The 57,671-nt window shown below is 33.2% G+C and carries 49 protein-coding genes and 1 tRNA gene (1 of these 50 running past the window's edge); 13 read left to right on the plus strand and 37 right to left on the minus strand.

Annotation, left to right across the window (positions count from 1 at the left end):
• Both EV196_RS10780 and EV196_RS10785 read left to right on the plus strand, forming a co-directional pair.
• Nucleotides 1–381, plus strand: a 381-nt coding sequence (locus tag EV196_RS10780) for a T9SS type A sorting domain-containing protein (protein ID WP_132217774.1), incomplete at its 5' end; no start/stop codon positions are given.
• 98 nt (nucleotides 382–479) lie between these two features.
• Nucleotides 480–1,934 (plus strand): mannosyltransferase, encoded by a 1,455-nt coding sequence (locus EV196_RS10785; protein ID WP_132217775.1) that lies wholly within the window; start codon nucleotides 480–482, stop codon nucleotides 1,932–1,934.
• 77 nt (nucleotides 1,935–2,011) lie between these two features.
• Here the strand turns inward: EV196_RS10785 and EV196_RS10790 are convergent, their stop codons facing one another.
• From EV196_RS10790 to EV196_RS10815, 6 genes are read right to left on the minus strand one after another with little or no spacing between them, the layout of a single operon-like run.
• Nucleotides 2,012–2,425, minus strand: a complete 414-nt coding sequence (locus tag EV196_RS10790; protein ID WP_132217776.1) for a VOC family protein — start codon at nucleotides 2,423–2,425, stop codon at nucleotides 2,012–2,014.
• Between the two features lie 12 nt (nucleotides 2,426–2,437).
• Nucleotides 2,438–2,668 carry a hypothetical protein gene (locus EV196_RS10795; protein WP_132217777.1) on the minus strand — a complete coding sequence of 77 codons (231 nt, stop codon included), beginning with the start codon at nucleotides 2,666–2,668 and terminating at the stop codon, nucleotides 2,438–2,440.
• A gap of 19 nt (nucleotides 2,669–2,687) precedes the next feature.
• Complete coding sequence (locus EV196_RS10800; protein WP_132217778.1) at nucleotides 2,688–3,101, minus strand: DNA primase; 414 nt, start codon at nucleotides 3,099–3,101, stop codon at nucleotides 2,688–2,690.
• Between the two features lie 16 nt (nucleotides 3,102–3,117).
• A complete protein-coding gene (locus EV196_RS10805) occupies nucleotides 3,118–4,095 on the minus strand; it encodes a deoxyhypusine synthase family protein (protein WP_132217779.1) in 978 nt (325 codons plus the stop codon).
• Entirely contained in the window at nucleotides 4,085–5,011 is a 927-nt protein-coding gene (locus EV196_RS10810) for an arginase family protein (protein WP_132217780.1), read from the minus strand. The genes EV196_RS10805 and EV196_RS10810 overlap by 11 nt, the downstream gene beginning before the upstream one ends.
• Nucleotides 5,001–6,398: a type III PLP-dependent enzyme domain-containing protein gene (locus EV196_RS10815; protein ID WP_132217781.1), complete on the minus strand. Its 1,398-nt coding sequence runs from the start codon at nucleotides 6,396–6,398 to the stop codon at nucleotides 5,001–5,003. The genes EV196_RS10810 and EV196_RS10815 overlap by 11 nt, the downstream gene beginning before the upstream one ends.
• A 684-nt stretch (nucleotides 6,399–7,082) precedes the next feature.
• Here EV196_RS10815 and EV196_RS10820 point away from each other — a divergent pair.
• Both EV196_RS10820 and EV196_RS10825 read left to right on the plus strand, forming a co-directional pair.
• Nucleotides 7,083–7,496, plus strand: a complete 414-nt coding sequence (locus EV196_RS10820) for a hypothetical protein (RefSeq protein ID WP_132217782.1) — start codon at nucleotides 7,083–7,085, stop codon at nucleotides 7,494–7,496.
• Between the two features lie 35 nt (nucleotides 7,497–7,531).
• Nucleotides 7,532–8,119 (plus strand): outer membrane protein, encoded by a 588-nt coding sequence (locus tag EV196_RS10825; protein ID WP_132217783.1) that lies wholly within the window; start codon nucleotides 7,532–7,534, stop codon nucleotides 8,117–8,119.
• 466 nt (nucleotides 8,120–8,585) lie between these two features.
• Here EV196_RS10825 and EV196_RS10835 read toward each other — a convergent pair whose 3' ends face one another.
• The 20 genes from EV196_RS10835 to EV196_RS10930 form a co-directional block, all read right to left on the minus strand.
• Nucleotides 8,586–9,467 carry a pseudouridine synthase gene (locus EV196_RS10835; protein WP_132217785.1) on the minus strand — a complete coding sequence of 294 codons (882 nt, stop codon included), beginning with the start codon at nucleotides 9,465–9,467 and terminating at the stop codon, nucleotides 8,586–8,588.
• Nucleotides 9,468–9,530: 63 nt separating this feature from the next.
• Nucleotides 9,531–10,436, minus strand: a complete 906-nt coding sequence (locus EV196_RS10840; protein ID WP_132217786.1) for a geranylgeranylglycerol-phosphate geranylgeranyltransferase — start codon at nucleotides 10,434–10,436, stop codon at nucleotides 9,531–9,533.
• Nucleotides 10,437–10,488: 52 nt separating this feature from the next.
• The gene (locus EV196_RS10845) at nucleotides 10,489–11,418 is read right to left on the minus strand and encodes a mevalonate kinase family protein (protein WP_132217787.1); all 930 of its coding nucleotides are present in this window, start codon (nucleotides 11,416–11,418) and stop codon (nucleotides 10,489–10,491) included.
• A gap of 37 nt (nucleotides 11,419–11,455) precedes the next feature.
• Nucleotides 11,456–11,809, minus strand: a complete 354-nt coding sequence (locus tag EV196_RS10850; RefSeq protein ID WP_132217788.1) for a four helix bundle protein — start codon at nucleotides 11,807–11,809, stop codon at nucleotides 11,456–11,458.
• A gap of 15 nt (nucleotides 11,810–11,824) precedes the next feature.
• Nucleotides 11,825–12,910 (minus strand): diphosphomevalonate decarboxylase, encoded by a 1,086-nt coding sequence (mvaD, locus tag EV196_RS10855; protein WP_132217789.1) that lies wholly within the window; start codon nucleotides 12,908–12,910, stop codon nucleotides 11,825–11,827.
• 3 nt (nucleotides 12,911–12,913) lie between these two features.
• Nucleotides 12,914–13,447 (minus strand): DUF1697 domain-containing protein, encoded by a 534-nt coding sequence (locus EV196_RS10860; protein WP_132217790.1) that lies wholly within the window; start codon nucleotides 13,445–13,447, stop codon nucleotides 12,914–12,916.
• Nucleotides 13,444–14,685, minus strand: coding sequence for a BaiN/RdsA family NAD(P)/FAD-dependent oxidoreductase (locus EV196_RS10865; protein WP_132217791.1), 1,242 nt, complete (start codon nucleotides 14,683–14,685; stop codon nucleotides 13,444–13,446). The genes EV196_RS10860 and EV196_RS10865 overlap by 4 nt, the downstream gene beginning before the upstream one ends.
• Nucleotides 14,682–15,356, minus strand: coding sequence for a glycerophosphodiester phosphodiesterase (locus EV196_RS10870; protein ID WP_132217792.1), 675 nt, complete (start codon nucleotides 15,354–15,356; stop codon nucleotides 14,682–14,684). Before EV196_RS10870 ends, EV196_RS10865 begins: the two co-directional genes overlap by 4 nt.
• Before the next feature lie 114 nt (nucleotides 15,357–15,470).
• Entirely contained in the window at nucleotides 15,471–16,337 is an 867-nt protein-coding gene (locus EV196_RS10875; protein ID WP_132217793.1) for an acyl-CoA thioesterase, read from the minus strand.
• An 84-nt stretch (nucleotides 16,338–16,421) separates the two neighbouring features.
• Complete coding sequence (locus EV196_RS10880) at nucleotides 16,422–16,937, minus strand: peptide-methionine (S)-S-oxide reductase (protein ID WP_132217794.1); 516 nt, start codon at nucleotides 16,935–16,937, stop codon at nucleotides 16,422–16,424.
• Complete coding sequence (locus tag EV196_RS10885; protein WP_132217795.1) at nucleotides 16,928–17,872, minus strand: aldo/keto reductase; 945 nt, start codon at nucleotides 17,870–17,872, stop codon at nucleotides 16,928–16,930. Before EV196_RS10885 ends, EV196_RS10880 begins: the two co-directional genes overlap by 10 nt.
• A gap of 26 nt (nucleotides 17,873–17,898) precedes the next feature.
• Nucleotides 17,899–19,461, minus strand: coding sequence for a protein adenylyltransferase SelO (locus EV196_RS10890; protein ID WP_132218081.1), 1,563 nt, complete (start codon nucleotides 19,459–19,461; stop codon nucleotides 17,899–17,901).
• Entirely contained in the window at nucleotides 19,461–20,000 is a 540-nt protein-coding gene (gene msrA / locus EV196_RS10895; RefSeq protein WP_132217796.1) for a peptide-methionine (S)-S-oxide reductase MsrA, read from the minus strand. The genes EV196_RS10890 and msrA overlap by 1 nt, the downstream gene beginning before the upstream one ends.
• On the minus strand, nucleotides 20,000–20,458 hold the full coding sequence (gene msrB, locus EV196_RS10900) for a peptide-methionine (R)-S-oxide reductase MsrB (protein WP_132217797.1): 459 nt from the start codon (nucleotides 20,456–20,458) through the stop codon (nucleotides 20,000–20,002). Before msrB ends, msrA begins: the two co-directional genes overlap by 1 nt.
• Nucleotides 20,459–20,904: 446 nt before the next feature.
• Nucleotides 20,905–21,696, minus strand: coding sequence for a gluconate 5-dehydrogenase (locus tag EV196_RS10905; protein ID WP_132217798.1), 792 nt, complete (start codon nucleotides 21,694–21,696; stop codon nucleotides 20,905–20,907).
• A gap of 28 nt (nucleotides 21,697–21,724) precedes the next feature.
• Nucleotides 21,725–22,567 carry a 5-dehydro-4-deoxy-D-glucuronate isomerase gene (gene kduI, locus EV196_RS10910; RefSeq protein WP_132217799.1) on the minus strand — a complete coding sequence of 281 codons (843 nt, stop codon included), beginning with the start codon at nucleotides 22,565–22,567 and terminating at the stop codon, nucleotides 21,725–21,727.
• Nucleotides 22,568–22,642: 75 nt separating this feature from the next.
• The gene (locus EV196_RS10915; protein ID WP_132217800.1) at nucleotides 22,643–23,971 is read right to left on the minus strand and encodes an MFS transporter; all 1,329 of its coding nucleotides are present in this window, start codon (nucleotides 23,969–23,971) and stop codon (nucleotides 22,643–22,645) included.
• Between the two features lie 40 nt (nucleotides 23,972–24,011).
• Entirely contained in the window at nucleotides 24,012–25,418 is a 1,407-nt protein-coding gene (gene uxaC / locus EV196_RS10920) for a glucuronate isomerase (protein WP_132217801.1), read from the minus strand.
• A 2-nt stretch (nucleotides 25,419–25,420) separates the two neighbouring features.
• Complete coding sequence (gene uxuA / locus EV196_RS10925; RefSeq protein WP_207902858.1) at nucleotides 25,421–26,596, minus strand: mannonate dehydratase; 1,176 nt, start codon at nucleotides 26,594–26,596, stop codon at nucleotides 25,421–25,423.
• 17 nt (nucleotides 26,597–26,613) lie between these two features.
• On the minus strand, nucleotides 26,614–27,441 hold the full coding sequence (locus EV196_RS10930; RefSeq protein ID WP_132217803.1) for an SDR family oxidoreductase: 828 nt from the start codon (nucleotides 27,439–27,441) through the stop codon (nucleotides 26,614–26,616).
• Between the two features lie 187 nt (nucleotides 27,442–27,628).
• Here EV196_RS10930 and EV196_RS10935 point away from each other — a divergent pair, with 187 nt between their 5' ends.
• From EV196_RS10935 to thiE, 4 genes are all read left to right on the plus strand, one after another.
• Nucleotides 27,629–28,684, plus strand: coding sequence for a substrate-binding domain-containing protein (locus EV196_RS10935; RefSeq protein WP_132217804.1), 1,056 nt, complete (start codon nucleotides 27,629–27,631; stop codon nucleotides 28,682–28,684).
• A 260-nt stretch (nucleotides 28,685–28,944) separates the two neighbouring features.
• Nucleotides 28,945–29,670, plus strand: a complete 726-nt coding sequence (locus EV196_RS10940; RefSeq protein WP_132217805.1) for a class I SAM-dependent methyltransferase — start codon at nucleotides 28,945–28,947, stop codon at nucleotides 29,668–29,670.
• Nucleotides 29,671–29,739: 69 nt separating this feature from the next.
• The gene (locus tag EV196_RS10945; RefSeq protein ID WP_132217806.1) at nucleotides 29,740–30,186 is read left to right on the plus strand and encodes a TlpA family protein disulfide reductase; all 447 of its coding nucleotides are present in this window, start codon (nucleotides 29,740–29,742) and stop codon (nucleotides 30,184–30,186) included.
• Nucleotides 30,187–30,210: 24 nt separating this feature from the next.
• Nucleotides 30,211–30,855 (plus strand): thiamine phosphate synthase, encoded by a 645-nt coding sequence (gene thiE / locus EV196_RS10950; RefSeq protein ID WP_132217807.1) that lies wholly within the window; start codon nucleotides 30,211–30,213, stop codon nucleotides 30,853–30,855.
• A 160-nt stretch (nucleotides 30,856–31,015) separates the two neighbouring features.
• On the opposite strand, the gene EV196_RS19910 is transcribed toward thiE, so the two are convergent.
• A tRNA-Ser gene (locus tag EV196_RS19910) sits at nucleotides 31,016–31,102 on the minus strand.
• Nucleotides 31,103–31,906: 804 nt separating this feature from the next.
• Here EV196_RS19910 and uxaC (EV196_RS10955) point away from each other — a divergent pair.
• The 4 genes from uxaC (EV196_RS10955) (at nucleotide 31,907) to EV196_RS10970 (ending at nucleotide 37,896) form a co-directional block, all read left to right on the plus strand.
• On the plus strand, nucleotides 31,907–33,307 hold the full coding sequence (gene uxaC / locus EV196_RS10955) for a glucuronate isomerase (protein WP_132217808.1): 1,401 nt from the start codon (nucleotides 31,907–31,909) through the stop codon (nucleotides 33,305–33,307).
• Nucleotides 33,308–33,390: 83 nt separating this feature from the next.
• Nucleotides 33,391–34,776, plus strand: coding sequence for an MFS transporter (locus EV196_RS10960; RefSeq protein WP_132218082.1), 1,386 nt, complete (start codon nucleotides 33,391–33,393; stop codon nucleotides 34,774–34,776).
• 40 nt (nucleotides 34,777–34,816) lie between these two features.
• Entirely contained in the window at nucleotides 34,817–36,262 is a 1,446-nt protein-coding gene (locus tag EV196_RS10965; RefSeq protein ID WP_132218083.1) for a tagaturonate reductase, read from the plus strand.
• A 26-nt stretch (nucleotides 36,263–36,288) separates the two neighbouring features.
• Nucleotides 36,289–37,896, plus strand: a complete 1,608-nt coding sequence (locus EV196_RS10970) for a UxaA family hydrolase (protein WP_132217809.1) — start codon at nucleotides 36,289–36,291, stop codon at nucleotides 37,894–37,896.
• Nucleotides 37,897–37,981: 85 nt separating this feature from the next.
• Here the strand turns inward: EV196_RS10970 and EV196_RS10975 are convergent, their stop codons facing one another.
• From EV196_RS10975 to EV196_RS11020, 10 genes are all read right to left on the minus strand, one after another.
• Entirely contained in the window at nucleotides 37,982–39,019 is a 1,038-nt protein-coding gene (locus EV196_RS10975) for a LacI family DNA-binding transcriptional regulator (RefSeq protein WP_132217810.1), read from the minus strand.
• 75 nt (nucleotides 39,020–39,094) lie between these two features.
• Nucleotides 39,095–40,603, minus strand: a complete 1,509-nt coding sequence (locus EV196_RS10980) for a right-handed parallel beta-helix repeat-containing protein (protein ID WP_165876151.1) — start codon at nucleotides 40,601–40,603, stop codon at nucleotides 39,095–39,097.
• Between the two features lie 79 nt (nucleotides 40,604–40,682).
• Complete coding sequence (locus EV196_RS10985) at nucleotides 40,683–41,645, minus strand: alpha/beta hydrolase (protein ID WP_132217812.1); 963 nt, start codon at nucleotides 41,643–41,645, stop codon at nucleotides 40,683–40,685.
• Between the two features lie 22 nt (nucleotides 41,646–41,667).
• The gene (locus EV196_RS10990) at nucleotides 41,668–43,296 is read right to left on the minus strand and encodes a glycoside hydrolase family 43 protein (protein WP_132217813.1); all 1,629 of its coding nucleotides are present in this window, start codon (nucleotides 43,294–43,296) and stop codon (nucleotides 41,668–41,670) included.
• A gap of 11 nt (nucleotides 43,297–43,307) precedes the next feature.
• Entirely contained in the window at nucleotides 43,308–44,552 is a 1,245-nt protein-coding gene (locus tag EV196_RS10995) for a glycoside hydrolase family 88/105 protein (RefSeq protein ID WP_132217814.1), read from the minus strand.
• A 7-nt stretch (nucleotides 44,553–44,559) separates the two neighbouring features.
• Complete coding sequence (locus tag EV196_RS11000; protein WP_132217815.1) at nucleotides 44,560–45,576, minus strand: DUF4861 family protein; 1,017 nt, start codon at nucleotides 45,574–45,576, stop codon at nucleotides 44,560–44,562.
• A 16-nt stretch (nucleotides 45,577–45,592) separates the two neighbouring features.
• Nucleotides 45,593–47,023, minus strand: coding sequence for a glycoside hydrolase family 28 protein (locus EV196_RS11005; RefSeq protein WP_132217816.1), 1,431 nt, complete (start codon nucleotides 47,021–47,023; stop codon nucleotides 45,593–45,595).
• A 117-nt stretch (nucleotides 47,024–47,140) separates the two neighbouring features.
• Nucleotides 47,141–48,685, minus strand: coding sequence for a DUF5123 domain-containing protein (locus tag EV196_RS11010; RefSeq protein WP_243652226.1), 1,545 nt, complete (start codon nucleotides 48,683–48,685; stop codon nucleotides 47,141–47,143).
• 28 nt (nucleotides 48,686–48,713) lie between these two features.
• A complete protein-coding gene (locus EV196_RS11015) occupies nucleotides 48,714–50,492 on the minus strand; it encodes a RagB/SusD family nutrient uptake outer membrane protein (RefSeq protein ID WP_132217818.1) in 1,779 nt (592 codons plus the stop codon).
• Nucleotides 50,493–50,515: 23 nt separating this feature from the next.
• Complete coding sequence (locus EV196_RS11020) at nucleotides 50,516–53,773, minus strand: SusC/RagA family TonB-linked outer membrane protein (protein ID WP_132217819.1); 3,258 nt, start codon at nucleotides 53,771–53,773, stop codon at nucleotides 50,516–50,518.
• A 793-nt stretch (nucleotides 53,774–54,566) separates the two neighbouring features.
• Between EV196_RS11020 and EV196_RS11025 the strand changes: the two genes are divergently transcribed.
• On the plus strand, nucleotides 54,567–57,671 hold the 5' portion of the coding sequence (locus EV196_RS11025) for a pectinesterase family protein (RefSeq protein ID WP_132217820.1). It continues 489 nt past the right edge of the window; 3,105 of the gene's 3,594 nt are visible here — the first part of the coding sequence; it begins with the start codon at nucleotides 54,567–54,569; the stop codon falls past the right edge of the window.

The raw sequence follows: 57,671 nt of genomic DNA on the forward strand, positions 1-57,671 counted from the left end.
ACCATCGTAGTGCCCGGAACCACCACTGGTGGGGATGTGCTAGGACTTGTAACCTCTAACGGACTGTGCGCTTCATTGGATGTAACCGGTGCGCCTATTGTGGTAGAATCTAGTTTAAGCATCGATGATAATAATCTAAATAAAAGCTTAAAAATATACCCAAATCCCGTAATTGATGATTTAATTCTTAATAATTTGAAAGGGATTAACATAAAATCCGTTAATTTATACGATGTGTCAGGTAGAATTGTAAAAAGTATCAATTTAAACAACAATGTCCCAAATATTCGTATTAACATCTCGAATCTAAACACAGGCACCTATTTTATCTTAATAGATTCTGACATGGGGCAATTAAGAAAACAGTTAATGAAAAACTAATAAATTTATTTCAAAAAAAATAATATGGAAAAGAGGCTATCTTGGTAGACAGCCTCTTTTTATGCAACCTACCAAACAAATAATATTATATTTGAATCATGGTAATAAGCACTAATTTTTTAAAACTTAACAGAACTCCTTTACTATGGATTTTTTCCAGTGTTTTATTCTATATTTCTTTTGCTTACGATTTGGTTAGAACAGATTACTTAAAGCTTTTAATGCTTTATTCTGCATTGTTTTTTCTATTTTATAAATTGGTTCAAATTTTAAAAACGCAGCTTATATTTTTAACTTGGTTAGCCTTTTTATTTAGAGCTATTTTTATTTTAGCCATACCAAATTTGTCCCAAGATTTTTATCGTTTTATTTGGGATGGCAGAATGCTTTTAGAAGGTTTAAACCCCTATTTGCATACGGTAGAAGCATTTATTAGCGTTAGCGAATTCCCCGTAGATCAAGCCCAGGAACTTCACCGAGGCATGGGAGCGCTTAATGCAAGTCACTTCACCAACTACCCACCTATAAACCAATTATGTTTTGTTATTGCTAGTATGTTTGCAGGAAAAAGTATTTTGGGTTCGGTTGTGGTGATGCGCTTTCTTATCATTTCTGCCGATTTTGGCACTCTTTTTTTTGGAAAGAAGCTTTTAGAAAGGTTAAATATCCCTGTTCATAATATCTTTTGGTATATTTTGAATCCCTTTATAATTATTGAATTAACGGGCAATCTTCATTTTGAAGGTGTGATGATTTTCTTCTTGATTTGGAGTTTATATTTATTGCATTCAGGTAAATGGAAAATAGCTGCTGTTATTTTAGGATGTTCTATTTCAGTAAAATTGATTCCTTTAATGTTTTTACCTTTGTTTTTTAAGTGGTTTGTGAAGCATGAAAATGTTTCGACTGCGCCAAATCTTACAAATGACGATGAGATTATTTCGTCAACTTCTCCTCGCAATGACGTAATACGAGTTTCTGTTTTTGCAGGATTAACAAAGTTAACTGGGTTTTATGCCATCACTTTACTAACTACTGCCTTATTCTTTCTTCCATTTTACTCAAAACAATTCATAAGCAATTATGCGAAAACCGTTGGTTTATGGTTTCAGGATTTTGAATTTAATGCTAGTTTATATTATATAGCCAGAGAAATTGGCTATCAATTTAGAGGCTATAATGAAATTGCTACTATTGGTAAAATAACACCTGTTTTGGTTGTGCTTTTTATATTAAGCATGGCTTTTTTTAGAAAAAACAAAAACACAATTCAACTTATTACCAGTATGCTACTGGCTTTATCATTTTATTATTTTACGGCAACCACGGTTCATCCTTGGTATGTGGCAACACTTTTAATTCTATCTGTATTTACAAATTATAAATTCCCTCTGGTTTGGAGTTTTGCTATTATACTAAGTTATTTGGCTTATATGAATACCAACAATACAGAAAACCTTTGGATTCTTACGTTGGAATATACTATTGTTTATAGTGTATTTATTTGGGAGGCTTTTATAAACAAAAAAAAGGCTGTTAAAAGCCTTTTTTAATGTCAGTTCAAGCGTAATAGACATCTGTTAATACTCTAGATAAAATAGGTTTCGACTGCGCTCAACCTGAAATAATATTACTTTTTAAATACGGATTCTGAGTTTTTAAAACTCTTGAATTCCACCATATAATCGTTTGGGTCTTTTACAAAAAACGACACATGTTCTCCTGTTTTACCTTCTAAAAACTTTGAGTCTGTAACCAAATCAAGCTTTTGTTGTTTGCATGTTTCGTAAATTCGTTCCCAATCTTTTAACTCTACAATCACACCAAAATGAAACGAGGGTAATATCTTCCCTTCGAAAACATAATTAGGACTGTTAAAGTTAAATTTTTCAGCCTTTATAAATGTTATTTGATTGCCAAATAAATTGATATCGACCCAACTTTGTGTTTTCCTTCCTAAGGAAGCGCCCATATTTTCAACATAAAAATTTTCTGTGCTTTTTATGCTCAAACAAGGCAACGACATATGAAATGATGCGCCCATAATATAATAGGATTAAAGAGGTTTTAAACTTTCAACTCTGTAAATTACAAAATCTTCGTCTTCATCTTCAAAATCTTCAACAAAAGTTATTCTAAAACTTTTGTCAATGTAACTTTTGTCGTTCTTTAAATCGTATTGTTTTAATACTCTTGGGTGTACTTCCTCGAATACTAATTCTTCTCCATTTTCAAACCAAAACGTAAAGTAACCGTTTTTGTAAGACTTAAAAACAGCTGTTCTCATAGCTAATATCTACTTTGAATTAATCAATATCATCATCTTCGTCATCCTCATCGTAATCAGAATCGGCATCATCCATATCAGCATCGTCGTCGTCGTCGCCATCATCATCCATACTCGGTTTTTTAACAACCACATCATCATCGTCGTCGTCATCTAAATCAGCATCAGCATCATCTACTTTTACTTCTTCAAAATCTTCAGTAGCATCTGAATCATCATCACCGAAATCTTCCATAGCTTGAACAAGGCGCTTACCAACTTTAACTAAGTAAATAGTATCATCTGTTCTAACCTCTACAGCTTCTATAATTTCATTTTGTGCATTTCTAAAAGAAATCACATCGGTTTCATCGTATCCATCAGGAAACTTTTCAACAAGAAGATTTAATATATCTTCATTTAGTTTTTTGTAATCTACAATTTTCCGTAACATTTTTATTTGGGTTGAGTTATTGGTCTAACAAATATGCAAAAATTAATGGTGCAACAATAGTTGCATCACTTTCTATGATGTATTTTGGAGTATCAACATCTAATTTACCCCATGTAATTTTTTCGTTTGGAACAGCCCCAGAATAAGAGCCATAGCTTGTTGTTGAGTCACTTATTTGGCAAAAATACCCCCAAAACGGGATGTCGTGCATTTCCATATCTTGGTAAAGCATTGGCACGACGCATATTGGGAAATCGCCCGCAATACCACCACCAACTTGGAAGAAACCTACACCTTTACCACCAGAATTTTTAGGGTACCAATCTGCCAACCACATCATGTATTCAATACCGTTTTTGGTAGTTGTTGGTTTAAACTCCCCTTTAATACAATACGATGCAAAAATATTACCCATGGTACTATCTTCCCATCCTGGAACTACAATTGGTAAGTTTTTTTCAGCAGCAGCAACCATCCAAGAATCTTTAGGGTCAATTTCATAATACTGCTCTAAAACACCTGAATTTAGCATTTGATACATAAATTCGTGAGGAAAATAACGTTCACCTGCTTTATCAGCTTTATTCCAAATATCGTATAAATGCGATTGTAAGCGTCTAAAAGCTTCTTCTTCAGGAATACACGTATCAGTAACACGATTGAAATGATTGTCTAACAAATCTCTTTCTTCTTGTGGCGATAAATCTCTATAATTTGGTACTCTTTTGTATGAATTATGAGCCACCAAATTCATGATATCTTCTTCAAGGTTTGCCCCTGTACAAGAAATGATATGAATTTTATCTTGACGAATCATTTCTGCCAACGATTTTCCTAACTCTGCAGTACTCATAGCGCCAGCTAAGGTTACCATCATTTTCCCACCTTCTAACAAATGGGTTTCGTAGCCTTTTGCTGCATCAACCAAAGCAGCAGCGTTAAAATGTAAATAATTTTTTTCTATAAATTGTGATATAGGTCCTTTAGTACTCATCGTCGTCATTAAATTTTGATGCGTTATTTTTTTGTTTTGAATTATCGTAAGCATTATCATAATCATCGCCTACTTCTTGATCCATAAATTTATAACTTAACATTTTATAATACAATTTTGCGGCTAAAAAATCGGAAGATTTTTGTTTTACGCTTGGGCATAAATCAACTATATCAAACCCAACTACATTTTTTTCAGCAAAAACTTGCTTTAAAAAATCTAAAGTTTCGTACCAAAACAGACCACCTGGTAAAGGTTCTGGTACATTTGGCATGATGGAAAGATCTAAACCGCTTAAACTAAAGTTAATAAATACAGTATCCGTCATTTGGTCAATAGCAGAGTCCATCCACGTATCATCAACCGCCATTTCATGTGCAAAATAGGTTTTATCTGGATCTGCAATTGTTTTTTCATTCGCACTCATCGAGCGAATACCCACTTGTATTAAATTGGTTGTTTGGCTTGCTTCATGCAATGCACAAGCATTATTTACAGATTCACCATTATGATTTTTACGCAAATGCGCATGCGCACCAATGTTTAAAACCGTTAAACTTGAAAACATTTCGTTAAAAGCACGAATGGTTCCTATAGAAATAGCATGTTCGCCACCAAACAAGGTTACAAACTTATTTTTCTTAATATATTTTTTTGTGGTTTGGTGAACAGCATCAACCAATGCTTCAGGCGACTCATTATCATCAACAGCATCGGCTAAATGAATACCTTGTTGGTAAACCTCAGTATCTGTTTCTATGTCATACAGTTCCATGTTACTTGAAGCTTTTAAAAAGGCTTCTGGCCCTTTTTGAACCGTACTAGTTGCATCATAAGGCACCGGTATTAAAACAATTTTAGACTGTTCTAATTTTGAAAATTCCTCTGGTATACCAGCATACGTGTTATTTGTCATAACCTAAAATTTTAAGTAAGTCTTCACTTTTTTGTTGTTCACTAAATAATTCGGTTGTGATGTTTCCATCTGCATCCCTATCAATTAAAATATGTTTTGGCATGGGTATTAAGCAGTGTTGTAAACCACCAAACCCGCCAATAGTTTCTTGGTAAGCACCTGTATTAAAGAAACCAATATATAATGGTTTTTCTTTATTGTATTTTGGCAAATAAATAGCGTTCATGTGCTGTTCACTATTATAATAATCGTCACTATCACAGGTTAAACCACCTAATAAAACGCGTTCGTAACTTTCGTACCACCTGTTAATGGGCAGCATAACGAAGCGTTTGTTTATAGCCCAAGTATCTGGTAAGGTTGTGATGAAAGATGAGTTAATCATATTCCACTTCTCACGATCATTTTGCTGCTTTTGGTATAAAACCTCATAAATTGCACCACCACTTTCACCTACTGTAAAACTTCCAAATTCTGTAAAAATATTTGGCACTTCAACTTCCTCTTCCTCACAAACCAATTTAATTTGATTCAAGATTTCATTAACCATGTATTCATAATCAAAATCGAAAGCCAATGAGTTTTTAATAGGGAATCCGCCGCCAATATTCAAACTATCTAAAGTTGGGCATATACGTTTTAAGCTTGTGTAAACCTTTAAACATTTCGCCAACTCGTTCCAATAATATGCATTATCGCGAATACCTGTATTGATGAAAAAGTGAAGCATTTTAAGCTTAATTTTTTTGTTTTCTTTAATCTGACTTCTGTAAAAAGGTAAAATATTTTTATAACCAATACCTAAACGTGAGGTATAAAACTCAAATTTCGGTTCTTCTTCCGAAGCAATTCTAATACCAATATTAAACTTTCCTTTTATTTCTTTTGAAAGCAAATCAATTTCCTCGTAATTGTCAATAATGGGGATACAGTTTTTGTGTCCGTTATTAATCAATCGCGCAATGTTAGAAATGTATTGATCCCTTTTAAAACCATTGCTAATCACATAAGTTTTATCGGTAATTTTACCTTCAGCTTTTAAGCTTTCAACAATATCAATATCAAAAGCAGACGATGTTTCAATATGTATATCGTTCTTTAAAGCCTCATCAAGCACATGCTTAAAATGCGAACTTTTAGTACAGTAGCAATAACTATATTTACCTTTATATTTATTAGCTTTAATAGCTTTATCAAACCAACCTTTTGCCCTATTAATATTGTTCGATATTTGTGGTAAATACGTGAATTTTAAAGGTGCTCCATATTGTTCTACCAATCCCATAAGGTCAATGCCATGGAACTGTAAGTGTCTGTCTTTTAGATCAAATTCTTCTTGAGGAAAATAAAAAGATTGATTAATTAAATCAATGTATTTGGTATTCATTCTTTATTTTTAGATGTAATAGTTTCATATTATTTTTTTAAAGTTAAGAAACATTCGTTTCTATACAAATTATATTTACTATTAATCAAATTCGGATGGGACTTTGTGTAGTTGCAACAAAGCCATATATATGCTGGCTACCAGCAATAGTATAAGCAGAAGTTAGCTCTAAAATTCGGTTACTTTTTCTATAAGCTGCTTTTGAAAATAACTTCTTAAATTTCAAAAACCCGAACATATAAACACGTCTCAATTTGTTCAGCAATTACATTACAAATGAAATATAAAAAATTTAATTATAAAGTAATTTAGATTTTTTTTTTAGTTTTTTTTTGAAATGGATTTTGGGCGTTACCCACAAGGGGTCGGGCTTTACGTTTCAAGTCCTCGCTCCTGCGTCGCTGTGGGCTTTCCACTGCAATCCCTAACGCGGATATGCCGTAAAACAAGTTAGCTTTTAGCAAAAGTGATATATAGAAAATATAGCGTGTTTTTTTACAGAAAATAATTTTATATTTACGGGATAATGGTAGCAATAAACTTAGTGTATTTTGGCTTATTTATGGATATTAGTAAGGTTTGTATATCAAGAGATGGCAAACATTTGACAGCACTATGTATAGGAATAATATTAATTCTTTATTATTTAAGTAATTTCAAATTTCACAACTAAAAAGATGAGTCATGAGAGAAGGTGATAAACCTAGAGCGGTACCCGATATGTTACATCAAGTAATATTTCATCCAGATATTAAAATGGCTCAGATATCTTATGACACACTTTATATTAATCTACAATCAACAAAAATTAATCTGACTCCTGATTTTCAAGTATTAGAGTGGAGTTCGCAAACGTTTTACAGACTTGATAAAAGGAAAGTTGTTCTAATTATGAGTGATAATGACATACCGAAATTTATGGAAGGTCACAACAACATCGAAATAGCAAGTAGAACTAGATTAACCTTACATTATCGAACAGCTAAATTCCGATCTTCCAACTGGGTGATTTTTGCAACAATAACGGATATATTTAGAGTTAGAAAAGGCGTAGATTTAACTGAACCAAGATTTAAAATGGAAAAAATTAAATTTTAGAATTTAACGAAAACAAACTCAAGAAGAACACAACCATGAAACAAAAACTATTACTAACTCTAATACTAATTTTCACAATTAAAACATTTTCTCAAGACTCAAAATTAAGTCTAGAATTAAGTTATCCAGTACCAATTGATGAAAATTTTATCGGACAAAATTATAACGGAATTGCAGACTTAGGACTTAAATATCACTTCTCGAATTTAGAATTACTAAATATAGGAATTGGAGTAAACGCCGGAATGTATAAAAACACAAAAAACGACAGAGTTCAACCTTTTGACGTTACAACATATATATTTAGTCCTAAAATATTTGCAGAACTAAACTTAAAACCACTCACTAAGCTTCATCCAACTATAGGAATTGGTTACTCTTTTATAAATGCGAATTCGACTGATGTTGAAGGCTTTAACATAGAAAACTATAGTTCTATCAGTTCAAGCGAAACCGAAAGCGGAATGAATTTGAATTTAGGAATAGCTTATGATATAACAGATAAGATATTCGCCCAAGTTCAATATGATTTTATTAAAATAGGAGTTAACAAGGATGTACCTGATATAAAATATAATACGAATATAAATATTTTGAAAATTGGTTTGGGTTACCGATTTTAAAAAATATTGCTTCTTTTAGCTAAACCAATCTCAATTCTGTGATTTGAGGAATGAAACAAACAATTAACAAAAACGATAAAAACTTAAGAATTCTGAACAAGCTAATTGTTAATGGATTCTATAATGGGTATGTCGAAACTGAAAAGTTTGAATTAATACGAAATCATTTCCCTAATAATTACAGACTAATCGGAATTTTAAATGACACAGGAAATTTCGATTTGAAGTTTGACTTCAAATCAACAATGAAAATTCATGCAAAAATTTTATTCGTACTCGGTTTTCTGATTTCTATAATCTCGCTGATTAAAGGAATTTGGATTTTACCAATTTTATTTGTTGTTTTCGGACTGATTATGTTTACAGACTTCAAACTAAAACAGAAAAAAGAAATAAATATATTTACAGACAAGCTTTTGGAATTTCATAAAACCGAAAGCAACTGAAATATAAAACCAAAACCCAACTAAAGCATTTTCAAATTATTCAATTCTTGCTCGGTTAAATGTTTCCAATGCCCACGTGGTATATCTTTTTTAGTAAGTGGTCCAATAGCAACACAATCTAAACTAACAATTTCGTATTTAAAATGATCGAAAATAGTACGAATTAACGTATTCCCTATATTCTTAATTTTTAAACCTATTTGGTTTTTAGACTCCCCATCAATATAGCTAATCTCTTCAACCGAAATAAGTTTACCTTCCACTTTAAAACCAGCTTGAATGGCTTTTAAATCGTCTAGCTTCAAATTTTTATCTAATTCAATTTGAAACAACCTCGCCACCCCATTTTTAGAATTGGTGAATTTTGCAGCTATAACATCATCGTTTGTAAACAACAACAAGCCTTTCGAGTTTCTGCCCAAACGCCCGATTGGTTTTATTCTAGAAGTAGTCGCATTCGCCACCAAATCCATGACGGTTCTACCTTTACCTTCGCTAGTAGTGGTCGCAAAACCTTTAGGTTTATTTAGTAAAACGTAGGCTTTTTTCTCTGGGTTAATACGGGCACCATCGTAACGCACTTCATCATCAAGCTTCACTTTATAACCCATTTCGGTAATTACTTTACCGTTTACGGTTACAAGACCTGTGGCAATATGCACATCGGCTTCTCTACGAGAACACATACCTGAATTGGCAACGTATTTATTCAAACGAATTTCGTCTGGGTTAGATGGCTGTTTTTTTGATGGTGGATTTACATTTCTTATAGGCGCATTTCCTCTGGCAAAACTTTTCCCTTTTGAAGCGCTACCACCTCTACTGGTATTTTTACCGTTACCATTTTGCTGTCCTCTTCCTGAAGGTTTCCCTTTTCCACTTGTTCCTTGCGTTCTACTCATCACTTTTATTTTTTGCAAAGATACTTTTAAAATTTACGATTTACGATTTTTGATTTACAGATTTTATAAAATCCTATTCAATAATAGGTTAACATCTATCAATAAAATACTAAAAACCCCCAAAAGAATAATAAACTTTAAAATATTATGCCCGATTAGATAGTGTAATTTGGTTTTAGAACGCCAGAGCAATACCAAAAAAACCACTAATAAAATAATACTTAAATAGAAATAGACATACATATAACCTATTTCGAATTTATACAATAACAAATAAATGGGTATGAGTGTTAAAATAGATAATGCGGTAAGCATTTTTTTGGAAACATTTTCGCCATAAACAATGGGAATGGTATGGTAATTTAGGGTTAAATCGCCTGTAATATTCTCCAAATCTTTGGTAAGTTCTCGCATCGAGATAAGTAAAAACAAGAAAATAGCATGTACAAAAATGACAGTTTCGAAATTTTTATAATACATGAAAATGGCAAAAAATGGTGTAATGGTTAAAATTGCCGAAGTTAAATTACCCACAAAAGGCATTTTTTTCAATTTATGCGAATAAAACCAAATACCAAAAATATAAATGGAGAAGAAAACAACGGCTTTAAAAGACACGTAACTGACCATGATAACCGCTAAAAAATTCAAAACAAAATAAAAAGACAATTTGGTGTTTTGATTCACCAATTTATCCAATTTCGATTTTAATGGACGATTGATTAAATCTTTCTCTGAATCGTAAAAATTATTGATAATATATCCTCCAGCAATGGTGGCCGATGAAGCCAAAACCAGTAAGAATAAATTAATATCTAAAACAACATGCCGTAGTGGTTTATCGTGCGCCAAAATATAAATAGACGCTAAATATTGAGCGATTACAATAATTAAAATATTGTAACCTCTAATAACAGAAAACATACTGAAAAACTTAAGAAGTATGTGCTTTTGCTTTCTGGATAACATGAAAAACTATTTTGGTAAAATTCTGAAACACGTTCAGGATAACAAAAGTGAATTAAAAATTATAAACAACTTCTAATTTATAATCTTTTAATGCTTGTTTTGCCTTATTTATATCTTCAGTAAAACCTAAAATATAACCACCACCGCCAGAACCACAAAGTTTCAAGTAGTAATCGTTGGTTTCGATGCCTTTTTTCCACAGTTCATGAAACTGAACAGGAATCATGGGTTTAAAGTTATTCAAAACCACTTTTGATAATTGCTTCGTGTTTTTAAACAACGATTTGATATCGCCTTTTAAGAAATCATCTACACAAGCATCGGTATGTTTTATAAACTGGTTCTTAAGCATATTCCGAAATCCTTCCTGCTTCATATTTTCCATAAAAATACTCACCATAGGTGCCGTTTCGCCTATAATACCACTATCTAATAAAAACACAGCTCCTATTCCATCAACTTTTTGCGAAGGAATTCCTGTTGCTTCAATATTATCTTTTGAATTTATAAGGATTGGAATACTTAAATAACTATTTAAGGGATCTAAACCTGAAGATTTTCCATGAAAAAAAGACTCCATTTCAGAAAAAATTGATTTTAAAGTCAGTAATTTTTCTCGGGTTAAATTCTCTAAAACCGTAATTTTGTTGTGAGCATAATTGTAATAAATAGCCGCAACTAATGCTCCACTACTACCAACACCATATCCTTGTGGGATAGACGAATCAAAATACATACCCGCCTCTACATCACTCTTTAAAGCCTCAATATCAAACGTTACTAATTCAGGATTTATAGCTTCAAGGTAAGTAACAAAACGTTTTAAACTTTCGTTAGATTTAATTGCAGCTTCCGATGGGTTTATATCTGTTTTTAAAGCCCCATTATAAAAATTATAAGGTATAGATAATCCTTTGGAATCTTTAATGATTCCATACTCACCAAAGAGTAAAATTTTAGAGTAAAATAATGGTCCTTTCATATAATTCAATTGATAATTAACAATTAATAATTGAAAATTATTTTTGTTTTGATGTTTTTATGATACTTGTAAGAAGTTTTAAAATTTCTTTTATATCAACCTGAATACTAATATACTCAGAATTATTCAAATAACTTGTTTCTTTAAGCAAATCTATCCAATACTCTGTTTCGTTTGCTTCTTTTAAAGCAATTGACAACTTATGGATAAAATCGGCTTTACTTTCTGCATGCTCAGCTTCTCTAACGTTTGCTCCAATTGATGTTCCGGAGCGTAATAATTGTTTTGAAAGCACAAACTCCTTTCTATCTTCAACTAAAAACTTATACAAATTTACAACTCTAACAGCAAATTGATAACTTTTAGTTCTAATAATATTTCCATCCTTCATTATCAATTATCAATTTTACATTGTTAATTGTTTGGCTCCAAAACCAATTTGGTCGCAAATATAATGAGCGTTTTGACAATATGCAACTAATTCATTTTTAATGAATTCCAAAACTTCAAACGACTCATTTTTTGGATATAACACATGAACGTTTGCGCCAGCATCTAAAGTAAAACTAATATGCAGACCCGTTTCTTGACGGAACTTCCAAATTTTATTAATAATTTCTAGAGTGTTTGGTTTCATTAAAATGAAATACGGCATGCTGGTCATCATCATGGCATGAAGGGTTAAGGCTTCACTTTCTATTAATGCGATAAATGCGTCTAAATCTCCAGATTCTAATATAAGTTTTAACTTTTCAAGGTTATCATGCGCTTGTTGAAACCTGTTTTTTGCATACGGATGGTTATGCATTAAGTTATGACCAACCGTGCTACTTACCTGTTTTTCACCTTTATCAACCAGCAATATGGTATCTTGATATTCTTTGAAGTTTTCATGAACTTTATAAGGATATTTTACACCAAACAAATCACTGCTACCGTCAATAGCATTGGATTGTCCCCAAACAATTAAATCGCCTTCAATACTTCTACAGGCAGACCCAGAACCTAAACGCGCTAAAAAGGATGCTTTTTGGTTGAAAAAAGATTCTGTTATTTCTGTAGCCAATTGTTTTTCAATACTCATTAAACACAAAGCCAAAGCGCTCATACCACTTGCAGATGATGCAATTCCAGAACTGTGTGGAAAAGTGTTTTTGGTTTCAATTTTAAACTTGTAATGCTTTAAAAAAGGCAAATAGCCTTCAACACGCTTAAAAAAAGTTTCAATTTTTGGTTTAAAATCATCCTTCTTTTCGCCATCTAAGAATACTTCAAATTCAAAATCAGAAGCATGTTCATTTTTTGAAAAAGTTAAAGTTGTGATTGTTTTACAATTATTCAGCGTAAAACTTATGGATGGGTTTTCTGGAATTTGGTCTTTCTTTTTTCCCCAATATTTTACTAATGCAATGTTACTGGGCGATTCCCAAGTTACTTTGCCATTTTCAATGGTATTTGAATATGCTTTTGGAATAAATTGTTGTTCAGTCATTTCTTAATTTTCAGCAGACAAAGATAATAGTTTTACCATGGTTTTATAATTTCTTGAGGTGCCAACAACGTTTAATTTGCGCTCGTAAGTATTCATATTGAATTTTGTGCGTCCATAACCTGTTGAACAACAAAAGTAAATACAGTCGTTTTTAATGATAATTTCTTCATTTTCATAAGCTATTTTATCAACTTCTTTTACCAAATTAGAATCTGGAATTTTATTAAGCATTATGAAATAACTTTTTTCCTTTTTTTCTTCTGATAACGGGCAATTATCTAAAATTACTTGAAGCTGTTTGTTAGTTTTTATAATCACTGAAACTTCAAAACCAAAATGATTATAAATACTTTTTTGAATTATTTTCTCCAATTTGGAAATTTCTATAGAAGATTGAAAAACAACATTACCACTTTGTATATATGTTTGAACGTTTTGAAAACCTGTTTTAGTTAACAAATCACGGAACTCTATCATGGAGACTTTTTTATGTCCGCCAACGTTAATACCTCTTAATAAAGCGATATAGGCTTTCATTGCGAAATAGATTTAGCCACGATATAAGCCCCAGTCCATGCATTTTGAAAGTTAAAACCGCCTGTAATAGCATCTACATTAATAACTTCACCTGCAAAATAAAGGTTTTTACAAAGTTTACTTTCAAAGGTTTTGAAGTTGATTTCTTTTAAATCGACACCACCAGCAGTTACAAACTCTTCTTTAAAGGTGCTTTTTCCATCTACTTTAAAAATGGCTTGGGTAAGTTGTGAAGCCAATGCTTCTAATTGGCTTTTATTTAAATCTGCCCATCGGGTTTCTTCATTCATGTTTGAAGCTAACACTAATTTTTGCCAAAGCCGTTTTGGTAAGTCGAATTGCGTAGATTTGAATACTGTTTTTTTTGCTAAATCGTGTTTTAATTCTTTTAGAATTTCTAAACAATCGCGAAAAGCCTGTTTTATAAAATTGATTTCAATCTCGAATTTATAATCTCGGTTTGCTAATTCTACGGCACCAAAAGCTGATAGTTTTAAAATAACTGGCGCACTCATACCAACATGGGTAATAAGCAAAGGGCCTTCACTCCATAAATTGGTTCCTAAAACTTTGACCTCAACATTTTGAGCAACAACTCCTGGAATATCTTTTATCCGTTCATCATTAATATCAAAAGTAAACAATGAAGGAACAGGTTGTGAAATGGTATGCCCTAGCGCTTCTAAAAGATTCCAGATTTTCGGGTTGCTGCCAGTAGCAACGAGTAATTTTTCGCAAGTAAAGAATGAATCTTTAGTTGAAATTTCAAAACCTCTCGACTGCACTTCGACAAGTTCAGTGTGACTAGATCGTGGAGAAATGGCTGTTACACTTTGGTTATATAAAATCTGAACGTGATGTTTTTTAGCTTCATTTAAAAAGCAATCAATAATGGTTTGAGACGAATTGGAAACGGGAAACATTCTGCCATCATCCTCTATCTTAAGCTCAACACCTCGTTTTTCAAACCATTCAATAGTATCGCCCGTCATGAATTGATGAAAAGGACCTAATAATTCCTTTTCACCACGAGGATAATTTTTTATTAATTCTTGGGGAATAAATTCGGCATGGGTTACATTACATCGTCCACCTCCAGAAACTTTTACTTTTTGTAAGCCTTCGCTTCCGCGTTCAAGAATGGTGACTTTCAATTTTGGATTTTGTTCGGCAATGTTAATAGCTGCAAAAAAACCCGCAGCACCACCACCAACAATAATCACATCCTTTTGAATCATAATCTATCAGGAAAATCGGAAATAATACCATCTACACCATACGATTTAATTCGTTTTATAGGTTTTAAATTGTTTACCGTATAAGTGAACACTTTAAAATTTTCTTTTAAGTTCTCAACAATTTCTTGTGTTAACATGGTATAATCTATATGAATTGATACCGCATTTATTTTTTTGGCAAAAGCTACAGCATCTTCTAAATTGGTATCGACCAATACGCCTAAAGGTATATTTTTGTTGGTATTATAAACGGTTTCCAGCAATTCTTTTTGAAAACTAGAAACTATAATGTTTTTATAATCCCACCCTTTTTTTTCAATAAAAAAAGTAATTAACCTACTGGCTTCCTGCGCTGTATCATGCCCTTTTAACTCGATATTTACCAGACATTTATTGTTTACAAAGGTTAAAACTTCCGATAAGGTTGGAATTTGACAACGCCCTTTAACCTCAACTTGCTTTAATTGGTTCAGGGTGTGTTTAGAAACTTCACCTGTTCCATTCGTCATTCTATCAATTGTAAAATCATGAAAAACTACCAATTGCCCCGAAGCACACCTATGTATATCTATCTCAATCCCATCAACACCTAAAGACAATGCTTTTTTGATAGATTCAATCGTATTTTCGGCCAAATGCCCTTTTGCTCCTCTATGACCAATAATCAACATATTTTTATCCAATTAAAATTTTATTAAAATAACTCGGTAAATTTAGCACTATTAAAACAGATACTAATGCATAAATAATATTTCTTAATTATTTTAAGCATAATCTTTCCTTTTTTATTTTGAAATAGGCCGCATCAAACCCTCCTGTGCTACCGATGCCACTAATTTCCCATCTCTAGTAAAAATATTCCCTCGGGCAAAACCTCGGGCGCTGGAAGTGCTTGGAGATTCCATGGAATATAGTAACCAATCATCAAAATCGAAATCCCTAAAATACCACATGGAATGATCCAAACTCGCCGTTTGTGTATTGCCCCAATGTGCTTTACTGGCATGCGGATTGAGTGTAGAACCTAAAATATTATAATCTGAAATATAGGTTAAAATCTGTTGTTTTGTGGCTAAATCTAAATTTTTAGCATCACCCTTTAGCTTAAACCACACATCGCTAAAAGGCGGTAAATCTTTCTTATCGAATGGATTTACAACAACTGTTGGTTTAAATTCAACAGGACGTTCAATCTCTAAAAACGCTTTCATGCTTTTTGGTAAGAAATCTCCGGATTGCTCAAGAATATCTGTCCAACCCAATAATTCTTCTGGTTGTTTTATGTTTGATTTTATTTCTATTTGATGATTATATCCAGCTTCTTTTTTATGGAACGATGCCGATAATATAAAAATAGTGCGTTCTTTTTGATGCGCTGTAACACGACGCACCGAAAAACTACCTCCATCTCTAACAATACTTACATTATAAGTAATAGGCAGTTCCAAATTTCCAGCTTCCAGAAAATAGGAGTGCATGGAGTGCAACACCCTATTATTGTTAATGGTTCTACTAGCCGCATTTATAGCTTGTGCCAATACCTGACCTCCAAAAACTATGGGGCTACCAATAGTTTTACTTATGCCATTAAATTCGGTTTCACTAATTTTTTCAAGAACTAATAGGTTTAATAAATCGTTTACAGAAGTCATAAAATCACTTTAATTTCGAATAATTATTAACAAAAGTACAAGAGATAAATTTTTAAAAATAATTATTTGCTCTTTTATATTCTATTATTCTGTTAAATGACTCAACTTTTCAATATTGGTGTGGTGTGAAAATTGTTCTAACAACAATTTTAACTTCGGATTTATAAACGTTTCACAAAATGGTTTTTCAGGATTTTTTTGATAATAATTCTGAACAGCTTCACGCGATGCTTTAAAGGAATGAAATGGGTACACTTTTGTGATTAATTTATTATCAAATTCCTTTTGAAAGCTTTTGATAATAGCTTCGGATTGTGAATTATGGTCTTCTGAAAACGTATAAATTGCCGAACGATATTTGGTTCGCATGGAATGATTACTGGTGCTTTTATGCGTATACAAATGAATTTCAATAAGTGTTTCCAAAGAAATCAATTCAGAATTAAAATGAACAATAACAGCTTCTGAAAATGCATTATTTCCATCAACTGATGACACATAACCCTGTTCTACATTTTCAACACCAATTAACGATTGAAAAACAGCTTCGGTACACCAATGGCAGCCACCTCCCAAAGCTATTTTTGAAATTAATTCCATTGTAATTCCTTACGCTCGTTCCAATACCAAGTTGGTTTTACTTCAAAACTTTTTAATTGATTTAATTCGTCTTCGGTTAAAACGAATAATCCTACTTTTAAATTTTCTTGCAATTGAGTAACGGTACTCGCACCGCTTAACACCATACTTTCAGGAATGGTTTTAGCACAGAATTGTAGCGCAATGGCATCTACACCAACGCCGTATTTTTTTGATAAGCTTTCAAGTACGTTATAAAAATCGGCATATTTAGGATAATTTGAATTTCTAAAAATCCGTCCATTTGCCAAAGTTTCTTTTAAAATTAATTTTTTACCCTCCTGCTTTAAAGTATCTGCAATACTTAAAATACTTTGGTCTAAAATATTATAAGTGCTTTGAAAGGTATCAAATAAAGATTTACCTTCAACAACAACATCCAATGCTTTTTTAATAACTTCTACCTGATTTTCGCCTGTGGTTGAAATCCCCATTTTCAAATTGAATTCACTTTTCAAATAGGCCAGTTCATTTAAAACCGACTCATTTTCTAACACACCCGTTTCTAAAGTAGCCGAATGAATTTGGTAAGTAGTTAAAAAAGGTAACAATTTTTTAGAAACTTGCCATTGCTCTTTTAATTTAGAAATGCTGTGTTCCTTCACTTCGTGAACTGTCGCATTTTTATCAAAATTTGCTGTATACGTGTAGCCCCATTTGGTAGCCACTTTTATACTTTTATCATTTTTGGTTGTTAACCATTCAATTAACAAATCTTCTGCCAATCCATAACCTGGTGCCGTATCAAAATAGCGTACACCCAAATTATAAGCTTCATCTAGTACTTTAAAACCATTAGCTTTCAGTTCGTTTACATCGCTTTTCGCAACAGTATTGGTTCTCACATTAATATAATGCAATCTTCCAATAGCCGCCATTCCTAATCCTAAATTCACTTTTTATTTTTATTAAATAACATTATTTATGAACTACACGACAACATAGAACAACCTACTTTATGGCGTGCCCAATCGGGACGTTTGGCAAACCATTTTTCATGTTCTGGCTGCTCATTATACGGGTTTTTTAGCAATTGAAATAAGTCGTCAATTAACTTATAATTACCTTTATCGGCATCATCGATCGCTAATTGTGCCATATAATTTCGCAACACATACTTGGGGTTCACCAAATTCATTTTTTCTTTTCTTTCTTCAGAAGTTACTTCTTCTCGAGATAGACGTTCAGCATACTTTTCAAACCAAGTATTCCATTTTTGTTGAATGTCTTCCGTTATTTCTTCTGAAATGTAAAAAGCATCTTTAACAACTTTTATACCTTCGGAAGCTTTTTCATTATTGAAATCGCTTAATTTCCGAAAGAAAATAGTCATATCCGTTTCCGTTAGCAATAAATTATTTTCCAAATCTTTAATTAAAGCTACATCCGAATCATCTTTAATTAACAATCCCAATTTTGAACGCATCATCTCTAAAAATTTCACTTCAAAACCTGTTTTGTATTCATCTAAAATAGCCTCAAGCCCATCTGTTTCTTCAATTAATGGATACAAAGCGTTTGCTAATTTATACAAATTCCACAATCCTATATTTGGTTGATTGCCGTAACGGTAGCGTTTATGTTGGCGATCGGTCGTGTTGGGTGTCCAGCCATAATCGAAACCCTCCAACCAGCCATACGGACCATAATCGATGGTTAGACCAAGAATAGACATATTATCGGTATTCATAACACCATGCACAAAACCCACGCGTTGCCAGTGGATAATCATATCCAAAGTGCGTTGGGAAACTTCACTAAAAAACGCCAAATAGGTTTCTTTTGAAGGCTCTCCTAAATGAGGGAAAAAATGTTTAACCGTATAATCTACCAAAATTTTTAATGTACTAAAATCTTGTCGGGCAGCTAAAATCTCATAATTACCAAAACGCAAAAATGATGGTGCTACTCTACAAACAATGGCTCCTTTTTCGTATTCTGGATTTCCATTATACAATACATCACGCAACACTTGGTCGCCAGACAATGCCAACGATAAAGCTCTGGTTGTTGGAACGCCTAAATAATACATGGCTTCGCTACATAAATACTCACGTATAGACGAGCGCAATACCGCAAACCCATCGGCAGTTCTGGAATACGGTGTTGCTCCTGCTCCTTTTAATTGAAGTGCCCAACGCTTATTTTTATGTGTAACTTCGGCTAAATTTATAGCACGGCCATCGCCCAATTGTCCTGCCCAATTCCCAAATTGATGGCCGCCATAACACATGGCATAGGGTTTTGTATTTGGCAACAGTGTATTTCCTGTAAAAATTTTTAAAAAAATATCGCTTTGCGAATCTTCTTTAGAAAGCCCCAAATTTTCAATCATTTCGGGAGATACATGAAGTAATTCTGGCTTTGAAGTTCTTTTAGGATGTACATATGAAAAACAGGCCTTTTCAACCTGCCTTCTTGAATTTTCCAGAATAGGATCTGCTGGTAATTCTTTATTAAATGTATCCTTTATGTTTAAGTTTATCATTTTAATCTATCTCCGTACAATTTTCTAAGTTTTGCCAATTTCGGCGTAATTACAAAACTACAATACCCTTGTTCCTTGTTATTTCTATAATAATCTTGATGATAGTCTTCCGCTTTGTAAAATGTTGCTAATGGACTAATCTCGGTTACAATAGGGTTATCGTAATATGCTGCTACTTTTTTTACAACTGCTTCGGCTATTTTTTTTTGATTTTCATCATGAAAATAAATTACCGAACGGTATTGCGTACCTACATCGCCTCCTTGCTTGTTTAAAGTTGTAGGATCGTGTGTGGTCATGAAAATAACTAAGATATCTTCATAGGAAATAACATCGACATCGAAAGTAATTAGAATAACTTCAGCATGTCCTGTTAATCCAGAACAGATTTCTCGATACGTGGGATGCCCTGGAACATTACCTCCAGAATAACCCGACTCCACTTTCTCAACCCCTTTTACTTCTTGAAACACTGCTTCGGTGCACCAAAAACAGCCGCCACCCAATGTGGCTAATTCTAATTTTTTATTTATCATTACTTCGCTTCCTTTCCTGTTTCTAACACCATAGACTCTGAATTAATGCAATATCGCAACCCACTAGGTTCTGGTCCATCTGGAAACACATGCCCCAAATGCGCATCGCAGGTATTACACATCACCTCAACACGCACCATCCCAAAGGCCATATCTCGTTCGTACTTAATAGCGTTTGGTTTAATGGGCTGTGTAAAACTAGGCCAACCGGTACCTGAACTAAATTTAATAGTAGAATCGAACAACGGTGTGTTACAACACACACAATTGTATTGTCCTTCATCATAAATACTACAAAGTTCACCACTATGCGGACGTTCTGTACCTTTTTGTCTTGTAATACGGAATTGTTCTGGGGTTAATTGAGATCTCCATTCAGCTTCGGTTTTTTCAACACGACGGTCTGGAGTTGGATTTCCTTTTACTGAAAAATTAATAACTTCTTTCCAAGTAATCATATGTGTTTTATCTTTCTTTTAAATTATAATATATTTCAAACATAAAGTAAGTCGTAATTTCCGTTTAAACCTAACTATTTATTAAATCATACAGTTAATGCATAAATAAATTGGCTTTCAAGATTTAAAACCACTTAAAAAAGTCTTTATATTGTCTATAGATGGATCTAAGGTTTATGCCATAGAATTTAAATGCATAGATTTTCATATTCAAAGTTCTGTTAATTTTAATAACTCCACAACTATTTTTCCAGCCTAAAATAGTAAGTCCACAATGCTATTGAATGCCTATTGAGAGAATAATATATAAAAAAACCACTAATTATCCAATTGACAATTAGTGGTTACTATTATACTTTAATCAAATTTTTGATTGGTTAAGGAGACGATATTTTCAACTAGACCCCTTAAATTAATTGTGACTTACCTATCTTCTTATAAAACAATTAAATTTCATTTGAAGGTTTGCCTATGGTTGCCAAAATACCACCATCAACATAAACAACGTGTCCGTTTACAAAATCACTAGCTTTAGAACTTAAAAAGATAGCTGCACCTTGTAAATCTTCAGGATCTCCCCAACGACCAGCAGGTGTTCTGCTAATAATAAATTCGTTAAAAGGATGTCCGTCCACACGAATTGGAGCTGTTTGACTGGTTGCAAAATAACCTGGCCCAATACCATTAGTTTGAATATTAAACTTAGCCCATTCTGTAGCCATATTTTTGGTCAACATTTTTAGACCTCCTTTTGCTGCTGCATAAGCACTTACTGAGTCTCTTCCTAACTCACTCATCATAGAGCAAATGTTTATTATTTTTCCTCCACCTCTTTTTATCATGCCTTTAGCTACGGTTTTGGAAACGATAAATGGCGCCACTAAATCTACTTGAATTACCGCATTAAAATCTGCTACTTCCATTTCTATCATTGGGGTTCTTTTAATAATTCCTGCATTATTAATTAAGATATCGATTGGTCCCACTTCAGATTCTATTTTATCAACACTCTCTATAACCGCCTTTTCATCGGTTACATTGAAAACATAACCATATGCCTCTATGCCTTCCGATTTGTATTCTGCCATGGCCTTATTTATAGCTTCTTGAGACAAATCATTAACTACTATTTTTGCTCCAGCATGCCCTAAACCTTTAGCCATTGCCATTCCTAGCCCATGAACTCCTCCAGTTATTAAAGCTACTTTTCCTGTTAAATCAAATAATTTTATTGACATTTTTATTTATAATTTTATAATTATTATTCTATTTTAATTCAGTTATTTTACAAACATCCATATCGCCATAATCTAAATTTTCTCCTGCCATACCCCAAATAAAAGAGTAGTTACTTGTACCTGAACCTGAGTGAATAGACCATGGTGGAGATATTACAGCTTGATTGTTTCCCATCCAGATATGTCTGGTTTCTTGTGGTTGACCCATAAAATGGCATACTGCTTGACCCTCTGGTATTTCAAAATAAAAATACACTTCCATTCTACGATCGTGCACATGTGCTGGCATGGTGTTCCAACTACTTCCTTGTTTTATAGAGGTCATTCCCATTTGTAATTGACAAACATCGACAACACTGTTCACTATATACTTTCTTAAAGTTCTGGCATTGGCTGTTTCTGGTGCACCCAATTCGATAACTTCAACATCCTTAATCCCTATCTTTTTAATTGGATATGCTTTGTGTGCAGGTGTTGAGTTTAAATAAAATTGTGCAGGACTATTGGAAGATTTACTAGAAAATACAACTTTTTCATTTCCTTGACCAACATATAATGCTTCTTTGTTTTCTAGAACATATTCGGTTCCATCAACAGTTACACTTCCTGTGCCTCCAACATTTATTATACCTAGCTCTCTTCTTTCTAAAAAGTAGGGCGCTTTTAATGGATCTATTGTTAATAATTCGATTGCTTTATTTACTGGTAAAACTCCTCCAGTTATAAATCTATCATAATGTGAATAAACCAGATTTAACTTATCTGATTCAAATAAATTTTCAATTAAAAATTCGCTTCTTAATTGATTCGTATCATAAGCTTTAACTCCTTGCGGACTTGACGCATAGCGCGTTTCGTAATTAATTGACATTGTATTATGGTTTTAAATTCTATTATTTATATTTTCAACAATTGTAAGAGCCTACAAAAACAGCTCTTCAGTGTTTTACTCTTTAACAACTACTGGGTTTAAATTTTCATCTAAAGGATTCATATTTGGCATTAACAAATGTACGAAACCTAAAATAATAAGGTATAAAGAACCTGCTACCAAAAATGCCCAAAAGAATCCCTCTTTTTGAGTTGTATCTAATACAGAACCTAAAGCGATACTGCTTATAAATCCTGCAAATCCGCCAACCATTCCACCGATACCTACAACAGATGCTGTTGCTTTTTTAGGAAAAATATCTGACACTAAAGTAAATATATTTGCAGACCAAGCTTGGTGTCCTGCGGCTCCAAGACCTATTAAGCAAACGGCTACCCATTTACTATCTGTAAATGCTACAAAACAAACTGGTAAAATAATAATTGCACAAATTAATAAGGTCATTTTTCGCGCTTTGTTTACCGACCAACCTTTTTTCATAAACGTACCAGAAAGCCATCCACCTAAAATACTACCGGTGTCAGCTAAAAGATATATCACTAAAAATGGCATGCCCATTTCCTTAATTTTTACATCAAAGTTTTCAGCTAAAAATATAGCTCCCCAGAATAAATAAAACCACCAAACAGCATCGGTAACTTTAGCTAAAGAAAATGCCCAAGTTTGACGTTTTCCAAGAACACTTTTCCATGGTAATCGCTCTTCGTTTTCAACTTCAGAATCACTTAATATATAGGCTAATTCTTCTTTAGAAACTTTTGGATGTACTTCAGGTTTTTTATAGGTACGTATCCATAAAAACACCCATATGGCACTTAACAAACCTGTAATTAAAAAAGGGATTTGCCAAAGTTTTAATTCTCCAACACCTCTTTCGCCTCCTGTCCAATACACGATGCCACCAATTACAAATGGTGCGGCTATAGCACCTACACTTGTTGCAGCATTAAAAATTCCAGTAGCAAATGCCCTGTCTTTTTTCGGAAACCATTCGGCTGTTGTTTTTATAGCTGCCGGGAAATTTCCTGCTTCTCCAATACCTAAACCAAAACGAGCGAGTACAAACCCAATAAAACTAAACCCTTTGCCCACGGCTGCATGTAACATTCCAAACAAACTCCAAATTCCAATAGAAAGTATGTATCCTTTTTTAGTTCCTAATTTATCGATAAGACCTCCCATAATTAACAAACCAAACATGTATGCTAATTGGAAAGACCCCACAACTAACGAATAATCTTGTTTAGTCCAATCAAACCATTCAATTAGTTCGGGAGACATTATCCCCATTAAACTACGATCAAAATAATTAATGGTAGTTGCGAAAGCTAACAGCGCTAGTATCCGGTATCTGTAAGTCCCTATTTTTTTTGGTTCACTCATAATTTCATTGTTTAGTTGGTTTTATATTTACTTCTATTAATTAAAATTTAAAATAGTTTTTGGCGTTATAATAGCAGATATTTTGGACCATTTTACCCAAGAATTCAATATCATTAGGCACCAATCCTTTCTTTACATCTTCGGCCAATAAATCGCATAAAATACGTCTGAAATATTCATGTCTTGGAAATGACAAAAAACTTCGGCTATCTGTGAGCATACCAACAAACCTGCTAAGTAATCCCATATTTGACAAGGCATTCAATTGTTTTTCCATACCGTCTTTCTGGTCTAAAAACCACCATCCTGATCCCCATTGCATTTTCCCTGGAATATCAGCATTGAAATTCCCCATCATGGTAGCAAACACTTCGTTTTGTGATGGATTCAAATTGTAGGTTATGGTTTTTGCTAATTGATTGGTTGAATTAAGCGTATTGAACAATTTCGACATAAAATCTGCCATAGGATAATCGCCAATAGAATCACAACCGGCATCTAATCCAATTTGTTCTACTAATCTGGTATTATTATTTCTAATAGGTCCTAAATGGTATTGTTGCACCCAATTATATTCGTGAAACTTTTTTCCTAAATGAATAAAAACAGCCGATTTATATTTATTAATTTCTAAGATTGAAAGCGTTTCTCCTTTTAAACATTTACTAAAAATAGAATTAACTTCTTCTTGTGTATAAGTTTCAATTGAATGAGCTCCGCCAACACCAAAATCTGACAACTTACAGCCTTGTTCGTTAAAATAAGCGATTCTTATATCGATTGCTTTTAATAAATCTGAAAAATCTTTAATTTGAAATTCAACACTACTGCTCAATTTCTCCAAATACTTTAAATATTTAGGTTCCGAAATAAAAAACAGTTCGTCTGACCGAAACGTGGGCAATACTTTCGTGTAAAAATTTTGTTTGGCTATTTGTTTGTGATATTCTAAAGAATCGGTTGGGTCATCGGTTGTACAAACAACTTCCACTTTCATGGCTTCTAGTAATTGAGCCGGTGTTTTTTGTTCTAAAACTGTATTTGCTTTTTTATAAATGTCATTTGCTGTGCTTGGTTGCAGTATGGCATCAATATCAAAATAGCGTTTCAGTTCTAATTGGGTCCAATGAAATAATGGATTTCTTAACGTGTAAGGCACTGTTTCTGCCCATTTTTCAAACTTTTCTTCTAAGTTAGATTGTCCGGTAATAAATTTTTCATCAATACCATTGGCACGCATACCGCGCCATTTGTAATGATCGCCACCTAACCACGCTTCCGTTATATTGTTTACCGGCTTGTTTTCAGCTATTTGCTTAGGAGATAAGTGGTTATGGTAATCTATTATAGGGAGTTCTTTTGCGTACTGATGGTATAAGGTTTCTGCCTCTTTTGAATTCAGTAAAAAATTATCAGTAATAAACGTACCAGACTTTATTTGATTCATTATTAAATACTTTTTGAAATTCCTAGTTCTAAACCTCTTAACTCTGCCAAGCCTCGTAATCTTCCAATTCCTGAATAACCGGGGTTTGTTTTTTTATGTAAATCGTCTAACATTTGATGACCATGATCTGGTCGCATAGGTATTAAAGCGTCTTTCATACCAGCAGTTTTTCTTCTGCGTTCTTCAATAACCACTTCTTTTACGACGCTGTACATATCTACATCGCCTTCTAAATGATTAGCTTCATGAAAATTCCCTTGCGCATCGCGTTGTGTACTTCTTAAATGTAAAAAGTGCACCCTATCGGCAAATCGTTTGAATATTTGTACTAAATTATTATCGGCTCTAACCCCTAAAGATCCTGTACAAAAGGTGATACCGTTGGCTCTGTTAGGAACTTCTGAAAATAAATACGCATAATCTTCTTCAGTACTTACCACCCTTGGTAATCCTAAAATAGGATATGGCGGATCGTCTGGATGGATACACATTAACACCTCGTTTTGAGAAGCTACTGGGATAATTTCTTTTAAAAATGAAGCTAAATTTTCTCTTAATTTTTGAGCATCAATGCCGTTATAGGTATCTAATATTGTTTGAAATTGCTCTAAAGTGTAGCCTTCTTCCGCACCCGGTAGGCCTGCAATTATATTATTGATAAGCTTTTGTTTTTCCTCATCCGAAAGCTTTTCAACATATGCTTTTGCTTCTCTTTTTTGAGCTTCAGAATACACGTTTTCTGCTCCTGGTCTTTTCAATAAATACAATTCAAACGCCGCGAAAGCAATCATATCAAAACGAAGCGCTTTAGACCCATCCGTTACTTCAAAAGCTAAATCGGTGCGTGTCCAATCTAAAACCGGCATAAAATTATAACATACAATGTGTACGCCACAACTTGCTAAATTTTCAATGCTTTTTTTGTAGTTTTCAATATACTGTTGAAAGTTACCCGAACGCGTTTTTATAGTTTCATGCACCGGAATACTTTCTACTACACTCCATGTAAGTCCTGTGCTTTCAATTATTTCTTTTCGTTTTGTAATTTCTTCAACGGTCCAAACTGTTCCGTTTGGAATATGATGTAATGCCGAGACAACACCTGTTGCACCCGCTTGTTTTATATCTAATAAGGATACTGGATCTTTAGGTCCGTACCAACGCCATGTTTGTTCCATTATAATTTTATTTAAATTTAAACACCACTATATGCCGCAAATCCACCATCAATAGGTATCACAACACCTGTTACAAAAGCTGATGCATCATCGCATAAATACAAGGTTGTACTTATTAAATCTTCTGGTACGCCATAACGCCCCATTGGAGTCTGGTCTATAATTTGCTGACCTCTCTGTGTTAGGCTTCCGTCTTGATTTGTTAATAAGGTTCTGTTTTGGTCTGTTAAGAAAAACCCTGGCGCTAACGCATTCACACGAATACCTACCTTAGAAAAATGCACCGCCAACCATTGTGTAAAGTTAGAAACCGCTGCTTTTGCCCCACTATAAGCTGGTATTTTTGTTAATGGCGTAAAAGCATTCATAGATGAAATATTTAAAATACTACATCCTTTTTTTCCCACCATATCTTTGGCAAAAATTTGTGTTGGCAATAATGTTCCAATAAAATTTAAATTGAATACAAATTCAATTCCTTTAGGATCTAAATCGAAAAAGGTTTTAAAACCTTCGGTCGTATTTTTTAAATCCTCCTCTATAAGATATGGATTGGATGTCGTTCCCAGTGGATGGTTACCTCCTGCTCCATTAACCAAAATGTCACAGCTTCCTAATTTTGAGTTTATTTCCGCTTTTGCCGTTTCTAAAGACGCTTTTTCTAATACATTGGCAGCAACACCTATTGCTGTTCCTCCGTCTGCATTAATTTCATTAGCAACTTTTTCTGCTGCATCCAATTTTAAATCTAAAACAGCAATTTTATGCCCCTGTTTGGCTAATGCTTTTGCAAGGGTGCTACATAAAACACCTCCAGCACCTGTTAATACAATTACTTTACTCATGGTTTAGTTGTTAATATTCATCAATAATTTCGAACACTTTCGTGTGCGCACACACAAAAATAATAAAAAATAGTGTGCGCACACAAAAAATATCATAATTTAGTCAAAAAATTAATAATTTATTAGTTTTATAAAGTTTAACGCTTTTTATTTACCCTAATTATTAATAAGTTTTATTCATTTATACATGATTACTATAAAGGATATAGCCAAAGAAGCAAACGTATCTGACGGAACTGTAGATAGAGTTTTACATAATCGCGGTGGTGTTTCAAAAAAAACAGAAGCTAAAATTAGAACGATTCTTGAAAAACATAATTTTAGTGTCAATCCGGTCGCAAGTGCGTTGGCATTAAAGAACAAATTTTATATTGCTGCATTAATTCCTGGCTATAATAACGATGATTTATTTTGGAAATCGCCTTATTTAGGAATTTTAAAAGCTACTGAAGATGTAAAAAACTTTGGCACACAAGTAGATACTTTCAAGTATAACCAATACGATTCTGCATCTTACCTAGAGATGTTTAAAAAATTGATAAAAACGGAACCATCTGCCGTTTTATTGGTGCCTACTTTTTTAAATGAAACAACAGAAATTGTAAAGTCGTTGGAACAATTAGAAATTCCCTATTTCTTTTTAAATGTAGACCTTGAAGGTTTTAAGAATACGGCTTTTATTGGGCAGGATTCTTATACAGCAGGCTATATTGCAGGTAAACTTATGTATTTAAACATATCGAAATCTTCAAGTTTTTTAATTATTCAATCCAGACGTAACATTACTAAAAACAATGCCATCTTTAAACGAATAGAAGGTTTCAATGATTTCTTCATTAAGAACAATATAAATTCACAATCATTTACTTTAAAAATTGAAAACTTAACGAACCTATTAGAAACAAAAGAAAAAATTAATGACTATTTAAAACAACATCCAGAAATTGAAGGCGTATTTGTTCCATCGAGTAGAATTTATTTAATAGCAGACTGTTTAGAAGATCCATATCTAAAAAAACTTCAACTAATTGGGTTTGATAATACCCCTCAAAATATTGACTGTTTACTAAACGACTCGGTTTCGTTTTTAATTTCTCAAAAACCGTTCGATCAAGGTTACGAGTCTATTAGAATTATCGCCGACTATTTAATTAAAAACAAAACCCCAAACAATAAAACATTCCTTCCTATAGAGATTTTGCTAAAAGAAAATGCGATATACGTAGACCGACATGAAGAGTAAAGTCAAAATAAATTGATTATTCTTAATTTAGGATATATATTTTTTCCAACTAATTTAATAAACCTTGACAAACGGTTTTGAAACAGAAATGTAAACCAAAATATAGCTACTTTAAATAGCACAACTTTTTTTAGTCTAATATTGTAAGTACAGTTTCGAATGAAGCATGGGTTCTATTTGTTTAAGTAAGCATGAAAATTAGAGCATAAGTCTAATTAAAACAATTCATATCAAGTATCTTTGTTGGCAAATTAGATATTATGAGTTTTTACCAGCAAATAGCGCCCTATTATCATCATATTTTTAAAATCAATGTGAATCAAATTGATTTTATCAAGTCGAAAATACCAGATTTTGATAGTCATATTATTGACGTTGGATGCGGTATTGGAACGCTTTCATTCGAACTAAATCCATATTACAAAAATGTTCTCGGAATTGATATGGATACTGAAATGATACAAGCCGCTTTAAGCAAAACGAAAAACAATTCAAACGCTATTGAATTTCAGCAAATAAGTATGCTTGAATTAAATACGCTACATGATAAAAATTCTGTAGACGGCATCATTTGTTTTGGAAATACCTTAGTCCATTTAAATTCATTGGATGATGTAGCCTATTTTTTACGACAAGCAAAAGCAGTACTTAAAGTAAATGGTAAATTATTAATGCAAATTGTGAATTACGATAAAGTACTTTCAAAAAACATTAAGCAGTTACCGCTTATAGAAAATGAGGATATTATTTTTGAACGTCATTATTGTTACCGAAAATTAGAAAATAAAATTGATTTTAATACGCGATTAACCGTTAAATCTACTGAAGACATCATTGAAAATAGTATTGAATTGCTACCGCTTTTAAAGGAAGAACTAAGAGGTTTATTGCAAAAAGCTGGTTTTAATTTTTGTAACTACTATGGCAATTTTAATCAAGAAGCCTATACAATGGATAGTCCTGCATTAATTGTAGAAGCTTGGTAATCTGCTTATTTTATAAACCTATTAAACCCCTAAATTTGCAGTCATTCCTAAAAACAGAAAAACTTAAAAATGAATAGCACGATACAATCCATACCCGTAATAGATTTAGATGGTTTTCCTGTCGATTTAATAACATCCTATAAAAATAAAATATTGCTAATTATCATTTACAACAACGATTGTTTGGGTTGTACCGGGCGCGCCATTCCTTTAGCTTACGAATTTCAGCAGCAATATCCAACCATTCAAGTCATAGGGATTCACGCCGATTTTGTGAACAGAGAAGGTACAAAAGACACTATCAAACGCGTATTTACTAGTGGCGAGATTCCATTTCCGATTTTTATAGACAGACATCACAAGGTTTTCGACCAATTTAACGCCGAAGGCACACCACAATGGCTGCTAATTTCAGAAGAAGGCGAGCTATTTCGTTCTATTTTTGGGTCGCAAGATAATGCACAGAACCGTTTGTTTTATGCGCTGGAAAGTCTAGTAGAAAACACTAACAACTAACAAAAGCACGAAACTACTAAAGAAATGATTATACCTAAACTACATTATATATCTCAAGGAATTTCGCCAAACGAGCATCTGGAAAACATACAAAAAGCCTGCTCTTCTGGTGCCGAATTAGTGCAATTACGTTTAAAAAATGTTTCAGAAAAAAAATATTTAAAAATAGCAACAGCCGCTAGAGAAATCACTTCTCATTTTCAAACCAGATTAATCATAAATGACGATTACAAAACAGCCAAGGCCGTGAAAGCAGATGGTGTGCATTTAGGAAAAACGGACGCCTCCCCTACGATTGTTAGAAAACATTTATACACCTGGCAAATTATTGGGGGAACCGCAAATACCTTACAAGATTGCGAAGTATTAATTGGTGAAGAAGTCGATTATATTAGTTTAGGCCCTTTTAGATTTACAACAACCAAAGAAAATTTACCAAAGTTTTTAGGTTTGGATGGTTATACGGCAATTCTAGAAGCCTTAAACACGGAAACACCCATTATTGCAGTAGGTGGCATTATAACGAATGATGTTGCAGACATATTAGAAACGGGTATTTCTGGTATTGCGGTTTCTGGTGAAATAACCAGAAATTTTGATTCTATAAGAACCTTTAACCTTTTACTAAACGCTTCAGCAACCGAGGAGCAACTCTATACTTTTAAATAGAACGAAACGTTTTTGGCGTTTCAGAAGTTTAGAAAAAAAGCAGATTGTAAATAATAGCAATCCTTATTTTGAACATGAAAACAGACCAACTCTGTACTTATTCTGTACTGGACACCATAAAAAAAGGGATTCAATCTCTTGAAACCCTTGTTATTCCTAGTAGCGGGAACTGGACTCGAACCAGTGACCTTCGGGTTATGAGCCCGAATAATTAGATTTTTATCTATTTACCGTTTTTCAAAACGCTGAACAACAGATTGTTAATATTTTATTTTAAATTTTAAAAACACAAACCGTATACGGTTCTGTATGCGCTTTTGTTCTGCTAATATACTATTTTTTTTAAAAACCTATAGGTTTTATGAGAGGTTAAAATTTCGTAGTTTGCACCAATTGCAAAAAACGGCAAGACAATACCACCCTCGGCGGAAAAAAGTGAGCATAGTTAAATTATAAATAACTCATTATATTGTATTAGTTTAATGCCGTAAATGATCTGGTTCAAATTATCAGCTTTTAATGGTTTTCATCATCCGCTCCATCCACCTCATAGCTAACAAACTAACACCTCAAAATCTAAGAAAACATCTCACTTAATTGAATAGTTTATATACTAATCTTTAAAATATTTTAAAAACCCAGTATAAATAATTGGTTTTTCGATAATTTATTTTACATTTGTGTAATCGATTACAAATATTTATAGTATAATGACAAAACATCACTTCTAATATGTAACAAATCTGAATAATGTTTTAGAATATGACACTAAAAAAAGATTAAGTGTACAATTATCAATTCATTAAATGCTTTAAAAAAAACAATCATAATATAGGTGTCTTTTACATAAAAGATATCTTAACAATTGGATAATCACATTTAAAAAAATTAAAATTGGATAAAATATATTTGAAAACTGAAACTTTATAGTAAAAAGTGCTAGAACTCTTTCATGTCATCTATTAAAACTGAAACTCAGTAGTTAACGTATAACTTTATTCAAAAGGAAGTAAAAACTAAATAACTATGATTGATTTTAAAAATTAGAATTATGCATAATAAATTTATAAATGACAATTTTTTATTAGAAAACAAGTATGCCGAAGAATTATACCATAATTATTCAAAGCGCCAACCTATTATTGATTATCATAACCACTTGCCCCCACAGCTAATTGCAGAAGATGTAACATTTAATAACATTACGAATGTATGGATAAATGGAGACCATTATAAGTGGCGCGCCATGCGTACATTGGGTATAAATGAAGAATTTATAACTGGTAAAGCATCTGATAAAGACAAATTTTTAAATTGGGCAAAAACAGTTCCCTACACCATGCGTAATCCATTGTATCATTGGACACATTTAGAATTGGCCAGATATTTTGATATTTACGATTTACTCAATGAAAAATCTGCCGAAAAAATTTGGGAACAGACCCAAGATAAATTAAATTCAGACGGCTATAGCTGTAGAGGGTTGCTTAATAAAGCCAATGCTGAATTGGTTTGCACCACAGAAGATCCTACTGATACTTTAGAACACCATCAAAAATTAGACAAAAGTGATTTTAACGTAAAAGTGAGCACAGCTTTTAGACCAGATAAGGCCATTTTAATTTCAAACGACGGCTATAACGATTACATAAATTCTTTAGGAAACGTTGCAGGTGTATCAATAAATTCATTTGCCGACTTATGTGATGCTTTAAGAAAACGAATTGAATTTTTCAATGCTAATGGTTGTAAGATATGCGATCATGGTTTAGATCAAATCTATTTTGAAAACTACACTGAAAATGAAGTCAATACTATTTTCAAAAAGAAAAGAGAAAACAAAGCTATTAGCAATGAAGAAGCTTTAAAATTCCAAAGTGCTGTATTGGTGTTTTTATGTGAAACCTATCACGAATTTGGATGGGTTCAGCAATTTCATTTAGGTGCATTACGAAATAATAACGCACGTATGCACCGCATTTTAGGTCCTGATACTGGTTGGGATTCTATAGGCGATTATCCTCAAGCACAAAAACTATCAGCTTTCTTAAATGCTTTAGACAGTAAAGATAAATTAACAAAAACTATTATTTACAACTTAAACCCTGCCGATAACGAAGTTATGGCAACCATGATAGGTAACTTTAATGATGGAAGTGTTAAAGGAAAAGTACAATTCGGCTCTGGTTGGTGGTTTTTAGACCAAAAAGATGGTATGACCAAACAGTTAAACGCCCTTTCAAACATGGGGTTAATTAGTTGCTTTGTAGGTATGCTAACAGATTCACGTAGCTTTTTATCGTTTCCAAGACACGAATATTTTAGACGTATTTTATGCAACTTACTAGGTGATGAAATAAATAGAGGTGAGCTACCAAATGATATGGAGTGGATTGGCAAAATGGTTTCAGATATTAGTTATAATAATGCCAAAGAGTATTTTAATTTATAGTATAAAAATAATAATTGACTTTGAATAATAACACAACAACAAAAGCAACAACGTATAGATGGACCATCTGTGGTCTTCTATTCATGGCAACAACCATCAATTATCTAGACAGGCAGGTCCTTTCTTTAACATGGAAAGATTTTATAGCTCCTGAATTTCATTGGACAAACAATGATTACGGAAACATAACAGCCTTGTTCTCTATTTTTTATGCTGTTTCTTTATTATTTGCTGGTCGTTTTGTGGATATTATGGACACGAAAAAAGGCTTTCTTTGGGCCATCGGTGTTTGGTCGGTTGGTGCTTGTTTGCATGCTTTTGCTGGTATTGCAACCTCAGGTTATTTAACAGGAGAATGGTTTGTTGGTTTTGCCGAAGCGAAAGAAATTATTAGTACAGTGAATGATACTGGTTTAGTAATTTCTGTAAGTGTTACCTTGTTTATTTTCGCTCGTTTCGTTTTGGCTTTAGGAGAAGCTGGAAATTTTCCAGCCGCCATTAAAACTACGGCGGAATATTTTCCTAAAAAGGACCGAGCTTTCTCTACAAGTATCTTCAATGCAGGAGCGACTGTTGGCGCATTAGCTGCACCCATTTCAATTCCTTTTATTGCAAAAGCTTATGGTTGGGAAATGTCCTTCATCATTATTGGGGCATTAGGTTTTGTATGGATGGGCTTTTGGGTATTTATGTATGAAAAACCAGAAAAACACTCCAAAGTAAATGCTGCAGAATTAGAATACATTCAACAAGACATCATTTCAGATAGTAAAATAGAAGGATATGTTCCTGAAAGCACTAAAAAAGTTTCCTTAATAGACTGTTTTAGATACAAACAAACCTGGGCGTTTGCCTTTGGAAAGTTCATGACCGATGGCGTTTGGTGGTTTTTCTTATTCTGGACACCAGCTTATTTAAGCTCGGTTTACGGCATGGACTCTGCACAAGCCGCTTTCCCGTTATTTATTTTATATGCCATTACATTGCTTTCAATTATAGGCGGTTGGTTGCCCACTTATTTTGTAGAAAAAAAAGAAATGAATCCTTATGAAGGAAGAATAAGAGCCATGTTAATTTTTGCATTTTTTCCCTTATTGGCATTAGTTGCTCAACCTTTAGGACATTATACTTATTGGATTCCCGTAATAATTATTGGAATTGCAGGTGCTGCACACCAAGCTTGGTCTGCAAATATTTTTACCACCGTGGGCGATATGTTTCCTAAAAAAGCCATTGCAACGGTTACCGGTATTGGAGGCTTAGCAGGAGGATTAGGTTCAACGTTTATCAATAAAGGCTCTGGACTTCTATTTGATTTTAGTGAAAATACAAATATGGCATTTATGGGATTCCAAGGAATTGAAGCAGGATATTTTATCGTTTTTTCAATATGTGCCGTTTGTTACTTAATAGGTTGGGTGGTTATGAAAAGTTTAGTACCACATTACAGACCAATAACAGATTTATAAAACAATAATTTAATTATTCAAGAGAAACAAAATGCTAACAATCAATAAATTAAATAGAAAAAATACAGGTTTGGAAGAAAAACTTCCAATAAAGATAGTGCAATTTGGAGAAGGTAATTTCTTAAGAGCTTTCATTGGATATGCATTTCAAGAATTGAATAAAACAATTAATTTCAATGCAGGAATTGCTGTAGTTCAACCTATTGATAAAGGTTTGGTAAACATGCTAAACGATCAAGATGGTCTATACACACTTTTTATGAAAGGTGTTAAAAAAGGTGAAGAAATCCAAGAAGTAGAACTGATTTCTAACATCGTTAAAGCAGTAGATCCTTATGCTAACTTTCAAGATTATTTAGGTTTAGCTAAAGAGTCATCGTTAGAATTTATTATTTCAAATACTACCGAAGCTGGAATTGCTTATGTAGGTTCAGATGCACCAGAAATGGAACCTCCAAGTTCATTTCCAGCAAAACTAACAGTGCTTTTACACGAACGTTTCAAACATTTTAATGGTGATTCTAGTAAAGGTTTAACAATCATTCCTTGCGAACTTATCAATCATAATTCTGAAACATTAAAAGAGATTATTTTAAAATATATTTCAGATTGGAATTTAGGAGATGCTTTTAAAAATTGGATTTTAGAAAGCAATTCATTCCACAGCACTTTAGTTGATAGAATTGTACCAGGTTATCCAAAAGATGAAATTGAAGCTTATAACGCTCAATTAGATTATGCCGATAATTTAATTGTGGCTGCCGAAGTATTTTTACTTTGGGTTATTGAAGGTGGTGATGCTTTAAAAGCAAAATTACCATTTCATAAAACAGATTTGGATGTTAAGATTGTGGATGACATGCAACCTTATAGAACTAGAAAGGTTAGAATTTTAAATGGTGCACATACGGCTATGGTCCCTTTTTCGTTGCTTTACGGAAACAAAACAGTTAAACAATCTGTTGATGGCGCATTTACTGGACCTTTTATAAACAAAGCTGTATTTGACGAAATTAGCGACACACTTGAGATGGATAGAGATGAGCTAAATAGTTTCTCTGAAGAAATATTTGATCGTTTCAGAAACCCCTTCATCATTCACAATTTATCAAGTATTGCTTTAAATTCAATTTCTAAATTTACTGTAAGAGTACTTCCAAGTTTGCTTGGATATATAAAAATCCATAATAAAGTGCCTACCAACTTAACTTTTGCGTTTGCTTGTTTAATACGTTTTTACAAAGGTACTTGGCAGGATAAAGCATTACCTGTTCAAGATAGTGAAGATATACTGGCCACTTTTTCCAAAATTTGGGAATCGAACGATTATACTGAAGTAGCCAAAAATGCCTTAAGTATTGAAGACTATTGGGGTGAAGATTTAACAAAAGTTGAAAATTTAACAGAAGCTATTTCTTTAGCTCTAAATGAAATTGATACGAACGGTATTGAAGCAGGATTTGCTAATTACAGCAAAAAGTTTTAAAACAGAACTAATTATAAATTATTAGTATGCAAAAGAAAATCATGAAAGTAAATGCATCCGACAATGTTGCAGTTGCTTTAGTAAATTTAACAGCAGGAGACGTTATTTCTTTTGAAGGACAAGACATTAAAGTGCTGTCTGATACAAAATCGAAGCATAAAATAGCTTTGGAAAAATTTGAATCGGGTGCTAGAATCATTATGTACGGCGTTTTGATAGGTTCAGCAAATGGTGATATTGAAAAAGGAGATGTTTTAACTACAGAAAACGTGAAACATCAAAGTGAAAAAGTATTTGGAAGAACCGAAACTTTCAACTGGACGGCGCCTGATGTTGATAAATGGAAAGACAAAACTTTTTTAGGATACCATAGAGAAGACGGGCAAGTAGGAACAGAAAACGTATGGTTATTTTTTCCATTGGTATTTTGTGAAAATCGGAACATTGAAATTTTAAAAGATGTTTTTGAAAAAGAACTTTTAAAACAACAGGCTAATCCATATCAGAATCTGCTTCGTTCATTAGTTAGTGGCAAAGAAGAAACGGCAGAAGTATCAACATCAACGAATGTTTTTGAGAATATAGATGTAAAATTCATCACACACCCAGGTGGTTGTGGTGGTATTCGTCAAGATTCTGAAAGTTTAGCAAGACTATTAGCAGGATATGTAAACAATCCAAACGTAGCCGGTGCCACCGTGTTGAGTTTAGGATGCCAAAATCTTCAAATAAGTGTATTCAAAGAAGCACTCGATACTATCAACCCTCACCTAAATAAACCTGTTCTAATATATGAACAACAAAAAATGGGAACGGTTCAAGACATGCTATCTGCTATCGTAAAAGATTCTTTTGAAGCTATTAAAAAAGCGAATGTTGCAGAGCGTAAACCAGCACCTTTATCTAAACTAAAAGTAGGTTTAGAATGTGGTGGCTCCGATGGGTTTTCAGGAATATCTGCAAACCCTACTTTAGGAGCGGTATCTGATTTGTTGGCAGCACTTAATGGAACTGCCATTTTAGCTGAATTTCCAGAATTATGTGGTGTAGAACAAGAATTAGTAAACCGTTGTGTTGACGATGAGGATGGTAAAAAGTTTTTACAGTTAATGAAAGCTTATGAGAAATCTGTTGTTGATGCGGGTTCTGGTTTTGACATGAATCCATCACCTGGTAATATTAAAGATGGTTTAATAACAGATGCTATGAAATCTGCTGGTGCTGCTAAAAAAGGCGGTACATCACCCGTGCAAGATGTTTTAGATTATGGTGAATATATTACAAAACCAGGTCTTAATTTATTGTGCACACCAGGAAATGATGTAGAAAGTACAACAGCATTAGTAGGATCTGGAGCCAATGTAGTTTTATTCACTACAGGCCTTGGAACTCCAACAGGTAATCCCATTGCTCCGATTATTAAAGTATCTTCAAATACAGAACTTAAAGAGCGCATGCCGGATATTATTGATATTGAAACGGGTGCTGTAATACGTGGAGAAAAAACAATAGAAGAAATGGCTGATGAAATGCTTGAATTTATTATTAAAGTAGCGAGTGGAGAAATTCAAACGAAAGCCAAGTTACTAAACCAAAATGATTTTATTCCTTGGCGACGAGGGGTCTCATTATAATTAGATTGATTAATAGCAATTAGTAAAAAAAACCAAGAATTACATCTTGGTTTTTTTATGTTTATATCTAAAATATTCTATCAGATTAATTTGATAATACCTCAGACTTCAACGATGATTTTCTAACAATTAATTCAGGAGTCAAAACAACTTGCTTCTGTGTCTTTATTTTTTTACCGTTGCCTACTTCTTCTAAAAAAACTTGAGCAGTTATTCTTCCCATTTCTACTGGTGACTGATCTACCGATGTTATTGAGAGTTCCATAAAACGTGTAAATGGTTCATTACTAAATCCAATAACACTTATATCATTTGGTATTTTAAGACCTTGTTCTTTAATTTCTTCTATAGCTCCCAGCGCAGTAAAATCACTAGATGAAAAAATAGCGTCTGGAGGGTTATCCATAGCCAAAAGAATTTTAGTAGTTTTTCTACCTTCTAATACTTTACTCATTGTTTCTATTACCAAGCTTTCATCAAACTCCAGACCATTATCAATAATAGCTTGTCTGTAGCCTAAATACCTGTTTTTAAAAATTAATATTTCGCGGTTGTTTGATAAATGTGCAATACGTTTACATCCTTGATTTATTAAATGCTGGGTAGCATCATAGCCCCCTTTAAAGTCATCAATAGTTACTGAACTTACACCCGGAATGTCTTTTTTTCTATCAAAAAAGATTAAGGGAACTCGTTTGTTTAACAGTTTATGAAAATGCTCTGTTGTTTCTAATTTTGCGTTTGATATAGACATTAATATCCCATCAACCTGTGCGTTTAATAACGAATTTATATTTGCGATTTCTAAATCTTCTTGGTCATGCGTTTGACAAATAATAACATGGTAGCCTTTTGGATATAATTCTTCTTCAATACCACGAATTACCGATGCAAAAAAGTTACTATCTATACGAGGTACAATAACACCCACATTATAACTTTTACCACTTTTAAGTGCTAGAGCAAGTGTATTTTGCTCGTAATTCATCTCTTTAGCGGTATCGTTAACTAGCTTGCGTGTAGCTTCGCTAATTTTAGGATTATTATTTAAAGCTCTTGAAACTGTAGCGGCAGTAATTTCTAGCTTTTTAGCAATATCGTAAATAGTTGTTTTTTTTTCCATAATGATTACAAACACCAAAAGTATTATAATTTGCTAAAATTAAGCGTTTATGTGTTAAATAATTAATTAATTGAATTATTGAATGGAAATTATTTTACTGTTTCTTTGGTTATTTATTCCTTTTACAACTAATAAGTAATGTCCTGATGATAATTTATTCCTATCTAAAATTATTGAATTCTTTCCTGTTGGATACATTTTTTCAGGTATGGCACCCACTTCTAACCCAACCAAATTATAAATAGATATTTGTATTTTAGAAGCTTGCTTTAAATTGAAAACAATAGTAGTTTCTGAAGAAAACGGATTTGGAAAATTATTAAAGCTTTCAACTACTTTTATATCTTGCAAACCTAACGTACCGCTTTCAAAAGGTCCTAAATCTGGTGCTGGACCATTAAATGGCAAACCAACATTAATACCTTTATCAATTAAATCACTACCAGAAACAAGTTTCATAAAATCGACATCGGGCAAACTACCATCTGCTTTTCTTGGAGCAATTAATAAATTAATATCCAAGCTAACATAATCTGCTGCATTGGCAACTAATCCGTTTTGCCAGCTATTATTAGTTATATCAGTAGTGGTTGCAGAAAACCCGTCAGAACTGACACTACTTACTGAAACGGTATTTTTAATTTTAAGAAAATCAGCAATGTTAGAAGTGCTAAAACTTATATTTTTCCCATTGCTATAAGCGCCACAGTTGTATAATTCCACATTACCCCTATTGCTATTATGATCAAAACCATCAAAAACATTTCCTACGGCCATACAATTTTTATAAATGGCATTATGTTTTAATAATTTATCATCACTTCCACCTGTTTTAAAACCGTTACCATCACCATTACCAACCAATCCGCTTTTTAAATAACCATTTTTTATAGCCCAACAGTTTTCATAAGTTGTTGTAATGTTATCAGCACCTCTTAAGTAACCATCCCATCCGTCATCAAGATTTTGCCATGCTCTACAACCTACAAATTTATTTCCTGTACCCGCATCTAGTTTACAGGCAAAACCATCGGCATTTTCTTCCGAGGAATCAGCATTATAATAAGAATCACAATTTAGAATGGTATTGTTACTTGCTCCACTGCCAATTTGCAAACCAGAATCTTTACATTCACTAAAAGAACAAAACTCGACTAAATTATTGTTTCCACTAATAAACATGCCATTATCTCCAGCTCCAAATACATCAATTCCTTTAATGTGCCAATAACTCCCAGATACTGAAATAGCTCTATTTCCTGAGTTTTCAGCCATTGAAGAAAAATCAAATTTAATTCTTGTTGTGTTAGAAGGATTTGGTGATAATGAAATTAAATTACCATTGGTTCCATTTTTAGTAATACTTATTTTAGTACTAAAAGTATAAGTACCGCCATTGCTATCACTAATATAAATATTGCTTCCAGCAGTTGCTCCAGAAAGTGCCGTTAGTAATTCTTGTGGCGTAGTCACAAAAAAATCAGCAACTGCAATAGTGTTCATTTCTTTGTTTTCATTTTTAATTGTTGCAAATGAAACAAAACTATTTAAGAACATAAAAGTTATTATAATTTTCGTGGTCATATTAAGTGTTTTTAGAATTGAATAAATCATGTTTTTAATTGATTTATTTTAATTTATTTTTAGGATGTTTTCAGTTTAATTAAAAATTTGTGTCATATTTAAATACCTTATTTAGGAAAGCGATTGTATAATTTAAAGTGGTTTCAAACCAAGGATGCATTAACCAAAAAGAATGTGGACTCTCTGTAATAGTGTACATTTCATTATAAATGTGATACTTATTCAACATGGTTATCATATCATCACGCCCTGCATGAAAACGGGGTTGCGTACTATTTATAAATAATGTTGGAGGCGTATTTTTATCTACATATTCTAAAGGCGAAGCTTCTTTCCAGTTTTTATAATTTTCTTCTTTAGAACCATTAAGCCAAATTCTTGCCATTTTTCCTTCTGAAGAGGCTTCCGGATGAACAAAAGATGTAATACCATCAATGTTTATTATAGCCTGAACTTCATCTGAAATTTTAGCATCAGGTTCATAAAGTGATGAATTAGGTGTAACCCCAACAAGCGTTGCTAATTGAGCTCCAGCTGATGCTCCCAAAACAGCTATCTTATCTGTATTAACATGATATTTTTTTGCATTTTTTCGCATGTAAACAATGGCATCTTTTAAATCGATAACCCCTGCTGGATATGGAGCTTCTAAACCTAATCGATACGAAACCGAAATACCAACATAGCCTTTTAAAGCTAAATATTGAGCCATTATCCGTTGGTTTTCTTTACTCCCAGTAAGCCATCCGCCTCCATGAATTAGTAAAACTGCAGGATAGATTATATTACTATCAATATTAGGAATATAAACATCTAATTTTAATTTGGATGTATTCGTTTTTTTATAGACTATGTTCTCTTTATATTTTATTTCCTTTGATTTTAAAGGTTCAATGGGTGTGATAAAAGGGTAATCTTTTTTTAGTTTTTGATAGGTTAATTCAATAGTATAAGGTGGAAATGATGGTTTTTCTTGGGCAATAGCGTTCGTAACAATACAGATTGTTAAAATCAAACTTGCTATGTATTTAAACCCTTTCATTTATAAAATATAATTTATACTTTTATTTAGTGATTTTAAAATAATCAATATCTGCATAACCACCCCGTTTAGCTTCCTGTGTACTTATGCTGAATAAACCAATTTTAGCACCTATCCACTTGCCTTCTTTAGCTTTAAATGCTTTTCCTATTTTTTTGAATACCCTTCCGTTTTCAGAATATAAAAACTGGCACATAGCATTTGGTGCAGATACTTCCACTTTAAAGTATGCCGAATTTGAATTTAACTTTATTTCCTCATTAATGCTTTCATCAACACCATCTATAGCATTAATAGCTTCATTTTGCTTTATAAAATAGCCGTTTTCATTATGGGTAATACTTAAGGTTGCATAATCCATTCCCATAATAATGAGTCCAGCAGTTTTACCGCTTTCTGCTTCTTCTGGATACAAAGCAATCTTAGTTGTTGCTGTAAAGTTTGTGGCAGGGAATTTCTGAAGAAGTAAGTTTGGAACCATCCATAAGTTTGGTGTAGCTTCTGGAATTTTAATAGAAAATAGTCTTAAATAATTATTACCTGGTAATTTTGCATGCCAAATAACTTCTGAATTTGCATTCCATTGCCATTGTAATCCTATATTGAAACCATCAAAATTATCGGTTTCAGAAGGTGTTACAATTGGATATGTTTTGCCAATATTTGGTTTTTTATGTGTTTGAACAGGTTCTCCAATATCATTTTTATCAAAATCTTCTCCCATAATTGGCCAATCATTTTTCCAAGACATAGGCTGTAAATGTACAATTCTGCCATAAGCCTGAACATCTTGAAAATGATAAAACCAAGATTCTCCGTTAGAAGTATCAACCCATGCACCTTGATGTGGCCCATTAATTTTAGTGCTCCCTTGTTCTAAAACCACTTTTCTTTCATATGGACCATAAATATTCTTAGACCTTAAAACAACTTGCCAACCCGTAGAAACCCCACCAGCAGGTGCGAAAATATAGTAATAGCCGTTTCGTTTATAAAATTTTGAACCTTCAATAGTATCATCTTTTTCATGACCATCATAAACATGAGTGCCAGCATCTATTACTTTAGTACCTTCAGCATTCATTCTGTTTACAGTTAATAAACTTTTAACCCCCGCTCTACTTCCTGCATAAGCATGTACTAAATAAGCTTCTCCATTATCATCCCAAAGCGGACAAGGATCTATAAGTCCTTTTCCTTGCATTACTAAAATAGGTTCATCCCATTTACCATAAGGATCTTTGGTTTTTACCATATAAATACCAAAATCTGGATCACCCCAATAAATATAAATTTCACCTTTATGGAAACGAATTGCAGGTGCCCAAACCCCATTACCATGCTGTGGTATTTTAAAATTATCTAAAGGTACTTGTTGTGGTAGCGCATGGTTTATTAGTTTCCAATTAACCATATCATTAGAATGAAGAATTGGTAATCCTGGAGTTGCATTAAAACTAGAGGCAGTCATGTAAAAATCATCGGCAACCCTTACTACATCAGGATCGGAATAATCAGCATAAATAATTGGATTTTTATAAAACCCATTACCATTATCTGCTATCCAAACTTCGGACACATAAGGTTTGTTTGATTGAGCCCATAGAAGCGTATTAGTGAAAATCAGGATTAAAAATAAAACTCGCTTCATAACCTATTTAGTTACTTATTTAATTCTAAACTTGCCATAATGAAAGGTCCCGTTCCTTTTGGGTCGTTAGATCGGATAGGTTCATTTGTATAATATTCATAAGAACCATCTCTATATGGATTTCCACCCAAACCGGCAACGGCACAACATTTATTAAGGTTTACTATACCGTTTTCTTCAACTGATATTAAATTATCTATAAGACCAGTATATGCTTTATTTGCAACTTCTAAAAATTTTTCTGGCAAATAGCCTTTACGAACACCTTTAGCAAATGTATAGGTAAACATAGAAGTTCCTGTAGCTTCTAAATAGTTTCCTTCTCTGTTACCTTGGTCTAAAACTTGCCACCATAAACCAGACTCGTCTTGTACATTAGTTATGGCTTCAGCATATTGATTCAAATATTTTATGATTTTTTCACGACCTGGGTGATTTTCAGGTAAAAAATCCAGCACATCTACCATAGCCATTCCGTACCACCCCATACCTCGTGACCAGAAATGTTGAGAATTTCCAGTTTCTTTATTTGCCCATTTTTGCTCTTTACTTTCATCCCAACCGTGGTAAAGTAAACCTGTTTTCTCGTCTTTGCTGTGTTTCTGTATTAAATCGAATTGCAAAACAACATCGTTATAAATTTTTTCCGTTTTAACAGGGTCATTTACATAATCTCTTGCATAATGTGTATGAAAAGGTTCTGCCATGTACAAACCGTCTAACCACATTTGATTAGGGTAGATTTTTTTATGCCAATAACCGCCATCCGATGTTTTTGGCTGAGATTCCAACTGAGCATTTAAAGTTTCCATAGCCTTTAAAAAACGATCTTCTTTTGTTTTTGGATATAAAAACAATAACACGTCGCCAGACTTAATCATGTCTAGGTTTTGATTTGATAGTTTATAAGTATCAATAGTTCCTGTACTATCAATGAGTGTATTAGCATAATCATAAATATAATCGTAATATTTTTGATTATTTGTTTGCTCGTAAACCCTTGCACATGCACTTAACACTAAACCTGGTGTATAGGTCCAACGAGGTTTATCTGAAAAATCAAGTTTTGTTGCCTCTGGAAAACGTTCAATTTCAGAAAGCATCATACGTTCAGACCATTTTAAGTTTTCTGGAACAATATTTTCTATAGTTTTAGTATCAACTACTTTTTCATTTTCTTTAGCATTTTTGCAAGCTGTAGTTAATAAAACTAAAGCTATAGCAAATGGTACTATTTGTTTTATAGAATTTTTCATTAAAATATTATTTTAAAATGTTCGTATTATCTAATGCTTCTAACTTAGTATTTAAATCTTGAATAAAAGCTTCTTGGGTTTTAATACCATTTTGCTCTTGTTCCCATGCACCTAAAAAATAGTACGTTATGGGTTTAATTGTTGGTTTAAAAATTACTAAGTGGTCATCAACTCCTGTTTTTTGTTCAGCTACATCCTCAAGATTGTAAAATAACGCCATTCCTAAATTGTCTGGTGGACTTGCTAAAGTCTGTTTTCCATAAGTGGCTATATATGCCCATTTTTTTTCTTCTTTTTTTATAAGTGGAATTTCTTTAAATTTAACAATCCCTGTACAAATACCCGCAATTTCTTTGGATGGTGTTAGTTCTGATTTGGTATATCTGTCTTGAGGATAAATGGTTAGTTTTGTGTTTAAATCGATACTTTCGTTTCCCGATTCCCAACCCTGATAACGAATGTTCACAGATGAATTATTATCTGTATTATCAATTTTCGCAAAGGTGTTTTTTACACTTTGAAAATGAACCACAGTATCTGCAACTATACGCCCAAAACTGCCAATTCCCATAGATTTCCCTGCTTTTAGAATATCCTGACCCCAAGGTGAAGGTTCATGATATGAATCAAACCCATCTTGTCCAACATAAGGAAGCACTAAAGAATCTACTTTTTTTCCAAAAATATCTATGGCATTTCTCCAATCTAGATATAAACGATAACCAATTTGGTTATTTTCCCAACCTGGACCTTCATAGCGTAAAAACCAAGTATGGTCTGTATGTTCTGAAGGAACTTGAAGTTCATCTACATTTTTAAAAGACGTTCCAGCACTATATTCTTTATGTCCTCTTGAACCATCAACCCAATCCCCGCCTTGAGCAATAGAAATTTCAGCATAAGTTTTGTGAGCTAATTTTACTTCTACATTATCATTTAGTGTGTTTTTAATACTATCTGTTTTTTTCTCTTTACAAGAAAAAAGAGTAAAAATAAATAGGGTTATAATGACTATGTTTTTCATAATATACTATTACTTTTTAATTATATTGTTTACCGTTTATTGTTGTGTTCTTATATAGGATAGGTTCACAATTTTCTACCGACAACGGTGTTTCTGCATTTTCAATATGAACGTTTGTAAACGTTACGTTTTTTACAAAACTTTCTGGTCTGCCTTTTATTAAGACACCATATTTTCCACCATTTTCAACTTTAATATCTTGTAAATGAATGTTTTTAACAGATGGCATAAAATTGCCTTCTTGCGGACCGTAGATAGCGTAATATAAATTAATTCTTAAAAGGGATTCTTTTACTTGACCTACCTCAATGTTTTTAACGTACACATTCTCTACAAAGCCACCTCTCAAGGTATTTGTTTTAATGCGGATAGCTCGGTCTAACTCCGGACTATTCATTTTGCAATCTCTAACGTACACATTTCTTACACCTGCCGAAATTTCACTGCCCATTACTACGCCTCCATGACCATCTTTCATATTGCAATTTTCAACCACAATATTTTCACTTGGAATATTAACCACTCTACCATCGTTGTTTCTACCAGATTTGATAGCAATACAATCATCACCAGTATCAAAAACACATTTATTTATATGTACATTTTTTGAGTATTCTGGATCGCAACCATCATTATTTGGTCCATGACTTTTTACAGTTACTCCTTCTACCCTAACATAATTACATTTTATAGGATGTATTACCCAAAACGGTGCGTTTGTAAACGTAACACCTTGTATTAATACATTTTCACAATCAAAAGGTTGAATAAAAGAAGGACGTAATTGATAACCTTCTCCAAAAACACGTTCGGAAACGGGCGTATTATTTTCAGACATAGCCCATAAACGTGGTAAGTTATGCTCATCTTTTTGCTGAGGCGTGCCTTCTATGTATCCGTATTCTTCTTTACTGCACCAAGGCCACCAATTAGTATTGCTAGCTTGACCATTAAAAATTCCTTTACCTGTTACTGCAATGTTCTTTTGTTTGTAAGCATAAATTAATGGTGAATAATTCATTAATTCTTGACCTTCATACGATGTGTGAACAACGGGTAAATAATCTTTTTTTTCAGTTGAAAAAAGGACTTCTGCTCCTTCTTCCAAATGAAGATTAATATTGCTTTTCAAATGAATGGGTCCCGTTAAAAAACGACCAGAAGGAATGATAACTTTACCTCCACCAGCTTCACTACAAGTCGCAATAGCTTTTTTAATGGCTTCGCTATTATTAGTTACTCCATCTGAAATTGCACCAAAATCAACAATATTATAAGTGCTGTTAGGGAATTCAATATCTTTTATTGAGCTTATGATTTTGTCGGCTTCATCAAAAACATCTGCTTCTTTTACTGAATTCTCTTTAGTTTTACAAGCATTAAAAAGCACTGCAACTAAGGAAAAACAAATAAAAGAATATACTGAATAAGGCTTGTTTATTTTCATAAGAATCATATTATTTTGATGGCAATTTATTGAAATTTTGTTTTAAGATTATATTGAAAGAGGTATGCAAAACCACATACCCCTTTTCAATTATTATAATCTATGTATGTGTACTTATTAAAGTCTCCAACGTGGATCTCCCACATTATTGTCTTTTAAAGTTTGGTTTGAAATGGTAAAGTTTCCACCTGCTGCATTTGTAAAACCAGGATTAAGTGTTGTGTATGTAGTAGTACTATCAAACACGGTACTAGTAGCATAGAATGCTGGAGCATTATAATAATTATTTTTCGAAAATGTAGGTGTCGGGTCTGTTTTACTTTGATTTGAGTAATATGCCGATGTTTCAGCAAATAAATTATTTGTAACAGTAATTTTATTTGTTTGGAATCTTACATATAAAATTCTATCGTCTGTATTTGAACAGCCATATAGAGTACATCTATCTAGAAGTACGTTACATACTACTCCTTTTTGAGTTGATGTTCCTGCATCGTCTAACCTAAAAAAATCACGACCAGGCGCACAATTATTAAAGGTACTTGTATTAACATTAACATTTAAAACATCTGAATTTCTGAAATCGATAAAATCACCTCCATTAGTTAAAATATTGGTAGCAATGCAGTCTTCAACTGTAAGAGATTGCACAATAGCATCGGTAACGTTACCCGCTATGAAAGATCGATCATAATCGTGAATATTACAACCACTGATCAATAATGAATTATAATTACCAACATCTGAATATCTAACAACATCAATGATCATTGAAGGTGTGTCTCCTGTTAAATTTAAATCAATTAGACTAACATTGGCGGCACCAGTAACTATTGAGAAACTAACTTTTAACGATGGCTTAAAATCTCTTCTTAACCCTTGTATAGTAATCGATTTATCTAAAGTTATTGTACCGGTCTGTGAAGTGTAATCGCCTTGTTCTAATAATAAAATATCTCCAGGTGCAGCATCAGCAATCATTTGAAATAAATCATCAGTAGGTAATACCAAAGTATTATCCCCTACATCAATTCCAGTAGTAAAGGCTGCTGTTCCTCTAATTTTGGCTGAATTGAATAATTTAGCTGTATAGGCAGTTTCACCAGTCAATCCTGTTACGGTTGCTATCCCATCTGTTTTTTCTTGAGCGGTTATAATATGGGTTATATCACCTGGCTGAAGAACAAGTTGAGTGACATTACTGTTTGCAACCCATCGAAAAGTAACTTTAGTTGCGGCAACATCACCTGGTTCAAATGGCAACATAATTTGCTCCGTTAAAGTTGTGGCAGTTTCAATGGCCCATGTAGAGTCTTCCAAACCAATTGAACTTATAGCTTTAACTCTAATAGAATACACTGTTTCACCTTCTAAAGCAACTTGGATTGGTAATTGAGATGGTATTACTTCAACTGTTTTAAAAATAGAAGTAAAATTTGGGTCGTCTGCACTAAACTCTACAAGATATTTAGATATATTTGGGCGAACGGTCCAATTCAATTCTACAGTAGTTTGATTTCTAATGTTTGCAGTTAGTGCAACAGGAGCAAATGCTCTGTTTACGTCCAGATCATTAATCACCTCTTCATCATAACCACAACTAGTAATGGCAAATGTTAGGCATAGTATAAACAATGCTTTTATTATATATTTTGTTTTCATAATAACTTATTTTAAATATTTTAAATTCTTAATAGTTATAATCGTTGACCAATTTACCATTACTTCCGTCTATAAATACTTGCCAAATAGGCCAAAATTGTCTATTATCTGGATTTACACCTGTTTTGAAAAGCGAATTCACTTTGATATCCGTTAACGCATTCCAAGTTTTAGCAGTGTATTCTGGACCTGGATCTGTGGTTTCTCCTCTATTCAAACCATAAATTTCCAGGGTTTCATTGTCTGCCTTATATTTATAATATAATGTAGTAGGGACATCGGCATAATCACCTGTACGATTTTTTAAATTCGCCATTTTAACTTTTGCTTCTGCTAAATTTGAACCAAGTAAATTCCAACGAATAAGGGCTTGTTTACGAGTCATTTCGCCAACAAATTCAAATTTATGTTCTTTTACAATAGCATCGAACATGCTTTGTTTTGTTGTTAGGGTATTGAAGTAAGCATCTACTTTTATAGGTCGGTCTGCTGGGGCAAATGCTCTATTACGAATTTCTCTTAGATAAGGAGCTGCTGATGCTGGCCCTTCCAATTCATTAGCAGCCTCGGCAGCTATAAGAAGTACTTCAGAATAGCGCATATACATAAAATTAACACCATCATCATTTGTTGAAGTTACAAATCGTTTCATCCATTCATATCTGTATTTTCCAAAATACCAGGTATAGGAGTTTACTAATTCTTGTTTTGCAATACCATTTATTGGAGTTCCCCAACCATAAGGCACACAACTTACATCTCTGCGAGAATCCGTTTCGTCATAATCGTAAAATAAGTTTGGTAATGGACCTGCATTACCTCCTCTTGGTTGCGCTGTATATTGATCTGATCCATTGTGTCTTACTGCAAACGAAAATAACACACGACCACGTCCGTCTGCAAAAGGTATTTCCCAAAGCGATTCACCACCAGCGGTAAGATTTTCTTGGTTATATTTCATCCAAAAGTCTTGAAAAGATGGTTCTAATGAAGCTTTTCCACTATTAATAACATCTCGACATTCACTAAGTGCTAATTGGTACATCGCAGCGACAGAAAGTTCTGGATCAGTACTTCTTCTAACAGCGTCCGGATATTGTTGAAAGCCACTGGCAACCATTGCTAAACGTGCTCTAAACCCTTTTACAAAGGCTTTATTGATACGTTCTACTGTTGTAGTAGAAGAGGTTTCGTTAGGCCATGCGACCAATGTTGAAGCTTCTCCCAAATCGGCAATAAGTTGCTTGTAAATAATATCGCGACTTGATTTTGCGATGTATAAAGTTTCTGAGTTTATAGGTTCAAAACGCGCAGGAACATCACCCCAAGCTTTCATTAAATCGGCATAATAAATAGCTCTTAAAGTTAAAGCTTCTCCTAACAACTGCCCTAGTTCTGTCCCAGGTTCTGGGTTGCCAAAAGTTCGTAAACCTCTAATACATATATTTGCACGTTCAATACCTGTGTACATTTGCGACCAAGCATTGTTCTCAGTATTCATTTGCGAATTGTTTGGTTTCGCATCATAAATCATAAGATCTGCCTGTGCATCATTCTCTTTATCTGAGTTAAGGTTCCATTCTGCATCTGTATTAAAACCATAAAAAGGTATAAAACGTCCTCTATATGAGTTTGTTTGACCAAATGGCTCTTTTATTCCATCTACGGCACCTTTAGCTAATCCAGCATTGGAAAAAATTATAGATTCGTCTAAGGTTGATTTTGCTGGTGCTTCTAAAAAGTCTTCCTGACAAGAGGTAAAAAGACCTGTTGTTATTCCAATAATTATTATGAGTATTTTTTTCATTTTATTTTTTAATAAATGATTAATTAAAAGTTAAGGTTTAGACCCAAAACCAAAGATCTACTTCTTGGAAATGCCGAATAATCTACCCCAGGTGTTAAAGGTGTTTTTCTTCTTGTAGAAACCTCTGGATCTAACCCTGAATAGTTTGTAATAATGAATACATTATTAGCCGTAACATACAATCTTAGTTTAGAAAGTCCCATTTTGGAAGTGATTAACTCTGGAGCTGAATAACCTAAAGTTAAAGTATTCAATCTTAAAAAAGAAGCATCTTCTACTGCCCAATCACTAAAAACATAATTGGTAGAATAAGGTGACCACATGGTAGTGTTTGCGTTAAGTGCTGCTAATTGAGTAGGCTCTGTTACTAAAGTTCCAGTAGCAACATCTAAATTTGTCCATCTATTGCCATCTACCATAATAGAGCTTAAATTTCTATATTGCCCGTTATTATTAGAAGTAGTATACTCAATTTTATTAGCATTATACACATCATTCCCAACACTCCAATTAAAAGCTGCAGAAAGATCAAAACCATAAGCATTGGCATTAATAGTCATACCCCCTGTATGTTTTGGAAGCGCATTCCCAATAATAGTATTGTCATTTACATCTACCACTCCATCCCCAGTTATATCTTTCAATTTCATATTTCCAGGTCTTGGAACTCCAACAATACCACTATTATTGGCAACACCAGATTTTAAAGTATAAGCACCTGTGGTTGTGTTGTAATCAAAATCTGATACCTCATAGCGACCATCACTCTTGTAACCGTACATAACACCTAATGATTGCCCTACATTTATAATATAGTCATTTCCTATTTGTGAAGATGCCCAGTTTGTGTTAGCCCCAAAATCTTCTAGTAAACCAAGTGAATTTACTTTGTTCTTATTAACCCCTATGTTGAAAGCAAAATTTAGCCCATAATCGGCTTTTTGTATAGCGGCAATACTTAAAGAAGCTTCTATACCTGTGTTTTGATTTTCACCCATGTTTCTGTATTGGGTATCATAGCCTGTTCCTGGAACAGGGAAATTGATTAAAAGATCACTTGTGAGGTTTTTATAAGCTTCTACAGAACCACTAACACGACCCTTAAATAAATCGAAGTCTAAACCAATATTTTGAGTAACCATAGTTTCCCATTTTAAATCTGGGTTTGCTAAAACTTTTGACGCTGCCCAATAATTTGCTACACCGTTAATATATGTAGTAGTGCTCGATTGAAAGCTTTGTACAGTTTGACCTGATGGAATATTATTATTTCCTGCTTCACCGTAACTTACCCTAACTTTTAACAAGTCTAACCAAGAAACATCCTTTAAGAAGCTTTCTTCTGAAACTTTCCATGCTACTGCTGCAGATGGAAAATATCCCCAAACATTATCTCCTATGAATTTACTGGATCCATCGGCGCGATAGGTAGCAGTAAGTAGATAACGATTTTTATAATCATAATTCACACGACCAAAAAAGGACAATAATCTATCATTTGGACTGTAAAAGTTATCTACAGAAATAGGTGTACCTTGTGAGGTAAGCTTTTGGGAAGTACTAAAATCAAAGAATTTTGGAAGCCCTTGTATTTCAGTTGTTAGTTCATTTCTTGTTGAAAAAATCATTTCTTCACCAATAAGGAGTTTTAAACCATGGTCATCACCCAATAATTTCTTAAAATCATAGTTAAGAGTATTTGCATTTCTAAAACTCTCTCTTTTTTCATCACTGATAAGTATGGATGGCAACCCTTGGTTTTCTGCAGATGGTCTGTTGCTTGCATAGTATGTGGAACGACCATAAAAACGATAGTCTAAGTCATTTCGGTTATCCAAACCTAAATCCATTTTGTATTGAAGGTTATCAATAATTTTCCATGAAAAACTACCAAGCATATTGAAATTTTTTCTAAGTTGTTGGCGTTGGTTATCTGCTACAGCCACAAAAGGATTTACCAAATAAGAAGATAATGCCTCATCTGTATTGTCTGTAGTTAAACCTGGAAGCGGTATTGGCGAATATCCAACTACGTGCTTATAACGAGAATCTGCAGAAGAAACCTCATTTTGTTCATTAGCACCACCCCCATTAATTTCAGTATCTGAGTATCGTAATGTGAAGGACAAATCTATTTTCTCACTAGCCTTACTTTTTAAGGATAATGATATATTGTCTCTTTTATAATCAGAACCAACCATGATGCCTTTAGCATCATAATGAGCATAATTGAAATTATAATTGATTTTTTCAGAACCTCCTCGAATGCCAAGGTCACGGCTTTGGGTCTCTCCCATTTTGCCATAAATTTGTTTTTGCCAGTTGTTCCCTTTTAACCCATTATATTGGTCTGCATCTTGCCAAAGTCCAAATATACTTTCGTAAGTCTCTACTCGGTCTCTAAGCAAAGCGTACTCATATTGCCATTTTACAAAATCACTAGGATTTAGCACATCAATTGTTTCTGCTATTTTAGACACGCCATAGAACATATTGAAATTTACAGACATTTTACCGTCTTTTCCGCTTTTGGTTGTTACAATAATAACTCCATAAGCACCTCTTGAACCATAAATAGCTGTTGAAGAAGCGTCTTTTAAAACCGTAATGGTTTCAATATCAGAAGGAGTTACGTCACTTAAACTGTTTACAGGAAAACCATCTACAATTACTAATGGTGAGCTATCTTGAGTTAACGACCCTCCTCCACGAATTCTAATGTTGACTTCGGCATCTGGCGAACCCTCAGAAGAGGTTACCTGTACACCTGCTAAACGACCTGTTAAAGCTTCAGACACACTGGCAATAGATTGTTTTTGTAAATCCCCACCTCCAATTGAAGCTACCGATCCAGTTAAATCTGATTTTTTTGCAGTTCCATAACCAATCACCACAACTTCATCTAATGCTTCTAAATCTGGTTTTAAAATTATGTTTATGCTGCTTTTACCTGCAACTTTAAGTTCTTGAGAGGTGTAACCAACATATGAAACTACCAAAGTAGCATTTGTATTAACATTGCTTAAGGTGAAATTTCCATCGAAATCTGTAGAAGTACCATTTGTAGTACCTTTAACAAGAACGGTAGCTCCAGGTAGTGGACCTCCTAGATCACCATCGGTTATTACTCCGCTTATTGTTTTGCTTTGTGCTTGTAAATTATTTGCAATTAGCAAAAACGCACCTATAATTAAAGCTGAAAAAGCCTTTTTATAGAGATTAATTTTTTCTCGCCCTTTAGGAAACGATAAAAGATAATCAAATAATGAATGGTTTGTCATAAATAGTTTATTTAGTTGTTAATAATAGTATGTTTAGCAGTTAATATTTGCTTTAAGCTAACCTCTTAAGTCATATCACAAATACATTTACATTTTATATTGCTTTTAATTAAATTAAAAGCACCACATGAACACATTTAAAGAATTATCAATCAAAACAAAATATTAACAACATCTAAATGTAATCGATTACGCAAATATATAAAAAAAAACTTTGCAACCAAATTATTTGAGTAAATTAACATGGATTGAACCTGAAAAATGATTAATGTGTTTTTCTATTTTTCTTTAATTTTACAATTTAACATCAGATAGTTTTAACTATTTATTGATTTTAATAATAAGTTCTTCTGAATTAAATGAATTCTATTTTCTTGTATTACCCGCTAAATAAAACTACAAAATTAACACAGAGTCAGAGCTTAAGCATAGCTGCCTTTCATTAAAATTAGAGCATAATTAAAAATTTAACTAAAATTAATTACTTACTTAAGATTTTTTCACCTCAAAATAAAATAGATAAAAACTTAAATTTTGAAATCATATAAATAAAAAGATCAAAAAATTTAAACTATTAATTATCAACAAGAGACAAATAAAAATAATTTCAAAAAACTTGGTAAATAAAATTTTAACACTAAATTTGAGCAATCGATTACAATTTTGTAAATTATATAATTTTAATCGATTGCCCTTCTTCTGAATTCCTAATAAATAATTCAATAATCAATTACCTATTACTAATTTTTTTGAAAAATAAAAAAATCGAATTATAACTAAACTAAATAAACTCATGAAAAAACTTTCTTTTTTATTAATGATTCCCCTATTGCTGTTTTCAGTTATAGTAAAAGGACAAACGACAACCTCTTATGACTTGAGAGATGGATCTACTTTTAATAATAGCAATCCAATTACCCAAACAACTAGTCCAGATGGTAAACTAAGAACACAGGCGGCAACTACACAATACCACAGTACGGGTTATGGTGTTGTATTCAAAAACAATAACTCGCTAGAAGTTGATGTTGCTGAAGGAAAAAATACCATTCGTTTTTATGGTTCTGTATATAGCGCAGGAACCATGAACGGAGGCTCAACCCTTGGGGGTAATGACTTAGGCAGCCAAAATGTATTGGTGGCAATTGATAAAACAGGCTATTATGAATTTACTTATACTGGTGGTGCCATTACATTATATTTCACTTTTATTGGTGCTAACGCATATACACCCATCATTGATGTAACCCATGAGATGGTTTTAATAACTAAGACGGATGTTTGGGATTTTGGGGCACAACAATTAGATCCCGTGTTATATAATAATATGTTAACAGAGTCTGTTATAAACTCATTTTATACATATACTACACCTCAAATACCAGGACAATCGGGGAGAAATCTTCCTTCGTTTACAGCTGGCGATTTTGGTTATGTTACTAATAGTACAACTAGTGATAGACTTAGAACATCGAATTTAAATGTTACCAGATGGGATGAAAACATTGCAAGTTCTACAAAATTTACTGGTAGATTGTATGTGAATTCTGGAGGTAATGTAAATAGATATTTAACCTTGAATTTAAATGAAGATGATGAAGTTACTCTTGAAACAAGAACAGATGGTGGTGGAATATATCATTTTAAATATGTAGCAGATCCTTTGGCACAAACAGATATAATAGAGGTACCCGCTGCTGAAACTACTGTTAAATTGGTTGCAAAATCTGCAGGACTCTATCATATAACAGATGTTGTTGGAAAACCAAGCTACTTTAGAGTTTATAGAAAGGCAGCACAATATGTATCATTAACTGGGAATGTTAATGAAACCAATGCTCCTGGTATTCCTTCTGGATATTCAATTAATTTTACTAATGAAGCTGGCAAAACTTGGTCTGCAGTAGTATCTAGTGGCACATATACTATCAATTTACCTGTAGAATATACCTATACAGTAAGTTTAGGAGATGCTAACGGTTATGTTATTGCAAGTGCCTTAACTTTGAATGCAACAGAGACTACTACAAATTTTGATGTTACTGTTCTTCAAGTTGATTTATTCACGGTTAGTGGAAATATTACAGGATTATCCGATCTTTCAAACCTAGTATTAAGTTATACACCAGATCCCCTTGCTAATAAAATTTACAACCCTATTGTTTCAATAAACACTGGAGCTTCAACCTATTCTGTAGATTTAGAAGCTAATGTGGAATATACAATTTCCGCACAAGGTGTTAATGATTACGAGATTTTAGCAAATACTATTACTATAACTGGTGCTCAATCTGCCGATATTAACTTTACCCCAAAACCTGTATATAATGTAACAATAAACACACCTGATTTAAATGCAACCCAGAAAAGCAAATTGAGTTTGACTTTTAAAAATTTAAACGAAACTGGCTATTCTTACAATTTCACTGATGCTAATGCGGTAGTTTTAAGAGATGGTGCTTACAGTGTAAGTTATAGTGGATTGGATGAATACGCTATTGAAATGGCATTAACTTCCAACTTGACTATAGCTGGTTCAAACACTTCAAAAGATTTGGCATTTAAACCAATTACAGAATGGGTTTTTAAAGATAGAAGTATCACCGCAGCTACGGCTTACAAGGGACTTTTATTTACAGGAAGTGTGAATGTAAGAGGCCTATCGAATGGAGATTTACTTGCTAGCTCTGGGGCTACTATTTCTATTCCCGTGCAGGTAGGTGATAAATTATTGATAACTGATTATTACCAATCTAACTATTCCATTGATGGTGGAGCAACAATTAACAACACCTCAAATAGCACAAGCACCAGAATAACAACTAAATATGTATATCCAGGTGTATCTGACGGTATGGTAACTTTAACTACAGGAGGTTCATCATATTTTGTGTCTATTAAAGTTTTACAAATAGTCCCTTATTCTGCTACTATTACAGTTGGTACTGGTAAAGACTATCAAACAATTAATGAAGCATTGAATGCTATCTCAAGAATGGATCGCCCAAGTAATGAACGAGTTACTGTATTGATAGATCCGGGCAATTACGAAGAAATGCTCGTAATTAGCAGTCCAAATGTTACTTTAAAAAATGCAGCTTCATCGCCAAGTATTGCGCTTTTAAATAAAGGTATTGATATTGATGCAAATGCTGTAAGGATTACTTCTTATTATGGTCAAAAGTATAACTTCTTTAGCCAAGGAACCGATAATAAATGGCATGCCGATGTGTTAGCTGTTAACACGGCAAATGGTTATACTGAATATGTGAACCAAGAAGGAACTGGTGGTGGTTCTTCATACTGGAATGCTACGGTAGTTGTAGAATCAACTGGATTTACTGCTGAAGATATTATATTGGAAAACTCATTTAATCAATATATTTCTTTGAAAGAATCACAAGACGAGGTACAACCTAAAGGAGGTGACCCTATAAGACCAACAAATTATGGTAATATATCCGTTCAAGATCGTTCTGCTGGTTATGTTACACAAGCTGCGGCTATAGGAATTGCTGCTTCTGCAGATAAGGTAGTTCTAAACAATTGTCGTGTTATTGGTCGTCAAGATTCTTTTTATGGTGCTGCTCCAGCAAGAGTTGTGATTTATAAAGGCGCTGTGATGGGTGCTGTTGATTATCTATTTGGAGCTATGAATGCTGTATTCTATAAAACAGATTTAGTTTTAAATACGAGTGATTCAAATAGTGATGTTGCCTATATTACGGCGGCGCAACAAAGTAGCGGCAGAGGTTATTTAATGTATCAGTGTCATGTAAAATCACCTGTCCCTGGTATTGAAACAGCTTCCATTAATGGGTCTAAACCAGGCTATTTTGGGCGTCCTTGGAGCCCAAATACTAGTGAAGTGGTATTTTTTGAAACAACCATTGATGCA

The sequence above is a fragment of the Mariniflexile fucanivorans genome, assembly GCF_004341235.1.
GTDB classification, from domain to species: Bacteria; Bacteroidota; Bacteroidia; order Flavobacteriales; family Flavobacteriaceae; genus Mariniflexile; species Mariniflexile fucanivorans.

Excerpts from the sequence above, each read along its gene's own strand:
- EV196_RS10875 (WP_132217793.1), bottom strand. The coding sequence starts at position 16,337 with ATGACTTCTGTAAACGATTTATTAAACCTATTAGTTCTTGAAAAAATT.
- EV196_RS10825 (WP_132217783.1), top strand. The coding sequence starts at position 7,532 with ATGAAACAAAAACTATTACTAACTCTAATACTAATTTTCACAATTAAA.
- EV196_RS10970 (WP_132217809.1), top strand. The coding sequence starts at position 36,289 with ATGCAAAAGAAAATCATGAAAGTAAATGCATCCGACAATGTTGCAGTT.
- EV196_RS10940 (WP_132217805.1), top strand. The coding sequence starts at position 28,945 with ATGAGTTTTTACCAGCAAATAGCGCCCTATTATCATCATATTTTTAAA.
- kduI (WP_132217799.1), bottom strand. The coding sequence starts at position 22,567 with ATGTCAATTAATTACGAAACGCGCTATGCGTCAAGTCCGCAAGGAGTT.
- EV196_RS10975 (WP_132217810.1), bottom strand. The coding sequence starts at position 39,019 with ATGGAAAAAAAAACAACTATTTACGATATTGCTAAAAAGCTAGAAATT.
- EV196_RS10945 (WP_132217806.1), top strand. The coding sequence starts at position 29,740 with ATGAATAGCACGATACAATCCATACCCGTAATAGATTTAGATGGTTTT.
- EV196_RS10815 (WP_132217781.1), bottom strand. The coding sequence starts at position 6,398 with ATGAATACCAAATACATTGATTTAATTAATCAATCTTTTTATTTTCCT.
- EV196_RS10995 (WP_132217814.1), bottom strand. The coding sequence starts at position 44,552 with ATGAAAAATTCTATAAAACAAATAGTACCATTTGCTATAGCTTTAGTT.
- EV196_RS11000 (WP_132217815.1), bottom strand. The coding sequence starts at position 45,576 with ATGAAAAACATAGTCATTATAACCCTATTTATTTTTACTCTTTTTTCT.
- EV196_RS11010 (WP_243652226.1), bottom strand. The coding sequence starts at position 48,685 with ATGAAAACAAAATATATAATAAAAGCATTGTTTATACTATGCCTAACA.
- EV196_RS11005 (WP_132217816.1), bottom strand. The coding sequence starts at position 47,023 with ATGAAAATAAACAAGCCTTATTCAGTATATTCTTTTATTTGTTTTTCC.
- EV196_RS10805 (WP_132217779.1), bottom strand. The coding sequence starts at position 4,095 with ATGAGTACTAAAGGACCTATATCACAATTTATAGAAAAAAATTATTTA.
- EV196_RS10870 (WP_132217792.1), bottom strand. The coding sequence starts at position 15,356 with ATGTTGATTATTGGTCATAGAGGAGCAAAAGGGCATTTGGCCGAAAAT.
- EV196_RS10990 (WP_132217813.1), bottom strand. The coding sequence starts at position 43,296 with ATGAAGCGAGTTTTATTTTTAATCCTGATTTTCACTAATACGCTTCTA.
- EV196_RS10980 (WP_165876151.1), bottom strand. The coding sequence starts at position 40,603 with ATGACCACGAAAATTATAATAACTTTTATGTTCTTAAATAGTTTTGTT.
- EV196_RS11015 (WP_132217818.1), bottom strand. The coding sequence starts at position 50,492 with ATGAAAAAAATACTCATAATAATTATTGGAATAACAACAGGTCTTTTT.
- thiE (WP_132217807.1), top strand. The coding sequence starts at position 30,211 with ATGATTATACCTAAACTACATTATATATCTCAAGGAATTTCGCCAAAC.
- uxuA (WP_207902858.1), bottom strand. The coding sequence starts at position 26,596 with ATGGAACAAACATGGCGTTGGTACGGACCTAAAGATCCAGTATCCTTA.
- msrA (WP_132217796.1), bottom strand. The coding sequence starts at position 20,000 with ATGATAAATAAAAAATTAGAATTAGCCACATTGGGTGGCGGCTGTTTT.
- EV196_RS10835 (WP_132217785.1), bottom strand. The coding sequence starts at position 9,467 with ATGAGTAGAACGCAAGGAACAAGTGGAAAAGGGAAACCTTCAGGAAGA.
- EV196_RS10985 (WP_132217812.1), bottom strand. The coding sequence starts at position 41,645 with ATGAAAGGGTTTAAATACATAGCAAGTTTGATTTTAACAATCTGTATT.
- EV196_RS10785 (WP_132217775.1), top strand. The coding sequence starts at position 480 with ATGGTAATAAGCACTAATTTTTTAAAACTTAACAGAACTCCTTTACTA.
- EV196_RS10860 (WP_132217790.1), bottom strand. The coding sequence starts at position 13,447 with ATGAAAGCCTATATCGCTTTATTAAGAGGTATTAACGTTGGCGGACAT.
- EV196_RS10820 (WP_132217782.1), top strand. The coding sequence starts at position 7,083 with ATGAGAGAAGGTGATAAACCTAGAGCGGTACCCGATATGTTACATCAA.
- mvaD (WP_132217789.1), bottom strand. The coding sequence starts at position 12,910 with ATGACTGAACAACAATTTATTCCAAAAGCATATTCAAATACCATTGAA.
- uxaC (WP_132217808.1), top strand. The coding sequence starts at position 31,907 with ATGCATAATAAATTTATAAATGACAATTTTTTATTAGAAAACAAGTAT.
- EV196_RS10915 (WP_132217800.1), bottom strand. The coding sequence starts at position 23,971 with ATGAGTGAACCAAAAAAAATAGGGACTTACAGATACCGGATACTAGCG.
- EV196_RS10935 (WP_132217804.1), top strand. The coding sequence starts at position 27,629 with ATGATTACTATAAAGGATATAGCCAAAGAAGCAAACGTATCTGACGGA.
- EV196_RS10905 (WP_132217798.1), bottom strand. The coding sequence starts at position 21,696 with ATGTCAATAAAATTATTTGATTTAACAGGAAAAGTAGCTTTAATAACT.
- EV196_RS10845 (WP_132217787.1), bottom strand. The coding sequence starts at position 11,418 with ATGAAAGGACCATTATTTTACTCTAAAATTTTACTCTTTGGTGAGTAT.
- EV196_RS10795 (WP_132217777.1), bottom strand. The coding sequence starts at position 2,668 with ATGAGAACAGCTGTTTTTAAGTCTTACAAAAACGGTTACTTTACGTTT.
- EV196_RS10880 (WP_132217794.1), bottom strand. The coding sequence starts at position 16,937 with ATGGAATTAATTTCAAAAATAGCTTTGGGAGGTGGCTGCCATTGGTGT.
- EV196_RS10790 (WP_132217776.1), bottom strand. The coding sequence starts at position 2,425 with ATGGGCGCATCATTTCATATGTCGTTGCCTTGTTTGAGCATAAAAAGC.
- EV196_RS10865 (WP_132217791.1), bottom strand. The coding sequence starts at position 14,685 with ATGATTCAAAAGGATGTGATTATTGTTGGTGGTGGTGCTGCGGGTTTT.
- uxaC (WP_132217801.1), bottom strand. The coding sequence starts at position 25,418 with ATGAATCAAATAAAGTCTGGTACGTTTATTACTGATAATTTTTTACTG.
- EV196_RS10800 (WP_132217778.1), bottom strand. The coding sequence starts at position 3,101 with ATGTTACGGAAAATTGTAGATTACAAAAAACTAAATGAAGATATATTA.
- EV196_RS10930 (WP_132217803.1), bottom strand. The coding sequence starts at position 27,441 with ATGAGTAAAGTAATTGTATTAACAGGTGCTGGAGGTGTTTTATGTAGC.
- EV196_RS10810 (WP_132217780.1), bottom strand. The coding sequence starts at position 5,011 with ATGACAAATAACACGTATGCTGGTATACCAGAGGAATTTTCAAAATTA.
- EV196_RS11020 (WP_132217819.1), bottom strand. The coding sequence starts at position 53,773 with ATGACAAACCATTCATTATTTGATTATCTTTTATCGTTTCCTAAAGGG.
- EV196_RS10960 (WP_132218082.1), top strand. The coding sequence starts at position 33,391 with ATGGCAACAACCATCAATTATCTAGACAGGCAGGTCCTTTCTTTAACA.
- EV196_RS10850 (WP_132217788.1), bottom strand. The coding sequence starts at position 11,809 with ATGAAGGATGGAAATATTATTAGAACTAAAAGTTATCAATTTGCTGTT.
- EV196_RS10840 (WP_132217786.1), bottom strand. The coding sequence starts at position 10,436 with ATGTTATCCAGAAAGCAAAAGCACATACTTCTTAAGTTTTTCAGTATG.
- msrB (WP_132217797.1), bottom strand. The coding sequence starts at position 20,458 with ATGATTACTTGGAAAGAAGTTATTAATTTTTCAGTAAAAGGAAATCCA.